General features: G+C 57.3%; 53 protein-coding genes, 2 tRNA genes and 1 CRISPR repeat array (1 of these 56 running past the window's edge). Of the genes, 26 read left to right on the forward strand and 29 right to left on the reverse strand.

Annotation, left to right across the window (positions count from 1 at the left end; translation table 11 throughout):
- Positions 1-8: 8 nt before the first annotated feature.
- The 11 genes from BMZ67_RS05495 to BMZ67_RS05540 form a co-directional block, all read right to left on the reverse strand.
- Positions 9-1,171 (reverse strand): IS3 family transposase gene (locus BMZ67_RS05495; RefSeq protein ID WP_092020958.1). Its coding sequence is split into 2 segments (ribosomal slippage): positions 9-916 and positions 916-1,171, totalling 1,164 coding nucleotides; the frame shifts between segments, so codons are not numbered across the junction.
- A gap of 51 nt (positions 1,172-1,222) precedes the next feature.
- Positions 1,223-1,558: a molecular chaperone DnaJ gene (locus tag BMZ67_RS18475; protein WP_139214331.1), complete on the reverse strand. Its 336-nt coding sequence runs from the start codon at positions 1,556-1,558 to the stop codon at positions 1,223-1,225.
- Positions 1,559-1,811: 253 nt separating this feature from the next.
- Positions 1,812-1,888, reverse strand: a tRNA-Met gene (locus tag BMZ67_RS05500).
- A gap of 91 nt (positions 1,889-1,979) precedes the next feature.
- Entirely contained in the window at positions 1,980-3,071 is a 1,092-nt protein-coding gene (gene ychF, locus BMZ67_RS05505) for a redox-regulated ATPase YchF (protein ID WP_092020959.1), read from the reverse strand.
- Positions 3,072-3,176: 105 nt separating this feature from the next.
- A complete protein-coding gene (gene pth, locus BMZ67_RS05510) occupies positions 3,177-3,767 on the reverse strand; it encodes an aminoacyl-tRNA hydrolase (RefSeq protein ID WP_092020960.1) in 591 nt (196 codons plus the stop codon).
- Positions 3,768-3,788: 21 nt separating this feature from the next.
- Positions 3,789-4,421, reverse strand: a complete 633-nt coding sequence (locus BMZ67_RS05515; RefSeq protein ID WP_092020961.1) for a 50S ribosomal protein L25/general stress protein Ctc — start codon at positions 4,419-4,421, stop codon at positions 3,789-3,791.
- Between the two features lie 154 nt (positions 4,422-4,575).
- On the reverse strand, positions 4,576-5,520 hold the full coding sequence (locus BMZ67_RS05520) for a ribose-phosphate diphosphokinase (protein ID WP_092020962.1): 945 nt from the start codon (positions 5,518-5,520) through the stop codon (positions 4,576-4,578).
- Positions 5,521-5,572: 52 nt separating this feature from the next.
- Positions 5,573-5,647: transfer RNA gene (locus BMZ67_RS05525), tRNA-Gln, on the reverse strand.
- 19 nt (positions 5,648-5,666) lie between these two features.
- The gene (gene ispE / locus BMZ67_RS05530) at positions 5,667-6,527 is read right to left on the reverse strand and encodes a 4-(cytidine 5'-diphospho)-2-C-methyl-D-erythritol kinase (protein ID WP_092020963.1); all 861 of its coding nucleotides are present in this window, start codon (positions 6,525-6,527) and stop codon (positions 5,667-5,669) included.
- Positions 6,518-7,165, reverse strand: coding sequence for a lipoprotein insertase outer membrane protein LolB (lolB, locus tag BMZ67_RS05535; protein WP_092020964.1), 648 nt, complete (start codon positions 7,163-7,165; stop codon positions 6,518-6,520). The genes ispE and lolB overlap by 10 nt, the downstream gene beginning before the upstream one ends.
- On the reverse strand, positions 7,162-8,907 hold the full coding sequence (locus BMZ67_RS05540) for a tetratricopeptide repeat protein (protein WP_092020965.1): 1,746 nt from the start codon (positions 8,905-8,907) through the stop codon (positions 7,162-7,164). The genes lolB and BMZ67_RS05540 overlap by 4 nt, the downstream gene beginning before the upstream one ends.
- Positions 8,908-9,215: 308 nt before the next feature.
- Here BMZ67_RS05540 and hemA point away from each other — a divergent pair, with 308 nt between their 5' ends.
- From hemA to BMZ67_RS05560, 4 genes are read left to right on the forward strand one after another with little or no spacing between them, the layout of a single operon-like run.
- A complete protein-coding gene (gene hemA / locus BMZ67_RS05545) occupies positions 9,216-10,508 on the forward strand; it encodes a glutamyl-tRNA reductase (RefSeq protein ID WP_092020966.1) in 1,293 nt (430 codons plus the stop codon).
- Positions 10,505-11,590 (forward strand): peptide chain release factor 1, encoded by a 1,086-nt coding sequence (gene prfA, locus BMZ67_RS05550; RefSeq protein ID WP_092020967.1) that lies wholly within the window; start codon positions 10,505-10,507, stop codon positions 11,588-11,590. The genes hemA and prfA overlap by 4 nt, the downstream gene beginning before the upstream one ends.
- Entirely contained in the window at positions 11,583-12,434 is an 852-nt protein-coding gene (gene prmC / locus BMZ67_RS05555) for a peptide chain release factor N(5)-glutamine methyltransferase (RefSeq protein ID WP_175481848.1), read from the forward strand. Before prfA ends, prmC begins: the two co-directional genes overlap by 8 nt.
- A gap of 11 nt (positions 12,435-12,445) precedes the next feature.
- Positions 12,446-13,210 (forward strand): HesA/MoeB/ThiF family protein, encoded by a 765-nt coding sequence (locus tag BMZ67_RS05560; protein ID WP_092020968.1) that lies wholly within the window; start codon positions 12,446-12,448, stop codon positions 13,208-13,210.
- Here BMZ67_RS05560 and phrB read toward each other — a convergent pair.
- The gene (phrB, locus tag BMZ67_RS05565; RefSeq protein WP_092020969.1) at positions 13,189-14,592 is read right to left on the reverse strand and encodes a deoxyribodipyrimidine photo-lyase; all 1,404 of its coding nucleotides are present in this window, start codon (positions 14,590-14,592) and stop codon (positions 13,189-13,191) included. The two genes, BMZ67_RS05560 and phrB, sit on opposite strands and share 22 nt — an antisense overlap.
- Before the next feature lie 173 nt (positions 14,593-14,765).
- Here phrB and BMZ67_RS05570 point away from each other — a divergent pair, with 173 nt between their 5' ends.
- The 3 genes from BMZ67_RS05570 to BMZ67_RS05580 are packed head-to-tail and all read left to right on the forward strand — an operon-like array spanning position 14,766 to position 17,232.
- Entirely contained in the window at positions 14,766-15,263 is a 498-nt protein-coding gene (locus tag BMZ67_RS05570; protein WP_092020970.1) for an ATP-dependent zinc protease family protein, read from the forward strand.
- Positions 15,260-16,165, forward strand: coding sequence for a 30S ribosomal protein S6--L-glutamate ligase (gene rimK, locus BMZ67_RS05575; RefSeq protein ID WP_092020971.1), 906 nt, complete (start codon positions 15,260-15,262; stop codon positions 16,163-16,165). The genes BMZ67_RS05570 and rimK overlap by 4 nt, the downstream gene beginning before the upstream one ends.
- Positions 16,135-17,232 carry a succinylglutamate desuccinylase/aspartoacylase family protein gene (locus BMZ67_RS05580; protein ID WP_092020972.1) on the forward strand — a complete coding sequence of 366 codons (1,098 nt, stop codon included), beginning with the start codon at positions 16,135-16,137 and terminating at the stop codon, positions 17,230-17,232. The genes rimK and BMZ67_RS05580 overlap by 31 nt, the downstream gene beginning before the upstream one ends.
- Positions 17,233-17,234: 2 nt before the next feature.
- On the opposite strand, the gene BMZ67_RS05585 is transcribed toward BMZ67_RS05580, so the two are convergent.
- Positions 17,235-18,359, reverse strand: a complete 1,125-nt coding sequence (locus tag BMZ67_RS05585) for an HD domain-containing phosphohydrolase (RefSeq protein ID WP_092020973.1) — start codon at positions 18,357-18,359, stop codon at positions 17,235-17,237.
- A gap of 152 nt (positions 18,360-18,511) precedes the next feature.
- On the opposite strand from BMZ67_RS05585, the gene BMZ67_RS05590 reads away from it, so the two are divergent.
- From BMZ67_RS05590 to BMZ67_RS05650, 13 genes are all read left to right on the forward strand, one after another.
- Positions 18,512-18,937 carry a secondary thiamine-phosphate synthase enzyme YjbQ gene (locus tag BMZ67_RS05590; protein WP_092020974.1) on the forward strand — a complete coding sequence of 142 codons (426 nt, stop codon included), beginning with the start codon at positions 18,512-18,514 and terminating at the stop codon, positions 18,935-18,937.
- A gap of 103 nt (positions 18,938-19,040) precedes the next feature.
- On the forward strand, positions 19,041-20,003 hold the full coding sequence (locus tag BMZ67_RS05595; RefSeq protein WP_092020975.1) for a helix-turn-helix transcriptional regulator: 963 nt from the start codon (positions 19,041-19,043) through the stop codon (positions 20,001-20,003).
- 130 nt (positions 20,004-20,133) lie between these two features.
- Complete coding sequence (cas3, locus tag BMZ67_RS05600; RefSeq protein WP_217642461.1) at positions 20,134-22,677, forward strand: CRISPR-associated helicase Cas3'; 2,544 nt, start codon at positions 20,134-20,136, stop codon at positions 22,675-22,677.
- Positions 22,678-22,679: 2 nt separating this feature from the next.
- Positions 22,680-24,176 carry a type I-E CRISPR-associated protein Cse1/CasA gene (gene casA / locus BMZ67_RS05605; RefSeq protein WP_092020977.1) on the forward strand — a complete coding sequence of 499 codons (1,497 nt, stop codon included), beginning with the start codon at positions 22,680-22,682 and terminating at the stop codon, positions 24,174-24,176.
- Positions 24,177-24,180: 4 nt separating this feature from the next.
- Positions 24,181-24,735: a type I-E CRISPR-associated protein Cse2/CasB gene (casB, locus tag BMZ67_RS05610; RefSeq protein ID WP_092020978.1), complete on the forward strand. Its 555-nt coding sequence runs from the start codon at positions 24,181-24,183 to the stop codon at positions 24,733-24,735.
- On the forward strand, positions 24,732-25,376 hold the full coding sequence (cas6e, locus tag BMZ67_RS05615; RefSeq protein ID WP_092020979.1) for a type I-E CRISPR-associated protein Cas6/Cse3/CasE: 645 nt from the start codon (positions 24,732-24,734) through the stop codon (positions 25,374-25,376). The genes casB and cas6e overlap by 4 nt, the downstream gene beginning before the upstream one ends.
- 31 nt (positions 25,377-25,407) lie before the next feature.
- Positions 25,408-26,436: a type I-E CRISPR-associated protein Cas7/Cse4/CasC gene (cas7e, locus tag BMZ67_RS05620; RefSeq protein WP_092020980.1), complete on the forward strand. Its 1,029-nt coding sequence runs from the start codon at positions 25,408-25,410 to the stop codon at positions 26,434-26,436.
- 8 nt (positions 26,437-26,444) lie between these two features.
- Positions 26,445-27,155: a type I-E CRISPR-associated protein Cas5/CasD gene (gene cas5e / locus BMZ67_RS05625; protein WP_092020981.1), complete on the forward strand. Its 711-nt coding sequence runs from the start codon at positions 26,445-26,447 to the stop codon at positions 27,153-27,155.
- A 2-nt stretch (positions 27,156-27,157) separates the two neighbouring features.
- Positions 27,158-28,033 carry a type I-E CRISPR-associated endonuclease Cas1e gene (gene cas1e / locus BMZ67_RS05630; RefSeq protein ID WP_092020982.1) on the forward strand — a complete coding sequence of 292 codons (876 nt, stop codon included), beginning with the start codon at positions 27,158-27,160 and terminating at the stop codon, positions 28,031-28,033.
- 25 nt (positions 28,034-28,058) lie between these two features.
- Positions 28,059-28,298 carry a type I-E CRISPR-associated endoribonuclease Cas2e gene (cas2e, locus tag BMZ67_RS18815; protein ID WP_425434233.1) on the forward strand — a complete coding sequence of 80 codons (240 nt, stop codon included), beginning with the start codon at positions 28,059-28,061 and terminating at the stop codon, positions 28,296-28,298.
- A gap of 47 nt (positions 28,299-28,345) precedes the next feature.
- A CRISPR array of direct repeats spans positions 28,346-30,387; the repeat unit is 28 nt; unit sequence GTCTTCCCCACGAGCGTGGGGGTGTTTC.
- Positions 30,388-30,763: 376 nt separating this feature from the next.
- Positions 30,764-31,525, forward strand: a complete 762-nt coding sequence (locus tag BMZ67_RS05640; protein ID WP_092020984.1) for an SDR family NAD(P)-dependent oxidoreductase — start codon at positions 30,764-30,766, stop codon at positions 31,523-31,525.
- A 31-nt stretch (positions 31,526-31,556) separates the two neighbouring features.
- Positions 31,557-32,699, forward strand: coding sequence for an acyl-CoA dehydrogenase family protein (locus BMZ67_RS05645; RefSeq protein ID WP_092020985.1), 1,143 nt, complete (start codon positions 31,557-31,559; stop codon positions 32,697-32,699).
- A 22-nt stretch (positions 32,700-32,721) separates the two neighbouring features.
- Complete coding sequence (locus BMZ67_RS05650) at positions 32,722-33,903, forward strand: thiolase family protein (RefSeq protein WP_092020986.1); 1,182 nt, start codon at positions 32,722-32,724, stop codon at positions 33,901-33,903.
- A 117-nt stretch (positions 33,904-34,020) separates the two neighbouring features.
- Here BMZ67_RS05650 and BMZ67_RS05655 read toward each other — a convergent pair whose 3' ends face one another.
- The 4 genes from BMZ67_RS05655 to BMZ67_RS05670 all read right to left on the reverse strand — a co-directional run bounded on the left by BMZ67_RS05655 (position 34,021) and on the right by BMZ67_RS05670 (position 38,426).
- Entirely contained in the window at positions 34,021-34,611 is a 591-nt protein-coding gene (locus BMZ67_RS05655; RefSeq protein ID WP_245749893.1) for a DUF2931 family protein, read from the reverse strand.
- A gap of 29 nt (positions 34,612-34,640) precedes the next feature.
- Entirely contained in the window at positions 34,641-35,240 is a 600-nt protein-coding gene (locus BMZ67_RS05660) for a DUF2931 family protein (RefSeq protein ID WP_092020987.1), read from the reverse strand.
- A 9-nt stretch (positions 35,241-35,249) separates the two neighbouring features.
- Complete coding sequence (locus BMZ67_RS05665) at positions 35,250-37,310, reverse strand: T6SS phospholipase effector Tle1-like catalytic domain-containing protein (RefSeq protein ID WP_092020988.1); 2,061 nt, start codon at positions 37,308-37,310, stop codon at positions 35,250-35,252.
- Positions 37,311-37,421: 111 nt separating this feature from the next.
- On the reverse strand, positions 37,422-38,426 hold the full coding sequence (locus BMZ67_RS05670; protein WP_092020989.1) for an AraC family transcriptional regulator: 1,005 nt from the start codon (positions 38,424-38,426) through the stop codon (positions 37,422-37,424).
- Between the two features lie 162 nt (positions 38,427-38,588).
- Between BMZ67_RS05670 and BMZ67_RS05675 the strand changes: the two genes are divergently transcribed.
- A complete protein-coding gene (locus tag BMZ67_RS05675) occupies positions 38,589-40,244 on the forward strand; it encodes an AMP-binding protein (protein ID WP_092020990.1) in 1,656 nt (551 codons plus the stop codon).
- Positions 40,245-40,314: 70 nt separating this feature from the next.
- Here BMZ67_RS05675 and BMZ67_RS05680 read toward each other — a convergent pair whose 3' ends face one another.
- The 4 genes from BMZ67_RS05680 to BMZ67_RS05695 all read right to left on the reverse strand — a co-directional run bounded on the left by BMZ67_RS05680 (position 40,315) and on the right by BMZ67_RS05695 (position 45,164).
- Entirely contained in the window at positions 40,315-42,234 is a 1,920-nt protein-coding gene (locus BMZ67_RS05680) for an alpha/beta hydrolase family protein (RefSeq protein ID WP_092020991.1), read from the reverse strand.
- 215 nt (positions 42,235-42,449) lie between these two features.
- Complete coding sequence (locus BMZ67_RS05685) at positions 42,450-43,805, reverse strand: PhoH family protein (RefSeq protein ID WP_092020992.1); 1,356 nt, start codon at positions 43,803-43,805, stop codon at positions 42,450-42,452.
- 85 nt (positions 43,806-43,890) lie between these two features.
- Positions 43,891-44,382: a CBS domain-containing protein gene (locus BMZ67_RS05690; protein WP_092020993.1), complete on the reverse strand. Its 492-nt coding sequence runs from the start codon at positions 44,380-44,382 to the stop codon at positions 43,891-43,893.
- Positions 44,383-44,420: 38 nt separating this feature from the next.
- The gene (locus BMZ67_RS05695; RefSeq protein ID WP_092020994.1) at positions 44,421-45,164 is read right to left on the reverse strand and encodes an START domain-containing protein; all 744 of its coding nucleotides are present in this window, start codon (positions 45,162-45,164) and stop codon (positions 44,421-44,423) included.
- A gap of 111 nt (positions 45,165-45,275) precedes the next feature.
- On the opposite strand from BMZ67_RS05695, the gene BMZ67_RS05700 reads away from it, so the two are divergent.
- A complete protein-coding gene (locus tag BMZ67_RS05700) occupies positions 45,276-46,298 on the forward strand; it encodes a DUF2804 domain-containing protein (RefSeq protein ID WP_245749894.1) in 1,023 nt (340 codons plus the stop codon).
- Between the two features lie 58 nt (positions 46,299-46,356).
- On the opposite strand, the gene minE is transcribed toward BMZ67_RS05700, so the two are convergent.
- From minE to BMZ67_RS05730, 6 genes are all read right to left on the reverse strand, one after another.
- Positions 46,357-46,608 (reverse strand): cell division topological specificity factor MinE, encoded by a 252-nt coding sequence (minE, locus tag BMZ67_RS05705; protein WP_092020995.1) that lies wholly within the window; start codon positions 46,606-46,608, stop codon positions 46,357-46,359.
- A 5-nt stretch (positions 46,609-46,613) separates the two neighbouring features.
- Positions 46,614-47,423: a septum site-determining protein MinD gene (minD, locus tag BMZ67_RS05710; protein WP_092020996.1), complete on the reverse strand. Its 810-nt coding sequence runs from the start codon at positions 47,421-47,423 to the stop codon at positions 46,614-46,616.
- Positions 47,424-47,541: 118 nt separating this feature from the next.
- Positions 47,542-48,297, reverse strand: a complete 756-nt coding sequence (gene minC / locus BMZ67_RS05715; RefSeq protein WP_092020997.1) for a septum site-determining protein MinC — start codon at positions 48,295-48,297, stop codon at positions 47,542-47,544.
- Positions 48,294-48,683, reverse strand: a complete 390-nt coding sequence (locus tag BMZ67_RS05720; RefSeq protein ID WP_092020998.1) for a HopJ type III effector protein — start codon at positions 48,681-48,683, stop codon at positions 48,294-48,296. The genes minC and BMZ67_RS05720 overlap by 4 nt, the downstream gene beginning before the upstream one ends.
- Before the next feature lie 20 nt (positions 48,684-48,703).
- Entirely contained in the window at positions 48,704-48,973 is a 270-nt protein-coding gene (locus BMZ67_RS05725; protein ID WP_092020999.1) for a DUF1244 domain-containing protein, read from the reverse strand.
- Positions 48,974-49,155: 182 nt separating this feature from the next.
- Complete coding sequence (locus BMZ67_RS05730; RefSeq protein ID WP_092021000.1) at positions 49,156-49,935, reverse strand: PEP-CTERM sorting domain-containing protein; 780 nt, start codon at positions 49,933-49,935, stop codon at positions 49,156-49,158.
- A 220-nt stretch (positions 49,936-50,155) separates the two neighbouring features.
- On the opposite strand from BMZ67_RS05730, the gene dinB reads away from it, so the two are divergent.
- Positions 50,156-51,223 carry a DNA polymerase IV gene (gene dinB / locus BMZ67_RS05735; protein WP_092022062.1) on the forward strand — a complete coding sequence of 356 codons (1,068 nt, stop codon included), beginning with the start codon at positions 50,156-50,158 and terminating at the stop codon, positions 51,221-51,223.
- 7 nt (positions 51,224-51,230) lie between these two features.
- Here dinB and BMZ67_RS05740 read toward each other — a convergent pair whose 3' ends face one another.
- Positions 51,231-51,797, reverse strand: a complete 567-nt coding sequence (locus tag BMZ67_RS05740) for a phosphatase PAP2 family protein (RefSeq protein WP_281246588.1) — start codon at positions 51,795-51,797, stop codon at positions 51,231-51,233.
- Positions 51,766-52,983 carry a glycosyltransferase family 4 protein gene (locus tag BMZ67_RS05745; RefSeq protein WP_092021002.1) on the reverse strand — a complete coding sequence of 406 codons (1,218 nt, stop codon included), beginning with the start codon at positions 52,981-52,983 and terminating at the stop codon, positions 51,766-51,768. The genes BMZ67_RS05740 and BMZ67_RS05745 overlap by 32 nt, the downstream gene beginning before the upstream one ends.
- 254 nt (positions 52,984-53,237) lie before the next feature.
- On the opposite strand from BMZ67_RS05745, the gene BMZ67_RS05750 reads away from it, so the two are divergent.
- From BMZ67_RS05750 to BMZ67_RS05760, 3 genes are all read left to right on the forward strand, one after another.
- A complete protein-coding gene (locus BMZ67_RS05750; protein ID WP_092021003.1) occupies positions 53,238-53,552 on the forward strand; it encodes a hypothetical protein in 315 nt (104 codons plus the stop codon).
- A 225-nt stretch (positions 53,553-53,777) separates the two neighbouring features.
- Positions 53,778-55,979, forward strand: a complete 2,202-nt coding sequence (locus BMZ67_RS05755) for an acetyl-CoA hydrolase/transferase C-terminal domain-containing protein (RefSeq protein WP_092021004.1) — start codon at positions 53,778-53,780, stop codon at positions 55,977-55,979.
- On the forward strand, positions 55,979-56,276 hold the 5' portion of the coding sequence (locus BMZ67_RS05760) for an FKBP-type peptidyl-prolyl cis-trans isomerase (RefSeq protein ID WP_092021005.1). It continues 161 nt past the right edge of the window; the window shows 298 of its 459 coding nt (coding positions 1-298); its start codon is at positions 55,979-55,981; its stop codon lies off the right edge, out of view. The genes BMZ67_RS05755 and BMZ67_RS05760 overlap by 1 nt, the downstream gene beginning before the upstream one ends.

Consider the following 56,276-nt stretch of genomic DNA (forward strand, 5'->3'; position numbering starts at 1 on the left):
TGTAGTGGTCAACTAATCCCGGACAGTATTTTAAGTTTTTCCTCGGCAGCAACCGGAGAAATGCCACCGTTGAATGAGTGTGGTCGCTGCCGGTTGTAGTAGCCCATCAGATAGCCACCAACATCCTTCTCTGCCTGCAACAGGCTTCGATATCCCAAGGCCGGTATCCACTCTGATTTCAGGCTTCGGAACAATCTCTCCATCGGTGCGTTGTCCCAACAGTTGCCGCGCCGGCTCATGCTTTGCGTCATCCGGTAGCGCCAGAGCCGCTGACGGAACTTGCGGCTGGCGTACTGGCTTCCCTGATCCGAGTGGAACATGACTTTTTCTGGTCGACCACGCTGTTCCCAAGCGTGATCCAGAGCTTTTACAACCAGATCAGCATCCGGACTGGAGGACATGCTCCAGCCAACGACCCGGCGTGCATAGAGATCCAGCACAACGGCCAGATAACTCCACCGCTGGCCGCTCCAGATGTAGGTAATGTCACCACACCAGACCTGGTTGGGCCGGTCCACTGCAAATTCACGAGCCAGATGGTTTGGGATATCCGGCCGTTCAACAGTGGCCTGCTTGTAAGCATGAGGGCCTGGTTGCTTGCAGATCAGCCCCAGTTCGCTCATCAGACGTCGAACCTTGAAGCGGCCAACGCTGATGCCTTCGTCGCTGAGCATGTCCTTAATCATCCGGCTGCCAGCAGAGCTGCGGCTCTTGGTGAACAAGCGGTTTACCCGAGCCTTCAGGGCCAGACGCTCAACGTCTATGTGGCTCTGCCGGTGGCGGTACTCGTAATAGCTGGAACGACTGATATCAAACGCTTCACAGACCAATTCCGTAGACTCCTGCTCCCTCAATCGGTCTATCAGCGCGTACGATTCATCTCGTCCGACATCAAGAGAGCAGTAGCCTTTTTTAATATGTCCTTCTCCCGTTCCAGCCGATTACAGCGGGCTTCCAGCTCTTGGATACGGCGTTGCTCCGGGGTAAGGGCCTTGCCCTTCGGGGTGATCCCTTCGCGTTCATCCGTTAGCTGTTGCACCCATCGCCGGAGGGCGCTTTCACCCACGCCCAGGGACGTACTCGCCTGGGCAATGGTGTAACCTTGATCCAGCACCAGGCTGGCTGCTTCCTGCTTGAATTCAGGAGTAAAGGAACGTCGCTTTCTGGTCATCAGACACCTCGTTTATGGTGGCGATCTTACCACCTTCGTTGGTGTCCGGAATCATTGAGCCACTACAATTGCACTGCTAAAGGCAAGTAGTTCTGAAAAATATGGGTTTTTCAGGAAGGCGGCAAGGGCAATCATGGTTACCAATATGCCGCACAGAAAAACCGCCAGCATAGGCGCTATGCGTTTGTTCATTCTTTCTGTCAGCGGTTCTGCCTTACCAATTCCGCCACAGGACCCGCACATCAACCCCTGCTGGTTTGAGCGCCGCCATCTGGGGAGTTCGTTTCTGATCGCGCAGGCGTAGCAAGAAGATGCTTCTGGGCCGTTCGTACAGGTCCCGGTGCCAGAACAATGCTGGCAATCATGCAGGTTGGCGGTCACGTCCATGGAGCGTCTTCTAGATCCTTCTATCGGCTAACGTAAGCAAGATTAGTCGATGGATAGGCTTGTTGGCTAGACCTCTGCTTGTAAAGCGTTGTTAAAGGGAGAGAGGTGAGGGGGATGTTGGAAGCTGTAAGACGGGGCGGAGTATTCGGACCTTTGGTCCTCACCCTTCGGGTCGTCGTCGCGTTGCTCCGACGTTCAAAGGGCATTAAAAAAGGCCCAACGCTTGCGCGATGAGCCTTTTTTAATGCAATTCTGGTAGCAAGGGGCGGAGTCGAACCGCCGACCCCAGCATTATGAGTGCTGTGCTCTAACCAACTGAGCTACCTTGCCATTTCGCCTTGGGCAATGCCCCAAACGAGGCGCGTATTTTCAAGAAACCGGCGCATTCTGTCAAGGGGAATGCGCCATTTTTTCTGAAAAATTACACGTTAAAGCGGAAGTGGATGACGTCACCGTCCTGGACGATGTAATCCTTGCCTTCCAGGCGCCACTTTCCGGCTTCTTTGGCGCCGGCTTCGCCGTTGTATTCGACGAAGTTGTCGTAGCCGATGACCTCGGCGCGGATGAAGCCGCGTTCAAAGTCTGTGTGAATCACACCAGCCGCCTGGGGGGCGGTGGCGCCGATGCGTACGGTCCAGGCGCGCACTTCCTTCACCCCGGCGGTGAAGTAGGTCTGCAGGCCCAGCAAGTTGTAGCCAGCGCGGATAACGCGGTCCAGGCCGGGCTCTTCCATGCCCATCTCGTCGAGGAACATGCTCTTTTCGTCATCTTCGAGTTCGGAGATTTCTGCTTCGATCTTGTTGCAAATAGGCACCACCACGGCGTTCTCGGCGGCGGCGATTTCCCGTACCTGGTCCAGGTGCGGGTTGTTCTCAAAGCCGTCTTCGCTAACGTTAGCAATGTACATGGTGGGCTTGACGGTCAGCAGGCACAGTTCGCGGATCAGTACCTTTTCTTCGTCGCTCAGGTCCATGCCGCGGACGGGTTTGCCTTCATTGAGCACCGGCAGCAGTTTTTCGAAGACTTCCACCTGGGCCTTGGCGGCTTTGTCGCCACTCTTGGCAACGCGCTGGACTCGCTTGATGGCTTTTTCAACGGTGTCCATGTCAGCCAGTGCCAGCTCGGTGTTGATGACTTCGATATCGGCTGCCGGGTGGACTTTGTTAGAGACGTGGATGACGTTCTCGTCTTCAAAGCAGCGTACCACGTGGGCGATGGCGTCGGTCTGGCGGATGTTGGCCAGGAACTGGTTACCAAGGCCTTCCCCTTTGGAAGCACCTTCCACCAGGCCGGCGATGTCGACGAACTCCATGGTGGTGGGGAGCACCCGCTCCGGCTTGACGATCTCCGCCAGTTTGGTGAGGCGGGGGTCTGGCATGGGCACAACGCCGGAGTTGGGCTCAATGGTGCAGAACGGGAAGTTCTCTGCGCCAATGCCGGCTTTGGTCAGTGCGTTGAACAGGGTGGATTTGCCGACGTTGGGAAGGCCGACGATGCCGCAGTTAAAGCCCATGGATTGCCTCTGCTGATACGGAAAATTGTGGCCGGATTATACCGGTCGAACGGGGAGGGTGCGAGTGCGGAGTGTCCGCAGTGCGTTGCCGGAAAACGACGGTGTTCAGCTAACGGGTTTGAAGCTGTGGAGTCGGTTCATGGCGGCGGCCATTTTGCCGGTGCTGGCATCGGGGAGTACCCGGATGGCTTCATCGACGATGGCGTCAAGCTGTTCGGTTTCCTGCTTGCCAAAGCGGCCGAGCACGTAGCCGGTTACTTTCTTGGCGTCGCCAGGATGGCCAATACCGAGGCGCAGGCGATGGAATTCTTTGCTACCAAGGTGGTTGATGGTGTCGCGCAGACCGTTGTGGCCACCGTGACCACCGCCTTGTTTGAGTTTGGCGGTACCCGGGGGCAGGTCCAGTTCATCGTGAGCGACAAGGATCTGCTCAGGCGTGAGCTTGTAGAAATCCGCCAGGGCCTTGATGGCCAGTCCGCTTCGGTTCATGAAGGTGGTCGGATTCAGGAGGTGCAGGTCGAGTCCCTGCCAGTGGATACGGCTGTAAAAGCCGTGAAACTTCTTTTCCGGACGGAGCGTCTGGCCCGCATGGCGGGCCAGAGCTTCGACGAACAGGGCGCCGGCGTTGTGACGAGTGTTTTCATAGTCGGCACCGGGGTTACCCAGTCCCACCACCATGACAATTTGCTGCGCCATTTGCCGTCACCCCAGGCGGGATTACTCCTCGCCTTCGCCTTCAGCAGCGGCTTCTTCGTCGCCTTTAGCGCCTTTCGGCTTGTGGATCGCCAGAACCGGCAGGTCGTGATCCGGGCCTTGCTGCAGGGCAGCAATGCGAACGCCTTCCGGAAGCTTCAGGTCGCTCAGGTGAACGACTTGGTCCATAGCCACGTCAGTGATGTCCACTTCGATGAACTCAGGCAGGCTCTGCGGCAGACAGATCACTTCTACTTCAGTCATCTGGTGGGAAACTTTGCCACCTTCAGTCTTAATGGCCGGAGCAGTTTCTTCATTAACGAAGTGCAGCGGTACGTTAACGTGGATCTCGTGATCTTTGTCTACGCGCAGGAAGTCAGCGTGGATCAGAGTGGTTTTGTACGGGTGACGCTGCAGGTCTTTCAGGATAACGCTTTCTTCGTTATCACCAACCTTAATGGTCAGGATGTGGGAGAAGAATGCTTCGTTTTCCAGAGCCTTGGACAGCTCTTTCTGCTGCAGGGAGATAGCAGTTGCGTCTTTGCCACCGCCGTAGATGATGGCTGGCAGTTTGCTTTCTTCGCGACGCAGGCGGCGGCTCGCACCTTTGCCCTGGTCGTCACGAAGGGTAGCTTCGAGTACGAATTCCTGAGACATGTGTATTACCTCAATCAGCACCTGAGCGGCCCGCGACCAGGCTGATGCTACAGGTGGTTTCTTAGTTAAGGCCGAAACTTCTGGTTTTTCGGCCGCTTAAATAGACCGGGAGCCCAAAGGGGCTCCCGGTCCGGATCAGTTTGCCTGGCCAGTCTTACTCGAACATCTGGCTGATGGACTCTTCGTTGCTGACGCGACGAATAGACTCAGCCAGCAGGGCGGCCATGCTAAGGGGGCGAATTTTATCACACTTGCGGGCTTTGTCATCCAGCGGGATGGTGTCGCACACAACGAGTTCGTCCAGGGTAGATTTGTTGATGTTGTCGACCGCTGGGCCTGACAGCACCGGGTGGGTGATGTAGGCGACAACCTTCGAGGCGCCGTGTTCTTTCAGCGCGTCGGCGGCTTTGCACAGGGTGCCCGCGGTATCAACAATGTCGTCTACCAGGATACAGGTCTTGTCTTTGACATCACCGATGATGTGCATGACCTGTGAAACATTGGCTTTCGGGCGGCGCTTGTCGATGATGGCCAGGTCGGCGTCATTCAGGCGCTTGGCTACGGCACGGGCGCGAACCACGCCGCCAACGTCGGGGGAGACCACGACAAAGTTTTCGAAATTCTGTCTTTCGATGTCTTCCATCAACACGGGTGTGGCGTAAATGTTGTCGACGGGAATATCGAAGAAGCCCTGGATCTGGTCAGCGTGCAGGTCAACGGTAAGTACCCGGTCAACGCCGATGCTGGAGATCATGTCGGCAACCACTTTGGCGCTGATCGCGACACGGGTTGAGCGCACCCGGCGGTCCTGACGGGCATAGCCGTAGTAGGGTACAACCGCGGTGATCCGCGTGGCTGAGGCTCGACGCAGTGCGTCTGCCATCACGATCAACTCCATCAGGTTGTCGTTGGTCGGATTGCAGGTGGGCTGGATAATAAAGACGTCGTGGCCACGAACGTTTTCGTTGATTTCAACGGTGGTCTCACCATCGCTGAATTTGCCTACAGTGGCCTGGCCCATGGGAATGGCGAGCTTTTTGGCGATGCTCTGGGCGAGTTCCGGGTGAGCGTTGCCAGCAAAAATCATCAGTTTGGACACGACGGTATCCTTCAGAGTCTCAGCGTTGGATTCAGAACAAGAGGGAGGAAATTGGCTGGGGTGGCAGGATTCGAACCTGCGCATGACGGGATCAAAACCCGTTGCCTTACCACTTGGCGACACCCCAGTATCGTGCTTCTTTGGCATCATTTCAGCTCTGTTAGCTTTTTGTGTAGAGGTGAATGGTTCACCCCTTTAGCTACGAACCCCTTGATGCCGGAGGGTTTGCTTTCCCAGATAATCCGGGCTGCGGATTCTGTAGGGAAACGTCCAAAAATGCAAGCCCCGGTTCCGGTTAATCTTGCAGGTCCGAATTGTGAAAGCCAATCCAGGCTTTTTCTAACCTCGGGATACAGTCTGCAAACTACATCCTCACAGTCGTTTCGGTACCTCGAGGCGTCTCCCTCAAAAGCGGGCGCTATTTTGATTCTAGGGGTGTCCCTTGTCAACCCTTCTTGTGAAAAAATCTTTGCGGTGTTGATGTCGCAGCTTGGTTTCAACACCACAAACCAGTCTTCCGGCGGCATTGCCGGGGTCAGGATTTCGCCCACGCCCTCGGCCCAGGCTGCGGTGCCGCGGACAAAGACCGGTACGTCAGCTCCCAGTTGCAGGCCCAGGCTGGCCAGGGTGTCGATCTCCAGGTCCAGCTGCCAGAGGTGGTTGAGCGCCAGTAAAACGGTAGCGGCGTTGGAGCTGCCGCCACCGAGGCCACCGCCCATGGGCAGGCGTTTGTTGATGGCGATGGTCACCCCGGGCACGGCTTTGTCGCTGTGTGCGGCGAGCAGGCGGGCGGCACGGATGATCAGGTTGTCTTCGTCCGGGACGCCGGGCAGGGATGGTTCGAGCGCCAGTTGGTCGTCATCGCGGAGCGTAAAGGACAGCTCGTCACCGTAATCGAGGAACTGGAATAATGTCTGCAGTTCATGATAGCCGTCATCACGGCGGCCGTTGATGTGCAGGAACAGGTTGAGCTTGGCGGGGGAGGGCAGGGTCAACGTCACAGTGATGGCTCCGCGCCCAGGGGTTGCCAGTGGGTGACGGCGAGCCGTACCCGCTTCTCGCCCTTGACCGCTGTGATGCGTGCCGGCAGTTCCGGTTTGTCAGCCATGAACTGGTTCCAGCGGTCGTAACGGATTTCCCAGCCATCCTGACGGATCATTGCGACCTTCTGGTCGGCGTCAAAAAACAGGTTGTAGTCGCTGGCTGGGCTGGGCAGGCCGCGAATCCACCAGGGCAGGCTGGTGATGGGGAGTTGCCAGCCGGTTGCGGCCTGAACCAGGCCTTCCGGGTCACCTGACTGATAGGTCTCGCCGTCAGGCAGGGTCAGGGAGATGAATCCCGGCACGCCTTTGAGCTCGGTGGTACCCAGCCCCAGAAACGACGAGGACAGCGACAGTTCAAATGCCTCCTGGTGCTGTGTCCAGTAATTGATGACGGCGCTGCCGCTGTCTGAAGGTTGCCGTACTGCCAGTTTTCCCTGCAGCTGCCAGTGCTGCAATGCCTGGAGCTGAAGCTGGCGTTGTGACCAGTCGCTGGGCGGTTGGTTGGTCAGCCCCTCGGGCAGCGGTTCGATGGAGATGGTCGCGCAGGCTGACAGCCACAGCGACAAGGCCAGGGCTGCCAGGGTGGAAAAGCGTAGTTTCACAGGTCCTGACCTCCTGTCAGGCGAAGAATGGTTTCCCTAAGAATGGGGTGTTCGCGGTCCATGGACAGGCCTTCGCGCCAGATGATGCGCGCCTGTTCCCGCTGGCCGATGGCCCACAGCACTTCGCCGTAATGGGCGGCAACCTCTGGGTCGCGGAAATTGCTGTAGGCTGTTTTCAGGTACTCCAGTGCCTCGGTGTGGTTGCCCTGACGAAAGAGCACCCACCCCATGCTGTCCTGAATGGCGGGGTTGCTTGGTTCCAGCTCAATGGCCCGGCGAATCAGCGTTTCTGCTTCGTCCAGCCGATCGGTTTTGGTGGTGAGGATGTAGCCCAGGGCATTCAGCGTAACCGCGTTGTCTGGTTCGCTTTCCAGAACCACCCGCAGGTCGGCTTCGGCTTCGCTGGTATGGTCGATGCTGTCATGGAGCATGGCCCGGGCATAGCGGATGCGCACGCTGTCTGGTTGATCCAGCAAGGCTGTGGTGGCCATGTCGATGGCGGCTTCGGTGCGCCCGGACTCCATCAGCAGGTTGACTTCGATCAGCCAGTAGTTTTCGGCCTGGCTGGGGTTGGCTTCCCGGAGTGTGCGGATGTTGGTCAGTGCGCCATCAATGTCGCCGGTTTCTGCCCGCAGTGCACTGGCGCGGGAAAGTGCCGGGAAATAGTGGGAGCCCAGGGCGACGCGCTCGTAATAGGCAATGGCTTCCTGGACCTGGCCGGCGTCATCGGCGATTTTGCCCAGATAGAAGTTGGCTTCATCAACGTGGTGGTCCTCAGCGATCAGCTCGTTGAGGTCATCGGTGGCGAGGTCAATCTCGTTGTTTTCCAGGGCGATCAGGGCATGGGACAGGCGCAGGCCGGGTACCTCGGGGAAGCGCGTCATGAGCCGGGCGAATTCGTCCTGGGCGGCTCGCATATTGCCTTCATTGACGAGTATGCGGGCATAAAGGGTGCCCATCTGGCGGTTGTCTGGGTAAATGCGGGTGTGTCGGTGCAGGTAATCCAGGGCCTGGGCATTGGCGCCGGTTTCGTAGAGCAGGTCACCTTTCAGCATGACGGCGGGCTGGAAATTGGGGGACTTCTCCAGCAGGGGCTCCAGGTGATCCAGCGCGGCCTGCGGTTGTTGATTGATCTTCATCAGCAGGGCAATGCTGTAGTCAATCTCCAGGTTGTCGGGGTGGCGCTCAAGGAGCTGTTGATAGAGGTCGAGCAATTCCTGTTGGGTGTGAGGGGGCAGGGTCGAGGACATGGCGGCCAGATTGTCAAAATCGCCATCCCCTCCCAGGTTCATGATCTGCTCCATGTGCTGCAGGGCGTCGTCCATCTGGTCGCGCTTGATGGCCTGGATGGTCATCACCCTGTGGGCTTCCAGGCTGTCGGGCTCAGATTCCAGCCAGAGCCCGGCGAGCTGCAACTGGGCATTGTCCCCGCCCAGTGACTGGGCAATGCTCATGGCCCGCCGGATAACGCCCAGGTCGCGGGACTGTTCGGCGGCCCTTACGTAATTCACCAGGGTGACATCGTAGCGACCCCGTTGCCCGGCCACCTCTGCAGACAGCAGCAAGTAGAGGACTTCGGGTTCAAACTCGGCATAGTTGATGGGGCTGTCGCCTTGATCAACGACGGGTTCGTGGGCGAACCTGGCGGGATCGGGCTGATCTGCGGTATCCGTGAGACTGGCGCAGCCGGACAACGCCAGGCCAAACAGGCTGGCGGCGATCAACAAGACAGGTTTATGCATACGGCGTCCTGTAATAGAGGTACAACGTGGGAAGAAGAGCCGGAAACCCGCCGGGGCTCCCCAGTGCGAAACCCTATGATGGCATAAGCATTTGATCTTGCCTAACCTCCCTGAGGTTCCGGCAATTGTCCGTAGTTCCCGTAATATAGAGGCTTCTTAGCCCAACGTACGAGGTTTCCAGTAGGGTTTTGGGTGGCGGGCTGCTATATCCCTCGGTAAAATGGGGGATTATCCGGCTGCCTGACAGCTCCCACATTGATGGGCTGTTAAGCTTAAGCTACTGGCGAATAAGGCATTCTACTCCCGATATGGCACTACTCACGCTGGGCATTAACCATCGCACGGCCCCGGTTGAACTCCGGGAGCGTATTGCGTTTACCCCCGAGCGCATGGCTGAGGCGTTTGCCGAGTTGCGGGCGGCTTCTGGAGCCAGTGAAGCCGCGATTCTGTCTACCTGCAATCGCACAGAACTCTACCTTGCAGGCGACGATGACTGTGCACCCATGGTGCTGCGCTGGCTGTCGGGGTTCCACGGCCTCGACCCTGCCGATCTGGAAGATGCGGTTTACCTCCATCGTGATGCCGAGGCTGTTCGCCATATGATGCGGGTTGCCTCCGGATTGGATTCCATGGTGCTGGGGGAGCCGCAGATTTTTGGCCAGCTGAAGGATGCCTACGCCCTGGCCCGGGAATACGATTCCTGCGGCACCTTCCTCTCACGGCTGTTTGAACAAACCTTCTCCGTTGCCAAGCGGGTTCGTACCGACACCGCCATTGGTGAAAACCCGGTTTCTGTGGCCTATGCGGCCGTCAGCATGGCCAGCCATATCTTCTCGGACATGTCCCGCAACAAGGCGCTGCTGATTGGCGCCGGTAAAACCATCGAGCTGGTGGCAAAGCACCTGGCTGATGCCGGTGTGCGAGACTTCCTGGTGGCCAACCGGACCCTCGACCGTGCCCAAAACCTGGCAGAAGCCCACGGGGGCCGCGGTATCGTATTGGCGGACATCCCCGATTACCTGCCGGAGGTGGACATCGTCATTGCCTCAACGGCCAGCCCACTTCCTATCCTTGGTAAAGGTGCGGTTGAGCGGGCGTTGAAGAAGCGCAAGCATCGCCCCTATTTCATGGTGGACATCGCCGTGCCCCGGGACATTGAGCCGGAAGTGGCATCGTTGGCGGATGTTTACCTGTACACCGTTGACGACCTGCGTCAGGTGATTGAAGAAAATGTCCGCTCCCGTGAGGGGGCGGCACGCGAGGCCGAGCATCTGATTCTGGCCGGCGCCCAGGATTTCCTTGGACAGCTAAGGGCGCTGGATGCGGTCTCGACGTTGAAGCTGTTGCGTGAGCAGGCGGAGCGCCTGCGCGATGCTGAGGTAACCAAGGCGCTTCGGGCGCTGCGTAACGGTGCCGATGCCGAAACAGTGATTCGCAGCCTCGGTCGGGGGCTGACCAACAAACTTCTCCATGAACCCACCAGCCAGGTGCGCAAGGCCACGGCGGAAGGTCGGGTTGAAGCCACCCAGTGGCTGAGGGAACTGCACAATTTGGAAACCCAGGACAGCCATGAGGTTTCCGTCACTCCGGAAAAACTATGAAACCATCGATTCAGGCCAGACTCGAGCAGTTGGTTGACCGCTACGAGGAAGTCAGTGCGTTGTTGAGCGATCAGGGAACGATTGCCAATCAGGACAAATTCCGGGTGCTTTCCCAGGAGTTCGCGGAAATTGAGCCGGTGGTCCAGTGTTTTCGTGCCTATCGACAAGCCCTTGATGATATTGATGCCGCGGCCGAGTTAGCCAATGAAGGCGACCCGGAAATGAAAGCGATGGCGGAAGAGGAGCGGGTGCTGGCTGAGCAGAAAAGTGTTGAGCTGGATGAGGAATTGCAGCGCCTGATGTTGCCGAAGGACCCGGACGACAACAAGAGCGTGTTCCTGGAAATCCGCGCCGGAACCGGCGGTGACGAAGCGGCGATCTTCGCGGGTGACCTGTTCCGGATGTATTCCCGTTACGCGGAAGGGCGTCGCTGGCAGGTGGAAGTGCTTAGTGAGAATCCCGGTGAACACGGTGGCTACAAGGAAATCATCAGCCGCGTGGCCGGGGACGGCGTCTACGGTGCCCTTAAATTCGAGTCCGGTGCCCACCGGGTGCAGCGAGTGCCTGAAACCGAATCCCAGGGCCGCATTCATACCTCTGCCTGCACCGTGGCGGTGATGCCGGAGGCAGATGAAGCCGAGGCTATCGAAATCAACAAGGCCGACCTGCGGGTTGATACTTTCCGCGCGTCCGGCGCTGGTGGCCAGCACGTCAACAAGACCGACTCTGCCATTCGCCTGACCCACCTTCCCTCCGGCATTGTGGTGGAATGTCAGGAAGAGCGTTCCCAGCATAAGAACCGGGCCAAGGCGATGAGCCTGCTGGCCACCCGCCTTCGGGATGCGGAACGTGAGCGGCACCAGAAATCCCAGGCGGAAACCCGCAAGAGCCTGGTGGGCAGTGGCGACCGCTCTGAGCGGATTCGCACCTACAACTTCCCGCAAGGCCGGGTGACCGACCACCGCATCAACCTGACCCTGTACAAGCTGGACGAAGTGGTGGCTGGCGATCTGGGGGCCATCATTGACCCCTTGCTGCAGGAACATCAGGCCGAGTTGCTGGCCAGCCTGTCTGATGAGTGAGTCATCGCTTACCTGTGAACATCTGATCCAGGCTTCTGCTGCGGCGATCGATAGCGACACCCCGCGGCTGGATGCCGAGCTGTTGCTGAGCCATGTCACTGGCTGGTCCCGGACCAGTTTTCGGGCCTGGCCCGAACGGGACGTCAGCCCTGAGCAGCAGCAGGCGTTTGAGCAGCTGCTGGCCCGCCGTGTAGCGGGGGAGCCGATTGCTCACCTGCTGGGTGAACAGGATTTCTGGTCGCTGACTTTGCGGGTTACCCCGGCCACCCTGATTCCCCGTGCCGACACCGAATGCCTGGTGGAAACGGCCCTTTCCCTGCCGTTACCTGATGATGCCGAGGTGCTTGACCTTGGGACCGGCACCGGAGCCATTGCCCTGGCGCTGGCCAGTGAGCGTCGTGGCTGGCGGGTGCAGGGCAGTGACGCCATGGCAGACGCCGTTGACCTGGCTCGTGATAATGCCTCCCGACTGAACCTGCCGGTTCGTATACACCTGAGCCACTGGTTCGATGACTTACCGGCGGGCCGTTATGACCTGATTGTGTCCAACCCGCCGTATATTGCCGCCAATGATCACCACCTGCAGCAGGGGGATGTTCGATTTGAGCCGCAGACGGCCCTGGTGGCCGGTTCCGACGGACTGGACGACCTGCGCCAGATCATTGCCCAGGCTCCAGGCTGGCTTAAGGCCGGGGGCTGGCTGGTGGTAGAACATGGCTATGACCAAGCAGCAGCGGTGCAGGCGTTGTTTGGTCAGGCCGGGTTTTCCCTGGTGGAATCGCGACAGGACTACGGGCAACAGGACAGGCTCACTCTGGGCCAATGGGCCGACAAACCGGAATAAGGAGACAGCCAGTGCTGACTGATGAGGAGTTGTTGAGATACAGCCGCCAGTTGTTGCTGCCAGCGTTTGATGTGGCAGGTCAGCTAAAGCTCAAGGCCTCCCGTGTTCTGGTGGTTGGGTGTGGTGGTTTGGGCTGTCCCGTTGCCTTGTATCTGGGTGCCGCCGGGGTGGGCAGGATGACCCTGGTGGATGACGATCAGGTGGATGTCAGTAACCTGCAGCGTCAGGTGGCCTTCAGTGAAGCCCAGGTGGGTGAGAGCAAGGCGGCGATGCTGGCGGCAAGGGTTCGGAGCATTAACCCCCAGGTTGAGGTTGACGTGGTGACCTCTCGCCTTGATGGCGAAGCCTTGCTTGCGCGGGTGGCCTCGGCAACGGTGGTGGTGGATTGCACCGACAACTTCCACACCCGCTTTGCCCTCAATCGGGCCTGCGTCAGTGAACAGGTGCCCTTGATCTCGGGGGCGGCGATCCGCGCCGAAGGCCAACTCTCTGTGTTTGATTCCCGCCGCGCGGACAGCCCGTGTTACCACTGCCTTTATCCTGAAGAGGGGAATGAAGACCTGACCTGCTCCGAAGCCGGTGTGGTCGGGCCCCTCGTCGGCATGATCGGTGCCAGCCAGGCGATGGAGGCGATCAAGGTGATCAGCGGGGTAGGCGAACCCCTGGTGGGGCGTTTGCTGATCCTGGATGCCTGGCGCATGGAGTGGCGTCAGATGGCCCTGGCCCGCGACCCGGATTGTCCAGTATGTGGGGTTCACCCTTCCTTTAACGCCTGAAACCGGGCGATGGCTTCTTTCCTGCTTTCCTTCAGGTCGACCAGCGGCCTGGGGTAACCTCCGGGTATAACCCCACCTTGCCAGGGTTGGTGTATGCGTTTGTTGTCGAGAGCGGCCAACTCCGGCACGTAACGGCGGATGAACTCTCCCTGCGGATCAAACTTTTCACTCTGACTGACCGGGTTGAATACCCGGAAATACGGTGCTGCGTCGGTGCCGGTTGACGCGCTCCACTGCCAGCCACCGTTGTTGGACGCCAGGAAGCCATCCACCAGCTTTGACATGAAATAGCGCTCGCCGAGACGCCAGTCGATGAACAGGTTTTTGGTGAGGTACATCGCTGCAACCATGCGCAGGCGGTTATGCATCCAGCCGGTCTGGTTAAGTTGACGCATTGCGGCGTCCACGATGGGGACACCGGTTTGGCCTTCTTTCCAGGCATCCAGGTGAGTGTCGGGGCTATTCCAGGCGAGGGCTTCGGTTTCCTGTTTGAAGGCGCGGTTCATGCTGACTCGCGGAAAGTGGTACAGGATATGGACGTAGAAATCCCGCCAGGCCAGTTCCTTGATCCAGGTGCTGACGCCCTGCTGCTCCGGGGTCATGCCCTGATGGGGTAAGGCCGCCGCCCAGCACTGCCCGCCTGACAGCACGCCGTTGGCGAGATAGGGAGAGAGCAGGCTGGTGCCGGTCCGGGCCGGGAAATCGCGGTCCTGGTCATAGTGGCCCGCTTGTTCGTCCAGAAACTGCCCCAGGCGCTGATGTGCTGCGGGTTCGCCGCAGGCGACCAGGGGCGGCGGGGCATCCTCGTGAAACAGCGAGGCATTTGGCGGCAGAGGTGGCGCCAGCGCCGGCCCCACGGGCGACGGTTCGGGGTAGATTGCCGGCCCCTGCTCCTGGAGCCATTGTGACCACCGGCGATAAAACGGTGTGAATACGGTATATGGAGTGCCCTGGGCGGTCAGAATACTGCCGACTGGGGCGACGCATTGGTCGTGATAGGTGCAGACCTTCAGGCCTTCGGGGCCGAGCGTCGTTTTGAGTGTCCGGTCCCGGCGGCGCTCATTGATGCCGTATTCTGCGTTCATGTGCAGGGTTTGAACTGCATTCTGGCAACAAAAATCCTTTAGTGTTGCAATGGAATCGTCGAACCGCTTTGCATACAACGTGACCAGTGGAATGCCGAGTTCGGCCAGCCGGTTGCCCAGGGCTTGTAAATTATCCAGTACAAAGTGCACCCTGGCCGGAGACCAGTCATGCTGCTGCCATTGCTCTGGTGTCACGATGTAGCAGGCTTTAACGGGTGCCCCGCTGCTACAGGCGGCGGTCAGGGCCGGATTGTCGGTGGTGCGCAGGTCGTTCCGAAACCACACGAGTTGGGTCATGGTCTATCCTGTTATAGGTCAAAACGTTTCAAAGAAATCACGGACTTGGCCTGTCGCCGCTGACAGGGGTTTTGATTATAGTTAGCGGCTTCTGACGGGAGTGAACCTTAGCTCGCGGCAATTGGCAAGGGTGCCCTGGTCATAGTACGAATTCTTCAAAAGGAAACAGATTGATGTCTGAATCGGCGTCGGAGTTGGAGCTGCTCAGCCCGGAAGCGATGGGCGAAGATCGGTTGCGTCTGGGCTGGCGTGAGTGGGTGGCTTTGCCTGAACTGGGTATTGACCGGGTCAAGGCCAAGGTGGATACCGGGGCCCGCACGTCCTGTTTGCATACCTACCGGACCGAGCCTTATACCGTGGACGGCCAGCGGCGCGTCCGGTTTTGGGTGCACCCGGTTCAGAATGAGCTGCACACCAGTGTGGAGTGTGATGCCCTCGTGGTGGACGAGCGCACCGTCACCGACTCTGGTGGCCACAAGGAGCTGCGGTTGGTGATTTCAACCACGCTGCAGATGGGCGATGTCAGCTGGCCTATCGAAATGACCCTGACCAACCGGGATACCATGCGTTTTCGCATGCTGATTGGTCGCACTGCATTGGCGGGACGCTGTGTTGTTTCGCCGGAAGCTTCGTATTTGGCCGGTGAGCCGGCGCCAGGGAGAGAGCCATGAAAATCGCGATTCTGTCACGCAACCGCTCACTGTACTCTACCCGTCGATTGGTGGAGGAAGGGATTAACCGGGGCCATGAAGTGCATGTAATTGACTGCCTGCACTGTTACATGAACATCACCTCTGCGAGCCCCAAGATTCATTACCACGGCGAGATCCTCGAAGATTTCGATGTGGTGATTCCCCGTATCGGTGCCTCGGTAACCTTCTACGGCACGGCGGTGTTGAGGCAATTCGAGATGATGGGTGTGTTCCCGTTGAACGAATCTGTAGCCATCACCCGTGCCCGGGACAAGCTGCGCTCCTTGCAGTTGCTGGCCCGCAAAGGCGTCGGCATGCCTGTGACCGGGTTTGCCAACAAGCCCGATAACGTGCCGGAGCTGATTAAGATGGTGGGTGGATCGCCGGTGGTCATTAAGCTGTTGCAGGGCACCCAGGGCATCGGGGTTGTGCTGGCGGAAACCCGTAAGGCCGCGGAAAGTGTGATTGAAGCCTTTATGGGCTTGAAGGCGGACATCCTGGTTCAGGAATTCGTTAAGGAAGCCGGTGGAGCGGATATTCGCTGTTTCGTGATTGGTGATAAGGTGATTGCTGCGATGAAACGCCAGGCACCGGAGGGTGAGTTCCGCTCTAACCTGCACCGTGGTGGCAGTGCTTCGCTGGTACGGATTACCCCGGAGGAACGCCGTACCGCGGTGACGGCGGCCAAAGCCATGGGGCTGAACGTGGCGGGCGTCGATTTGCTGCGTTCTGCGCGCGGGCCGCTGGTTATGGAGGTAAACTCCTCCCCAGGGCTTGAAGGAATCGAAAATGCCACCGGTAAGAACATCGCCGGTATGATTATCAACTGGACAGAAAAGAACCAGAAACCTTGGAAAACAAAAACAAGAGGGCAGGGGTAAAGGCCAGTCGGGCACCGTTTGTTATTGCGGACACCGAGATTAAGGCCGGAACCCGGGCGACGGTAGAAATCCCGGTTGCCAAACTCTATACCCACACCCCGTTGCACTTGCCGGTGGAGGTCATCCACGGTCGTCGTGATGGACCAGTGCTGATGGTGTGCGGGGCCATTCACGGTGATGAAATCAACGGCGTCGAAATCGTTCGACGCCTGTTGCGCAATTCGGCCCTTCGCCACCTCCGGGGAACCCTGGTGGCGGTGCCCATCGTCAACATCTTCGGCTTCATCCAGCGCACCCGTTACCTGCCAGACCGCCGCGACCTCAACCGCTGTTTCCCCGGTACTGAGACGGGGTCGCTGGGCGGTCGTATTGCCTATCTGCTGCGTTCCCAGGTGATGGAAAACGTGACCCACATCATCGACCTGCACACCGGGGCGCTGAACCGCTTCAACCTGCCGCAGATCCGGGCTGAACTGAAGAACCCGGAAACGGAGCGCATGGCCGAGGCCTTCGGGGCGCCGGTCATTCTCAACGCCAGCCTGCGTGAGGGCAGCCTGCGTGCCTACGCGGATTCTCTCGATATTCCGGTGATCACCTTTGAAGGCGGGGAAGCCCTGCGTTTCGATGAAGTGGTGATCACCAGCGGGGTCCGAGGGGTGATGCGGGTGATGCGGGAGCTGGAAATGGTGCCGGTGAAGAAGGGCCCCAAGGCGCCCAGAAAACGCTCCGAAACCGCCGCCACCTCCACCTGGGTGCGTTCAGACCTGGATGGCATCATGCGCCCGGTGGCCAAACTCGGGCAAAAGGTTCGCAAGGGACAGAAGCTGGCCATCGTGGCCGACCCCTTTGGCGAAAGCGAGGTGGCGGTGATGGCGCCTTGCTCCGGGATTGTCATTTGCGTCAACAACCTGCCTTTGGTTAATGAAGGCGAAGCGATCTACCACATTGCTCGGTTTGATGAGCTGGGTGAGGCGGAAAAAGCCATGGACTATTTCCGCAGCACCTATGAGTCGGAAGTGGCCGAAGAGGTGGTGCCAGTTCACCCCTGGGATGAGCTCCAGCGCTAACGCTAGTCCTCTTCAGGGTCGGCGAAACAGTTCTGGATCTCCAGAATATCAGCAAGGTTGTCGTTTAGAGCTTTTACGCAGGTCGGGTCCAGTTTCTGCCCGGCCATTCGCTGCAGTTCAGCCAGCGAGTCCCCGAGGGTCCAGGGTTCCTTGTACGGGCGGCGGCTCGTCAAGGCGTCGTAGACATCGGCAACACTGACGATGCGAGCCTCCAGCGGAATATCCTCCCCCTTCAGCCCCTGCGGATAACCGCTACCATCCCAGGCCTCGTGATGGCCGCCGATAATGTTCAGCAGAACCTGCAGGTAAGGGACATCGGCCAAGCCGTAGTTGCTCATCAGCTTGCTGGCCAGGAGGCGACCGTTCTCTGCATGTGATTTCATGACTTCGAACTCTTCCGACGTGAGGGGGCCAGGCTTCAGCAGGATGTGGTCGGGTATGGTGATCTTGCCGATGTCATGCAGCGGGGCAAACAGGTAGACGTACTCCGAAAATTGGTCATCCCGCTCCCGTTCCGATGCCAGTGCCCGGGCAATGGTCCGGCTGTAGCGGGACATGCGCTGCAGGTGTCCACCGGTTTCCGGGTCTCGGGAGTAGGTCAGATCCACCGCCGACTTTATGGTCGACATCAGCGTCCGAACCGTGTTGAGCGAATTGAACATCAGCAAGCCGACCAGTTCGCCCACCAGGTTAAGGTAGCTCAGGCACTCCTCAGTGAAGGCATTTTCACGGTCTGCATTGAAGAAAATGAACCCGATCAGCTCGTCATTGAACACCAGTGGCAAGGTATAGCTGCCCCGGTAGCCGGCCTCGTAGATCTTGCGGGCATGGAGGTGGCGGCTGGCGCAAAAAACCGAGAGATCCTGTTCCAGCCTGAACGTTTGTTGGTCGGCCAGCTGCTTGAGGGAATGGCAGTGGGCGAGTTTGGCCTGATAGTGGTTCAGCGGTGTGCTGGCGCCACTGTAGATAAACGTGCGCACCAGGTCGGAGGCGTCATCGTAGAGGGCCATGCTGATTCGGGTGATAAACGGGTAGCGTTCCTCGGTGACCCTGTGCAGGTGCGTCAGTTTTTCGGCCAGTGTATTTGCGCGGTTGAGTTCCAGTAAGGCACTTTGTTGTATCGGCATGATCCTGTCAGTCTTATTTACCAAGGCAGTTGGTTGAAGGTGGCGATTTTTGTGCAGGAAAAGGTTTTCTAACCGCCTGAATAATTACAAGATAGCCCATGAATGATTAATGTCCGCATGGATTATATCTATTACCCAAAGGGAGCAATGCCATGATCTGGGATCAGTCCACCATCGAGCTGCCAGCCCTGTCCAGGGGTTTTCATCTGATCACCAACGATGTCGTGGCTCAGGGCCCCGATCTGACCAACTGCCAGGTGGGCCTGCTGCACCTGTTTCTCCAGCATACGTCGGCGTCACTGGCCATCAACGAAAACGCCGACCCGGACGTGCGCGGCGACCTGGAGCGCCACTTCAACGTGATGATCCCGGAGAATGCCCCCCACTACCAACACGTCTTGGAAGGGCCGGACGATATGCCAGCGCACATCAAGAGCGTGGTCATCGGGCCGTCGCTGTCGATCCCGATCACCAATGGCCACCTAGCCCTGGGCACCTGGCAGGGTATCTACCTGTGCGAGCACCGCGACCATGCCGATGGCCGGCGGATTGTGGCGACCTTACAGGGGCGTTGGTAGTCTGCCCCGTCGCAAAGTAACTGGTTGTAAAAACTAACAAATGTGGGCGATTCCATGAGGGCCAGCTAATATTCGGATGACAAAATGCAGAGGGAGCTGTGTTGTGAGCCGTTTTGACCGTATCTATCGCATCCACGAATTACTGCGCGGGGCACGCCACCCGGTTTCAATGAAACGGTTCATGGAGGAATTGGAGGCCAGCCGTAACACCATCACCCGGGATTTTGAGTATTTGCGGGATAGTCTGGGAGCGCCCCTGGAGTATTGCCGTGAAAACAATGGCCACCGTTATAACCCCGCGGCGCCATTGTTCGAGTTGCCCGGTTTTTGGATGAGTTCGGGTGAACTTTATGCGCTGCTGGCTTGTGAGCAGTTACTGGAGGATGTTCAGCCGGGGCTGATGGCCCAGCGCTTGGCGCCCCTGAAAGAGCGTATTCGTAGTCTCTTGGGGGAGTCAGGCCATGGGGCTGAGCGCATTGGCGAACGTATCCAGGTGCAACCCATTCAGGCTCGCATGGCGGTCCAGCAGGTTTTTGATCCCGTGGCCGAGGCCACACTGGCCGGGAAACAACTCCAGTTTGACTACGCCCCCAGAAGCCGCGCCACCCACAGTTTCCGAACCGTTCATCCGCAACGGTTACTGCACTACCGCTCCAACTGGTTTCTACTGGCTCAGTGCGAAAGCGCCAACGACCTCCGCCTGTTTTCCCTCGACCGTATAACCCGCCCCCAGGTGCTCGACGCCCCGGCAGCTCACCAGGCGGCCGAGGAACTGGATGCCTACACGTCGTCCAGCTTCGGAATCTTCGGGGGGCAACCCCAAGCCACAGCCCACTTTCGCTTTACCCAGCATGCCGCCCAGTGGGTCGCTGAAGAGCAATGGCATCGCGATCAAAAAGGCGAATGGCACGAAGACGGATTCCACCTGCATGTGCCGTACTCGGACCCCAGGGAGCTAGTTATGGACATCCTGCGCTATGGGCCGGAGGTGGAGGTGATTGGGCCGGAAACATTAAGGGGTGAGGTGGCAGAACGGGTTAGGAAGATGGTGGAGATTTACGATTAATTTTTATGTGATGCACGGATTGGGGCAGTGAGGTCTGTAGTGTTACTGATGAAGGTAAGGGTAATGAATAGGCGTGAATACGAGTGGAGGTTGGGCTGCAATGAGGCGCTTTAGGCGAGACAACGAGCCAATGGCTAACGCCGTTGTGCCGTACCAGAAATGTCCCGCAAAAACCTATGAAACGTCTACTGGTGTTGTGCGTGGGCGATCGGTCGAAAGCCACTGCCGGATTGTTGGTGAGGTAGCGAGAGAGATTGTTAAGCGCTCACCTGCCGCAGCCCTTTTCCCGGAAGGGGCATGCTTGGCAGCAGCTTGCCACGACATAGGAAAGGTAAGCCCGACTTTTTATAACAAAATTATGCGGGCCTGCTCTTTGGAACAGGTTCCGGGTGCTAACCCTGACCTGGAAAGGGGTTGGGGAGGCCATGCAGGTGTCAGTCAACTTACAGCCAAGAAACTAGACGCCCCTGAGTATGTACCAGAGATTCTTGGCCAACATCATGGCTTCTCTCCAAACCTCGCTGGGAAACGTGCTGATGATGAGATCTTTGGCGGTACTGCTTGGCTGAATGAGAGGTTGAGCCTTGCTCAGGCGTTACAGCATCAGTTAGGGGAGTCCTGGCCCCAGATAGAGTCGGTTGCCCAGGCCCGTTTGCTGGCTGGTTTGACGTCGGTGGCCGACTGGATTGGTTCCGGGCGCCATTTTGAAAACCCCGAATTATCCTGGGAAGCAAAAATCGCAGAGGCATTGGATGACGCCGGATTTGTGCCGCTTTCGTACAAGCATGGCTTGAGTTTTGAGGAGGTATTTGGGTTTCCTCCCCGGCAGGCCCAATCAATCCTCATTGAACAGGTGTCTTCCCCTGGTGTTTATGTTCTAGAAGCGCCCATGGGGCTGGGGAAAACCGAAGCTGCACTATATGCGGCATACAGGATGTTGGATAGTGGGCAGGCCAGCGGTATCTATTTTGCGCTACCAACGCAGTTGACCTCCAACAAAATATTTGAGCGTTTTCAGTGCTTTCTGGAAAGGGTGCTGGCGGATGATTGTGGGCATCGCTCGCTGTTGCTGCACGCCAATGCCTGGTTGTTGGAGACCGAAATGGGGGAGGAGGGGCGCCCTGGTGGAGCTTGGTTTAACCAGAGCAAGCGTGGTCTGCTGGCGCCTTTTGCCGTAGGCACAATCGACCAGGCTCTGATGGCCGCGATGAACGTAAAACATGGCTTTGTCAGAGCATTTGGGCTCGCGGGCAAGGTTGTGATCCTCGACGAAGTGCATACCTACGATGCCTACACCAGCACCCTGCTGGATGCGCTGGTTGCGTTGCTCCGCGAACTGCAGTGTACGGTCATTATCCTCAGTGCCACGTTAAACCAGGAGCGCCGTGAGATGCTGCTTGATCGGCCAACAAAAGCCATGGATTACCCGCTGATCACCGCATGCCCGACCAGGCACCAATCTCAAGTCAATGAGGTGAGCGTTCCTGCCGGTGAGAGCCGGCAGTTACAGGTTTCAGTGCTCTCCGATGACGCCGCGGCTGTTGATCAAGTGTTGTTGAGAGCGGAGCTGGGACAGCAGGTGTTGTGGATAGAAAACACCGTAAAGGAAGCACAGCAGCGCTATTTAGACCTGGCGGCTCGTGCCGCCGAGCTGGGCGTGGCCTGTGGACTACTGCATTCACGGTTTACGGTAGATGACCGTCAGCGAATTGAAGATCACTGGGTCAACCTGTATGGCAAAGCGGGCTGGTCGGATCGTGACAAGCAGGGCCGAATTCTGGTTGGGACTCAGGTTCTGGAGCAATCACTGGATATTGATGCGGACTTCATGGTTTCCAGCTTTGCCCCCACCGACATGCTGTTGCAACGTATGGGGCGTGTATGGCGGCATGAAAACACACCGCGTTGCCAAACGGCTGTTCCGGAAGTCTGGCTATTGGCTCCTTCACCAGATGACGCCATCGACGCACCACAAAAGTCGTTCGGCGCCTCTGCCTTTGTTTATAGCCCATACGTGCTTTGCCGGAGTTTGGAGGTTTGGCAAGGCCTGGATAGGGTTAGCCTTCCCGACGATATTCGCCAGCTGATTGAACGAACTTATGTGAGCCGAGAAGAACAGGGAAGTATGAATCGGTGGCTGTATGAGCTTGATCATGGCAACCGTCATAACAAGGGGCGTATAGCATTGCAGCAACTGGCCAGAATTGGATTGGCAGAGGGGGGGAATACCTTGCCTGAAAGCCAGGCGCAGACTCGCTACAGCGAATCCGAAAGCTATGAGGTGCTGTTGCTGAAAAGCATTTCTCGCAATGCAGAGTTCGCTTCCCTGGCATTACTGGATGGGACTCAAATCGAGTTGCCCTTGCAGCGGTACAAGCTTGGAAAAGCGGAATGGAAAAAGCTTACGGCGAACCTGATGCGCCAGATTGTCAATGTGCCGCCGGGGGATAAGCCGAACACTGCCTCGGTGGATGTGCTCAAGCGCTTTGGTTTGCACCACTGTTTTTTCCTGGGTCGCCCTGACTGGCCTGAAGATGAAAGTGTACTGAGGGTGGCGTTGGTAGAAGGCACGGATGCTCTTCGTGGTATTGAGGGGCAAGCGATACATGATAACCACCTACTGGAATACCGCGATGACCTGGGGTATCGGGTCATCAAGAACCAGGGAATTTAACTATGGATAACCGTTTTAACCTTATTGATGAGCCTTGGATTCCTGTGGCTGATCATGGCCGCGTCAGCCTGCGGCAGATATTTAGTAATTCGGAATATCGAAGCTTGGGTGGCAATCCGGTGCAGAAAATTGCCTTGTTGAAGCTGCTACTGGCGATTGCCCAAGCGGCGGCTACTCCCGAGGGCGAAGCAGAGTGGCAAGGGTTGGGAACGCTGGGGGTGGCGGAGCGCAGCTTGGCGTATCTGGATAAATGGCACGGTCGGTTTTATCTGTATGGAGATAAACCTTTTTTGCAGATGCCCGCGATTTGCACAGCGAAGATTCAACCTTACGGAGCGGTGTTACCAGAGGTTTCGACTGGTAATACCACGGTGTTGAGCCAGATACAGGTACAACGGGAGCTGGATGACGGTGCCAAGGCGCTGCTGCTTTTGACGCTCATGGGGTTCGCGCTGTCAGGTAAGAAAACAGATAACAGCGTGGTTTTAACCTCAGGCTACGCAGGTAAGAAAAATGATAAAGGCAAGCCTTCTACAGGAAAGGCTGGGCCGTCCGTAGCCCATTTGGGGCTTTTACATACCTTTTTGTCAGGCGAAAGTATTCAGGAAAGCATTTGGCTTAACCTACTGACATTGAAACAAATTGAGCAGATGAATATCTATCCAGAAGGTATTGGCCTGGCGCCTTGGGAGGATATGCCCGAAGGGGAGGACTGCGTAAAGGCAAGGAAGCTAAGAGGCTCTTTGATGGGGCGGTTGTTACCAATTTGCCGGTTTTGTCTGCTAGCAGAAGAGGGGCTGCATTATTCGGAGGGGATTGCACATCCTGGATATAAAGACGGCGTTGTTGACCCGAGTATGGCAGTTAATAACTCAGGTAAGGAACCCAAGGCACTCTGGGTTGACCCTGAGAAACGGCCGTGGCGGGAGTTGACGGCGCTACTTGGCTTCTTTGATCAATCAGAAACTCAGGGTTTCCAGAGCTGGCAGCTGAGGCATGGCTTGGATCGGGCGCGTGAGGTGACGGGAGAATTTGCGGTCTGGTCGGGAGGCTTGAGAGTCAGCAGTAATGCCGGGGAGCAATACGCCTCTGGGAGTGATGACTTTGTGGAGTCTCAAGTTTGGCTGCACAGCGATATGCTGGGTCAGAGCTGGTTCAGCCAGCTCAAGCAGGAAATGGGTGCCCTCGATGGGCTTGCCAAAAGCCTTTATGGGCGAGTTCTGGGATTCTTCAAGGAGCAAATGGTAGATGGAACCAAAATAGCCCCTCAAGCTACACAACTCTTTTGGCAGCTATGCGAAAGGGACTTTCAGCGACTTGTCGATTCTTGTGAACAGAATGAGGAGTCTGAGGAAGAACGTAAAAAGCTGCACCAGCGTTTTGCTAGTTATGTCCATCAGTCCTACGACAACTTTTGCCCCCATGAAACTGCCCGCCAACTCGATGCTTGGGCAAAGTGCCGCCCCAAAAACAGCAAATATCTGAAACAGGAGGCCTGAGGTTATGCAGGATAACCAACCGTCTGCACCATCAGGTGCGATTCAAAGTCGAGAGCAACGTTTTGTGGAGGCAGTGGTTGAACGCTGTCAGAACGACAAGGGCATGGCTGCCCGGCTTCGTCGAGCAGACAACCCGTCGATGGAGTACCAGAGCTGGGAATTGCTGGGCTGGTTTGGCGTGGATCTTGAAAAAGATTATGAACGCCTGCCTTTCGTAACAGTTGCAGCGGCCATCGCTAAATCCAAGTCAGAGGGGAATGGGACGTTAGCCCTAGGGCGGGCGGTTGCGGCTTGTTATGAGGATGGAAAGGAAAGCGGCCAGGCTAAGGCGAAGTTACGTCGCTTGCTAGCTTGTAATGACCTGGCAGAGGTGTGCCGCATCCTGCGGCCTGTGCTAACGCTGATTGATAGTAAAGTGGGCCCGCCTCTCGATTATGTACGTCTTTTGCGTCAGCTTCGATTCTTCACTTTTGAATCCGGGCTGAGAACGAAAACCCAGTGGGCGCAAGAGTTCTATGGGCAGCCTGTTCAGGCTGAGAATGAGGGAGGTGCCGCATGACTATGATTGCCAGCGTTTTGCATCTCGACCGCCGCTCGGCCAAGGCATTGCGCATCACTGATGCCTACTCCCTGCACCGGGTGGTGTACAGCCTCTATGAAGATGTGCGTGATGAACAGCAGAAAATGGCCAGTACAGGCAGTGGCATTCTTTATGCAGACCAAGGTGGTGATATTCGGGGACGGAAGGTTCTGATGCTGGCTAACCGTGAGCCGAAGGTCACCGTGGATGGCGATCACGGTGAGGTGCAGAGCAGGCTTATTCCGGAGAATTTCCTTGAGCATGACCAATACCGCTTCAAGGTGGTTGTAAATCCAACCCGTCGTGACAGTGCCAGTCGCAAGCTCGTGGCCGTGCGTGGTCGGCAAGAAGTGGCGCACTGGTTCACTGAGCGAGCTACCGCGAGTTGGGGATTTGAAGTCGATCCTCGGCACTTGCAAGTGGAGGGCATTGGTGTGTTGCGTTTTAAGGATAAGGAGCAGCGCCAGGTCACCATTGGGCAAGCTCATGTTCAGGGCCTTCTGCGTATCACTGATAGAGAGCAGTTTTTTACCAGTTTCACCCAGGGCATTGGCCGCGCCCGCGCATACGGTTGTGGCCTGCTGCAGATAGTTCCCGTTATCGAAAACCCTTTTGGTTAACTCCCATTTGCTTCGTACAAGGATAAGTGAAATGACAAACACCTATACCAATACCCGTATCGAATACCACATCCTGCAATCTTTTCCTGTGACATGTCTGAACAGGGATGATGTGGGGGCGCCGAAGTCCGCAATTGTCGGTGGGGTTCCGCGTGCTCGGGTCAGCTCGCAGTGTTGGAAGCGGCAAGTGCGGCTGGCCATGCAGGAGTTTGGCATTAAGTTAGGTATTCGCACCAAAAAAGCGGAAGAGATTTTTATCAACGCTTGCTTGGAAGCTGGAGCCAGCAAAGAACAAGCTGATGCCTGCGGTGCCAAAATTGCGTCTCAGCTAACCGACGATACGCTGCTGTTTGTCAGCGAAACCGAGGCCGCTGCTTTTGCTGCTTATGCTGTAGAGAAGGAATTTGACGAGAGCAAGATCAAAGATAAGGAACTAGCGAAGATTGCCAAGAAGGCATTGAATCCTGCAGAGGATGCCCTGGATATCGCTCTGTTTGGACGTATGGTGGCTAAGGCCGCTGAAATGAATGTAGAGGCTGCCGCCTCATTTTCTCATGCCATTTCGACTCATAAAGTCAGCAACGAAGTCGAGTTCTTTACGGCATTGGATGATCGCCAAGAAGAGCCAGGTTCCGCTCACATGGGCAGTTTGGAGTTCAACTCAGCGACTTATTACCGCTATATCAGCCTGGATCTCGGTCAGTTGGCTCAGACCATGGGGGAAGTGGATTTGAAGAAGGCGGTGGATGCCTTTACCAAAGCGCTTTTTGTCGCCGTACCGAACGCCCGTCAAACGACACAGTCCGGAGCGAGCCCCTGGGAGTTTGCTCGCGTTATGGTTCGCAAGGGGCAGCGTCTTCAAGTTCCGTTCGAGTCACCCGTTAAAGCCCTTGATGGTGGTTACCTTCAGCCCAGCATCAATACCTTAAAAGAGTATCTCGACAAGAAAGAGAAGCTGACAGGATCTCTGTTTGGCAAGCAGGCATCCTATGACTGGGGCGAGGACGAAAATTTCAACATAGATGCCTTGGTAGAATCCCTCCAAAGTCATATCCAGTGAGGTCAGCAATGAGCGATCCATATTTGCTGCTCTGGCTGGAGGCACCTCTCCAGTCATGGGGGCATGACTCAAAGTTTGGTCGCCGGGATAGCCTCGACTTTCCCACCAAGTCTGGTGTATTTGGTTTGCTGTGTTGTGCCTTGGGAGCGGGCGGGAAGCAGACTGAAAGACTGGGGCAGTGGGCAAACCGCGATATGCAGGTGCTGGCCTATGTGCCTGCGGACTGGAAGGGAAGACCTTTGCCGCGCCAGCCCTTGATGCGGGACTTTCACATGGTTGGTAGTGGCTATGGTGATAGAGATCCTTGGCAGACCCTAATGATTCCAAAAACCCGTGAAGGCAAGAAAGCGGTAGGGGGCGGTACAAAGATGACTTACCGCTACTACCTGCAAGACATGGCCTTTGCGGTTGCGATGCAAGGCCCGAAAGATGAATTGGACGAACTGCAAAGAGCGTTGCAGAGCCCTATCTGGGATCTCTATTTGGGGCGTAAAAATTGTGTTCCTACCGAGTTCATTGCTCAGGGAGTTTATCAAGGAGCGGAGCAAGCGATGAATAAGGCCAGACAATTGGCCGAATCCAAAAACCGGAGTCCAGTCTTCCAGGTGCTGCAAGGGGAACATGAGGGAGAGGTTCTCACCCTCAACGACGTACCGATACAATTTGGCGAACACAAGCTCTACCGGGATCGTCGCGTCACCGTTTTGCCGGTGTCCTGAATATGGCTGGCGGCCAGCGTTTGTTTGTCAAAATCACCCGGGATTCTCTGCCTCAGGTAAAGGACAAGTACCCTTTCCTTTATCTGGAGCGGGGTCGGTTGGAGATTGACGACAGCAGTATTAAATGGATTGATTCTACAAACAATGTTGTGCCTTTGCCCGTGGCAACGTTGAATGCCTTATTGTTGGGGCCGGGGACCAGCATTACTCACGATGCAGTGAAAACAGCGACAGCGGCCAACTGTTCAGTGTGCTGGGTGGGCGAGGACAGCCTGCTTTTTTATGCAGCGGGGTTTTTGCCGACGGCGGATACAAGAAACCTGAAACAGCAAATTGAGCTGGCGGCTGATCCAGAAAAATCGCTGGAAGTTGCAAGGCGGATGTTTGCTAGACGTTTCCCCGATGCGGATCTGGCCGGTAAAAACCTGAAAGAAATGATGGGGATGGAAGGCCATCGTGTTCGAGCGCTGTATCAGGGAAAAGCTGAGGAGTATCAGGTTGGCTGGAAGGGGCGAAAATTTGTGCCCGGAAAATTTGAAACCAGCGACATTACCAACCAGGTACTGACCGCAAGCAACGCGGCGCTGTATGGCATTTTGTGTTCAGCGGTACATAGTATGGGGTATTCGCCCCATATCGGGTTTATCCATTCGGGTAGTCCCTTGCCTTTCATTTACGACCTGGCTGATCTGTACAAGGAACGATTGTGTATTGATCTGGCTTTTTCACTGACCCGTGACATGGCCGGACGTTACAACAAGCATAAGGTCTCCGAAGCATTTCGTGAACGGGTGATCGAAATGGATCTGTTGGCCAAACTGGCGGAGGATATAGCCGAAGTGTTGGGGGTGGGCCGTGCTCGTGGTCGTCGCAAATGATTTGCCACCGGCGGTGCGGGGACGAATGAAGCTCTGGTTTGTGGAGCCCAGGGCGAATGTCTTTGTCTCAGGTGTCAAAGATTCCGTAGCAAAAACAGTGATTGATTACCTTTACAAACATTGCCCCCCCGAGTCGGGTATTGTCATGTTCCGCTCCCTGCCAGGCCCTCCGGGCTATGAAGTGCACACAATCGGCCCAACCCGCAAAACTCTTACTGAAATCAGTGGACTCCAGCTGGTTATTGAAACCCTAAAACCCCAATAAACCGAAGATGTTGTGTTTTCAGTAAAGCTCATTAACAATTTGTTGGTGTCTTCCCCACGAGCGTGGGGGTGTTTCCGACACTCATCCACTGAGCCAGGTTTTCCGGGTGTCTTCCCCACGAGCGTGGGGGTGTTTCTCGGTGGTCTGCGGGGTGCCTACGATGGTCGTCGTCTTCCCCACGAGCGTGGGGGTGTTTCTAGCTAGAGCGATAAACAAATAGCCAGATAGCGGTCTTCCCCACGAGCGTGGGGGTGTTTCTGGCGGCTCTATATTTGACGCTGTATCCGGCAAGTCTTCCCCACGAGCGTGGGGGTGTTTCCGATCAGCATGTCACCAGGGTCACACGTGATGAGTCTTCCCCACGAGCGTGGGGGTGTTTCTGGACTGGCTCAGACTCTGGCACGACATGCCGAGTCTTCCCCACGAGCGTGGGGGTGTTTCTGCTGGCTGGCTGGATAAGCTCGACAGTGCTGGGTCTTCCCCACGAGCGTGGGGGTGTTTCTGATTTCCTGGAAGCGCCTGTTGGTTTCACTGGGTCTTCCCCACGAGCGTGGGGGTGTTTCCCCAGAAGTTCTTTGTGCTTGATCCGGCTACAGGTCTTCCCCACGAGCGTGGGGGTGTTTCTAGATACGCTGAATGGAGTTTATGTTGGGTTATGTCTTCCCCACGAGCGTGGGGGTGTTTCCTCCTGGATCAGTTCGTCCAGCCGTTCCTTGAGGTCTTCCCCACGAGCGTGGGGGTGTTTCTGCCTGCCGCCCTGGATCAGGTTGGCACCAGTGGTCTTCCCCACGAGCGTGGGGGTGTTTCTGAGATCAAAGACCGAAAAGGAATGATGCTGCAGTCTTCCCCACGAGCGTGGGGGTGTTTCCGTCCCGGCCCCGCTGGCGACCGGTGCGGGCCAAGTCTTCCCCACGAGCGTGGGGGTGTTTCTATAAGGAAGTTATACTCCAGCAAGATAAGCGCGTCTTCCCCACGAGCGTGGGGGTGTTTCCGCTGTTATTTGATATTTGGAGCTAACCATGAAGTCTTCCCCACGAGCGTGGGGGTGTTTCTCTTGCGCAAAGTCGTTAGCCATGACGCCAGCCGTCTTCCCCACGAGCGTGGGGGTGTTTCTACTTTGGAGGTCTTCCGCTTCCCATTACACTGGTCTTCCCCACGAGCGTGGGGGTGTTTCTACTTTGACCTCCTGCAATGCCCGCAGGCGATCGTCTTCCCCACGAGCGTGGGGGTGTTTCCTTTATGGTGCGTTGGGATGTAGGCGTTTCCTGGTCTTCCCCACGAGCGTGGGGGTGTTTCTTTGCGGCGGGAACTGGGGCGCGGCCATGAGTGGTCTTCCCCACGAGCGTGGGGGTGTTTCCTCCGATTCGATCTATAACAACTCGTCGATGACGTCTTCCCCACGAGCGTGGGGGTGTTTCCGTGGTGAAGCCCCCGCGCTTTGTGGCCATCCAGTCTTCCCCACGAGCGTGGGGGTGTTTCCGGCTCAAGGGGCGGTGGTGAGGTTTCAGGGTTGTCTTCCCCACGAGCGTGGGGGTGTTTCTAGAGTCATAGCGACATCCTGATGGTTTGAGTCGTCTTCCCCACGAGCGTGGGGGTGTTTCTGCGCAGTTCCTGAACCATGAAGTTCTGGGAACGTCTTCCCCACGAGCGTGGGGGTGTTTCCAGGGGTACGCGCTGGCATGAAGCTATCAGGACGTCTTCCCCACGAGCGTGGGGGTGTTTCCATCCTTTGGTCAGGTGTGGACACGGTTCGTCAGTCTTCCCCACGAGCGTGGGGGTGTTTCGTACTACCAGAACGGAAGCCACGCCGGGTTCATGTCTTCCCCACGAGCGTGGGGGTGTTTCTCGGCAAGTGCCTTACTGTTGACGGTTGACGGGGTCTTCCCCACGAGCGTAGGGGTGTTTCCGGTTACCCGTCTTATTGTTGTTTTCCCTCGATGTCTTCCCCACGAGCGTGGGGGTGTTTCTGCCGGATAGCGTCAACCTGTCCGCCGTCTTTGGTCTTCCCCACGAGCGTGGGGGTGTTTCTTCGCTGAGGCTTCAGCGGGAACTTCGGGAGGCGTCTTCCCCACGAGCGTGGGGGTGTTTCCGTTTCGCCAGGCAGCCAGGTTCGCGCCATCCAGTCTTCCCCGCGAGCGTAGGCCCCCCGAAGCAGTGATCGCTGCTGGCAGGCAAGCTAGTGCCATGGAGCTTTAGAGGTTTTTAGGTAATGAGACAGTAGTTGTGTGCCCTTTTCTCCGTAGGCAATCGTAGCGGTACATACTCTATGTGAGGGAGAGATTTGGAGAGTTTTCCATGGGTGAGGCGGTCCGGTTATGGATGCTTACCCCCAACTTTTAACAATTTTCCCGCCCAAATATGTCATGGCCCCCCTGCCATAACATGCGACACACTCTATCCATGTCATAAATCTATGTGCCTTTGGCTGTTGCTGAAGGCACTGTCGCATTGCAAAAGAGGTGATCATGGACTTTCAAGGTGTTCCGGCGATTGTGACCGGTGGGGCTTCCGGCCTGGGTGAAGGTGCGGTTCGGGCGCTGGCGGCGGCTGGCTGCAAAGTGGCTATCCTGGACTTGCAGGAAGAGCGTGGTGAGCAGGTGGCCCGGGAAGTTGGCGGCATTTTTGTCCGTTGTGATGTCTCTTCCGCTGACAGTGCCGAAGCTGCTGTTGCGGCGGCGCGAGAGGCCCACGGTCCCTGCGGTGTTGCGGTTAACTGCGCGGGTATCGCCCCTGCGGCCAAGATCCTGGGCAAGGAAGGTCCGATGCCGCTGGCGAACTTTGACAAGGTGATTCAGGTCAACCTGATAGGGACCTTTAACATCCTGAGGCTGGCCGCAGCCGATATGGCACAGCGTGAGCCGAATGCCGATGGTGAACGGGGCGTGATTGTGAATACCGCTTCGGTGGCGGCCTACGAAGGGCAGATCGGCCAGGTTGCCTACAGCGCCTCCAAGGGCGGTGTGGTGGCTATGACCCTGCAATCCGCACGGGAGTTGGCGCGTGAAGGCATCCGGGTGAATACCATCGCGCCGGGTCTGTTCATGACCCCGATGATGGCGGGCATGCCCCAGGAAGTGCAGGACAGTCTGGCCGCAACCCTGCCGTTCCCGAAACGACTGGGTAAGCCGGAAGAGTTTGGCATGCTGGTTGAGCAGATGGTTCGTAACCCGATTCTCAACGGTGAGGTGATCCGCCTCGACTGTGCCTTGCGCATGGCCCCCCGTTGAGTTCCACCCAGACAGCAGCCAGGAGGTAACAATGACAAATAACGAAGAGCTGACCCTGTTCCGGGACATGACCATCAAGGCCTTGGAGGCTGAAGTCACTCCCCATTACGAAGCTTGGGACAAGGAAGGGATCGTGCCGCGGGATTTGTGGCGCACTCTGGGCCAGGCCGGCATGCTCTGCGTGGATGTGCCTGAAGCCTATGGTGGCTGTGGGGTGCCGTTCGAGTACTCGGTGCTGGTGGGCGCGGAGATGGCGCGGATGGGCTTCGGTGCCCTGGCGACCAACGTCATGGTGCACTCCGACATTGTTGCCCCGTATGTGGCTCACCTGGGGAACGAAGCCCAGAAGCAGCAATGGCTGCCGAAAATGGTGTCTGGCGATGCGGTTGGCGCCATCGCCATGACCGAGCCCGGCGCGGGCAGTGACCTCCAGGCCATGCGGACCAGTGCGGTCGCTGATGGCGATTTCTATGTAATCAATGGTTCCAAGACTTTTATCACCAATGGTCAGCATGCGGATATGGTCATTGTAGCGGCCAAGACCGATCCATCCGCCGGCGCCCGTGGCATCAGTCTGTTCCTGGTGGATACGTCGTTGCCGGGCTTCAGCCGGGGGCGCAACCTGGACAAGATCGGCCAGCATTGTGGGGACACCTCTGAGCTGTTCTTTGAAGATCTGAGGGTGCCGCGCTCCGCGTTGCTTGGAGAAGAAGGGCAGGGGTTTGTGTACCTCATGCAGGAGCTGCCACGGGAACGCCTGGTGATTGGAGCCCTGGGCGCGGCGGCGGCTCGCGGCGCGCTGGACCTGACGCTGAAGTATGTGGATGAGCGGGTGGTGTTTGGCCAGAAGCTGAAGCAGTTGCAGAACACCCGGTTCCGGCTGGCGGAGATGGAAACCGACTACCGGGTCAACCAGGCGTTTATCGATCAGTGCATTGATCAGTACAGCCGGGGCGAATTGGATGCGGCGACCGCGTCCATGGCCAAGTTCAGTGCGACCGAGATGCAGTGCCGAGTGGCCGATGGCTGCCTGCAATTGTTTGGTGGTTACGGCTATACCACCGAGTACCCCATCTCGCGGGCCTTTGTGGATGCGCGGGTACAGCGTATCTACGGCGGCACCTCGGAAGTGATGAAAGAAGTAATTGCCCGTTCCCTGTTGGGTAAGGGTTAAGCCAGATTTGAAGGATAACGATATGTCAGAGAATACCGTTGTTATTGCGGGCGCGGCCCGGACTCCCATGGGTGGAATGATGGGGGCGCTGAGCTCCGTGCGTTCCCCCGACCTGGGTGCGGTGGCCATCAAGGCGGCGATTGAGCGTTCCGGGCTGACACCTGCGGACATCGACGAGGTGGTAATGGGCTGTGTGTTGCCCGCAGGCCTGGGTCAGGCACCGGCGCGGCAGGCGTCGCGCAAGTCCGGTATCCCGGACGACGCAGGCTGCACAACCGTCAACAAGATGTGCGGCTCCGGTATGCAGGCGGTGATCATGGCCCACGATCAAATCAAGGCTGGCACCAATACCGTCATGATCGCCGGTGGCATGGAGAACATGACCCAGGCTCCCTACCTGTTGCCGAAGGCTCGTCAGGGCATGCGCATGGGACACGGCCAGGTCATCGACTCAATGTTCTTTGACGGTCTGGAAGATGCCTACGAAGGCGGCCTGATGGGTGTGTTCGCCCAAAAAAGTGCTGACGATTTCAACATCTCCCGGGAGACCATGGACAACTTTGCGTTGGGCTCACTCAGCAAAGCCAAAGCGGCCATCGATAACGGATGGTTCCGCGATGAGATCGTGCCGGTCAGCGTGCCGGGTCGTAATGGCGACACTGTAGTGGACACCGATGAGCAGCCTGGCAATGCCCGCCCGGAGAAGATTCCGACCCTGAAACCGGCCTTCAAGAAAGACGGTTCGGTGACAGCGGCCAATGCCAGCTCCATCAGTGACGGCGCCTCCGCGCTGGTGCTGACCACGGCAGGCGAGGCAGACCGTCGCGGATTGCAGCCCCTGGCCCGTATTGTCGCCCATGCCACTCACGCCCAGCTGCCAGCGGAATTTACCTTGGCGCCCATCGGTGCCATTCGCAAGGTACTGGACAAGGCTGGCTGGACCAAGGACGACGTCGATCTGTATGAAATCAACGAGGCCTTTGCCGTGGTCAGTCTGTTGGCCATCCAGGAGCTGGGTTTGGACAGCGACAAAGTCAATGTCTACGGCGGCGCCTGCGCCCTGGGCCACCCCATCGGCTCGTCAGGCTCACGGATCATCGTGACCCTGATCAACGCGCTGAAGCAGAAAGGACTCAAGCGTGGCGTAGCGTCACTGTGCATCGGCGGCGGAGAGGGAACGGCTGTTGCCGTTGAACTGATCTAGCCCCTGATCCCGGGCGGGGTAGGCCTGAGTCCTGCCCCACCCAATGAAACCGTGTTCTCACTCCCCCGGCTATGACGGGATGTTTTGCCGCCTTTTTAGGCGGCTTTTTTGTTTGGTTTACCAGCCCTCCAGCGGCACGCCATGTTCTTCGAGGTAGGCGCCGTGTTTTTCGAGGTATTGTTCAGTGCGTACTCTGAAGGCATCCAGGTTCCCTTCTACCTCCACAGCGGGCACGCGCATGACTTCGACAGCGTTGGTTCGCTGGCTCATCATCCAAACCACCACTTCACCACCGGGGGCGAGTCCCAAAACAAGGGAGCTGCTTGGTTCGTAGCGAACATTCCCCCGCTGAGTGATGTGGCGTACTGGCTCTCGCATGCGTTCCTGAAGGTCGGGCGGGACCTCAATTAGAGTGGAGTAGTATTTTTGTTCCGCGAACGAGAACCAGTGCAGGGCGATCAAGTTTGGGAACGGGTCCAGGCCTCCCCCTTTTCCAATGGGGCCGTAGTCGCCTTCCCAGCAGCAGCCGGTGTGGCCGACGGGCATACGCCAGCTGCGTTCGCCAGATTTTTCCACGTGCAGGTTGATCACCCACATGTCGTAATGTGTGGGTGCGGCAACACCGGCATTCCAATAAATGCTCTCTTTTTCCCAAGACGCGCAGCCCGCTAGCCAAAGGGCGCTCCAGAGCCAGAGTGTCGAGCGCACACATGCCCTGATCCCAGGGGAGAAACTGCTCACCAGCCCGCCAATGGAACGCCGTGGGCTTCCAGATAGGCGCCGTGTTTTTCGAGGTATTGTTCAGTGCGCACTCTGAAGGCATCCAGGTTCCCTTCTACCTCCACAGCGGGCACGCGCATAACTTCGACAGCGTTGGTGCGTTGACTCATGATCCAAACCACCACTTCACCACCGGGGGCTAGACCGAGGACCAAAGTGCTCCTTGGCAAGTCGCGGACCATTCCGTTCGGGGAGGTCGTGCGGACTGGCACACGCATACGATCCTGCAGGCCAGGAGGTACGCGAATCAGGGTCGAGTAGTATTTTTGTTCGGCGAAGGAGAACCAGTGCAGGGCAATCAAGTTGGGGAAGGGCTCTAGAGATCCGCCGGTGCCAAAGGGACCGAAGTCGCCCTGCCAGCAACAGCCCTTGTGGCCGACGGGAATGCGCCAGCTGCGCTCCCCGGATTTTTCCACGTGCAGGTTGATCACCCACATGTCGTAATGCTCGGGCGCGGCGATACCGAGGTACCAAGGTATCTCTTCTTTTCCCCAAGAGGAGCAACCTGCCAAAAATAAGAGGCACGATAACCATGCGGCTTCTCTAAATGCTTTCATCGTCATTCCCTATCGATTGGGGTGAACAATGCGTTCACCAGATTCGGCCGGTGCATTTGGGCTGAAGTTACGAAACAACCGGAAGGTTGTGGGGATGCCAAGCGCCATGAATTTTAAGGGGGTGTAGTGGGCCGAGTAGTGAATATAGCGTTGGCGAAGAAGGTTTAGCTGAGTAGCTGTAAGTGACGGGCTTTCCGAGTTAGCGCAAATTTGCTCTCGAATCTGGTCCTTAATGACAATTAGCTCATCAGGTAGATGAGTCGCTTCGTCCTCTGGGTCAATATCGCTGAATGGTACGCCTGCCTCGGAGGCCAATTCGTGCATTGTCCAAAGGCTCACCCGTGAGTATTCTCCTCGAACTTGACGAACCATCCTGAGAGCCAACTCTGTTCGACCATGAGGGCCTGGGTGCTCTGACACTTGCTTGTATATTTCCAGCCTAGGGTGACCAACGTCTCCCAAGTCGTTAGGGCGAGGGTTGGGGTGGTCGGAAGCTTGAACTGGTAGGCTGAATTCGCCAAGCCATCCCTCAGCTTCTTTCTGTTGCTTTAGTGCCTCTAGCATATCCCATTGCATGGACTGCTCCGGTGCATTAATGCGGTCATTGGGTACATGGTGAAACGGGCTAATCAACACATCTTCCCGCTGGCTATCGCCATAACCACCGCCGATATCGGAGTGTACGCCGGGTAGGGCGATTTCGCGGAAGTTATCCGGCAGCTGGCCGTCAGGGTTTCGTAAGCTGTTTAATGCGAAATTTTCCCGGTGTTCATCAGCAGCCACAAAGTGGACTGCTGTCTGCACAGTGCTGGGATCCAGATAAACTTTGACCGGGGCGTTCTGGTTATTGCTGGGCAGTAGATCAAGTGATTTGGGGTTGATTATGGCAGCTACACTGTCGAATAGGCCCACAAAGCGGATCGTCACCTTGTTTGGCCAGTCGATTCCTTCTGCCCGAAAGGCACGTCCTAACCCGCCGTTAGAGCCTTGGTGGATTTCGTGGGCTGCATGGCGAGCTGACGCAGCGCCGCGACTGAAGCCAAAAAGGTCGACGGTTAGCGTGGTAATCGGTCCTGTTAGAGTTAATTCAAGAACTCTCTGAGCGACCTTAGTAAAGGCCTTTTCCAACTGCATTAAAATACCCGTTTCCCCAAGGCCGGTAACCATGCCGATAACCGAATCCCCCTCGCCACTTCGAGTACCAATCCCCGGGGCGTACTCCATGATCCGGTGCACAATGCGATTTTCCGAGGTTTCATTCGATTCGATATATAGATCCGCCAACTTCGCCACATTACTCGGCGAATTAGCATAGCTATCCCCCATCATCAGTCCCAGACGGTACTTGCATTCCTCCTCCGAGATTTCTCCCCGTTCAAGGGGGGCCAGGCACTCGGCTTCGATTCGATCTTCAAGGATCTGGGAGTTGTCGGCGTTGTTCAGGGTGCCATCGGTGAACAGGCCCACTTCCAGGTGTATCTCGGGCTCCTGCTCCTGGGGTGGCGTTTGGGTAGCTTCTGGAGATGCGGAAAGTGGAAGGGCCGGTGTGACTGGGAGACTGGTGTGATGCCGGGTGGGCGCCGCTTGATGTGGCAGGGCGTCTTCGTGTTGCCTCGGTCTCGCCTCATGGGCGACGGTGCTGGCGGATAGGGGGCTGATGCCCATGGCTCCGCTTAGCGCCAGTTGTTGAGGTGTAACCCCGTTGTCGTTCAGCCGGTTGACGGTGTGGCTCAGGGCAAAGTGTGTGTCGCTGTGAGTCAGTATCCACTGGCCTTGGCCTGGTGCTGGTTCTTTCCAACGGACCACCGGATCGAATGGCTTGCCATCGCCGACGTCGTATACCAGCCAGAGTGCTCGGTTCTTGATCTTCTCGATAACGGCGTCAACCCGTTGGGGCTGGTCATTGCGCCTAGTTCCGTAGGAAGAAGGGTGGTTGAGCAGGTGTCCCAGGTTAAATCGACCGGTTTGGTCGCTGTTGATCAGGGCGCGGGCCTTTTCGGCGGCAAAAAAGGGGGATTCCAGGTTGGGCAGGTCTGCCGCAACCAGGTCACCGGTTTTGACTATTTTCATCGTCATCCATCCTTAGTTGACGTTGAACTTTGCTGGTATGGCTAGCCTAAAGCGGCTGGGTCCGACATTGTGGGCGGCTTGTCACAGATTTGTCATCCACCCTGCGCGGTGTCAGTGGTCCTGATTGCGGTAAGCCAGCGGGCTGAGTCCGGTCCAGTGTTTGAAGGCCCGTGAAAAGGCGCCGGGCTCGGCGAATCCGAGGCGGGAGGAGATGTCGGCGATGCTCAGGTTCTGTCGGGTCAGCATGGTGACGGCCTGGTCCCGCCGCAGGTTGTCTTTGATTTTCTGGTAGGAACTGCCCTCGGCCTTGAGTTTCCGGCTCAGGGTGTAGGCGGTCATGTGCAGCTGTTCGGCGACCCAGTCCTGGTTTGGCAGCTTCTCCTCATCGCTTTGTTCAAGCAACTGGCGAACCTGGGTGGTCATGCTGTCGTCTTCGTCGGTCCAGATCAGCAGGTCGCGGGGGGAGCTGAGGATAAACTCTTCCAGCTCTTCCTTGCTGCGGGTCACCGGCATGTGCAGGTACTGTTTGCTGAAGAACAGGCTGTTCCTCGGCTGGTCAAAGCTGCACTGACAGGGGAACACAAACCGGTATTCGTCGAAGTGGCCAGGCAGTGCGTGGGTGAAGGTGGCGTGACTGAGGACGATTTTTCGGCCTACCATCCAGCCAACCAGGCGGTGCCAGACCAGCAGCAGCCACTCTACCAGGAAGTTGTCCGGATCCAGCTCCGGCTTGTGGTGGGTCAGGCTAAGTTCAACTTCGTCGCCGTCCAGGTCGAGTTCTATTTCAATGTCGTCGTTAAACAGGCGATAGCAGCGAATGCTTTGCCTGATGACCTCTTCCAGGTTGGCACAGTGGATGACCAGGGAGCCCATCAGGTGAAAATGCCCAACCCGGCAGGGCAGGGTAGTACGGCCCATGAACTCATCATCCAGCTCTTTCCACACCAGCCGGAACAGGCGAATAAACTGCTCCCGGGGCACCCGTGCCTTGGGTTCGCGAATCAGCTCCGGATCGATATCCCGGCGCCTCAGCAGGGTGTCGGTATCGAGTCCATGCTGTTCGAGCCCATACAGGACGGCTCGGGCATAGTGGGATGAGAATGTCAGGTTTTCCATGAATCGAGGGCCTGGGCGACGGCAAAACTTGTCAATTTAACTGCTGGATCCTGTCATTCTGTTACCGCATCCCTTTCCTTAACCTGCCTGAATAGCCAACTGGGCCAGCCGTGACAGGCGGTCTCGCTACTCACAAAAACAAGTCAGAAGGCAGTCATTGCTATGGATACGATCAGCTACGACGAATTTGCGTCTACGTTTTCTGTTGCCTCGATCTTACAGAATTTTCAGGGCGATTTTAACGAAGGCCTGAATGTCTGCGTGGAAATCTGCGACCGTCACGCCGAGGACGAAAGCCGCGTTGCACTTCGCTATGAGCGTGTGGATGGCAGCAGTGGCGAACTGACATTTGCCGAGTTGAAGCGGCGTTCTGCCCAGTTTGCCGGATTCCTGACGTCTCGGGGTATCGGTAAAGGGGACCGGGTCGCCTGCCTCCTGACCCGCACACCGGAACTGTTGATCTGTGTGTTGGGTGCCTTGCGCGCAGGTGCGGTTTACCAGCCTTTGTTTACCGCGTTTGGTCCTGGTGCGATTGAGTACCGGGTGGGCCAGGCCGGCACCCGGCTGATTGTGACTAACCCGGAGCAGTGGCCGAAGCTGGCGGATGTGGCAAACCTGCCTGAGACTCTGTTGGTTGCGAATACTGACCACGAGCTGGCGGCGGAGGCCGATCATCTGTTCTGGCCTGTGCTGGAGCAACAGTCGGGCGAGTTTGAGCCCGTACTGATTGGTGCGGACGATCCGTTCCTCCAGATGTTTACATCCGGCACTACCGGTAAATCCAAAGGCGTGGCGGTGCCAGCCAAAGCGCTAGCAGCGTTCTGGATGTACATGCGTTATGCGGTCGGGCTGCGCCAGGACGACAATTTCTGGAACGTGGCTGACCCGGGCTGGGCCTATGGCCTGTACTATGCAGTGGTTGGTCCCTTACTGCTGGGGTGTACCACCCATTTCAATGAGGCCGGCTTTACCGCGGACAATACCCTGGAATTCCTGCGTAAGTACCGCATCACCAACCTGGCGGCTGCGCCAACGGCCTATCGTTTGTTAATGGCAAATGACCACCTGGTGGCGGATTACCCGGGAATCGATTTGCGGGTGGCCAGCAGTGCGGGTGAACCACTGAACCCGGAGGTTATCAGCTGGGTGAAAAAACGGTTCGATTGTGTGGTCTGTGATCATTATGGCCAGACCGAAACGGGCATGACCTCGGCCAATTTCCATGAACTCGACCACCCCCATCGGGATGCCAGTATGGGCTACCAGATTCCAGGCTACCGTCTCGTAGCCCTGGATGCGGGGTTTAACGAAGTGGCGGTGGGTGAAACCGGTGAGCTGGCCATTGATATCGAGAACTCGCCGCTGTACTTCTTCCCGGGCTACACCTGGGGTGAAAAATCTCCGTTCCACGGCAAGTACTACCTGACCGGAGATATCGTGATCAACAATGGCGATGGCGCCCATTCCTACACCGGTCGTGACGACGACATCATTGCTTCGGCGGGTTACCGCATCGGGCCTGCGGAAGTGGAGAGTTCGTTGCTGGAGCATGACGCCGTCATCGAGAGTGCCGTGGTTGGTAAGCCCGATGCTAAGCGTGGTGCCATCGTAAAGGCCTATGTGGTGACACGTCCGGAGTACGACGGCGATGAGCAGTTGGTTGAGAAGCTGCAACAGCATGTTCGCCAACGACTCTCAACGCACTCCTTCCCACGGGAAATTGAGTTTGTTGATGAGCTGCCTAAAACGTCCAGCGGTAAGATCCAGCGTTTCCTGCTGCGTAAGCAGGCTGAAGAGGAAGCAGAGCAGGGGGCCTGACAGCCCCCTAATATGACACCCGGGCAAGATGGACTCGTCCGGGTTGTCACTGGCCGCTTGGGAACGATGCCTAAAGCGGCTGTTGTCCGTTAGGACTCAACAACGGCAGTGATACCTGGCCGCTGACCTGGACCAGCCAGCTGGTCAGGTCCCGGGAGAATGCCCCCACAAAGGTGGGGTGTTGGCCGTACAGCATCAGCACCAGTTGGTCGCCGGCAGAAAGTCTTTCAGCAATACCCACCAATTCGACGTTGTGCTCGCCGAACCCGCGTACGGGCATGACCTGTTCGTCAATCAGCTCAGGTACCGCAAACCCGTTTCGGATGATGCCAACGCCGACAAACATCATGGCGTCACAGGTGCCCAGATGGAGAATCGGGTCCGACTCGTCAAGACAAAGGGCATCCAATTCTGCAACGCCGGTACCCATGGTCAGAGTGGCCGTTGGTATCCCAGCAATCACACCGTCCTCGGTTACGCTGGTCAGGGGGACCATCACCGGTATGGGATTGGCGCCGAGTAATACCGGCACCGGCGTGCCGAGAACAGGCGTGGTGATGTCGAAACTTTCACCACCAACGGTGACATCCGGAGCTGTCACGGAATCGCCAGGCGCCAGGGTGTAACAGATTTGCTGGCCACTGGTGATCACGTCGTCGGCATTTCCCTGCCCCAGAAGCTTTTCGTTGAACCAGGCCACGGTTGCGGCATTGACATTGATGCTGCCGCAGTTGGCCAGTCCGCCAAGCCCTTGCTCCGGGAACTCGGGGAGCACAGAACCGTAGAAGCCCAGGTTTTCCAGTGTCTCCTGAATCAGTCCGGCGCTTGGGGCCAGGTAATGATGTCCGAAGGGGTAGGTTAGCAGGCGGACATCGCCCCCCGCGTCTTTCATCGACAGATAGTTCTCATAGGCTTCATTGAATGGAAACAGGCTGTCACGCATGCCCTGGAACATCAGTACGTCGACCGGGTACTGGTTGGTCCTCGGGGTTTTTATGATGTAGCGGCCATCTGCGGTCAATGGAATCTGCCCGGTGATTGGGTCCAGCAGATAGCTTTGGGTATTGCCGCTGTCGAGGACTTCCAGCTCCCGTTCATTGTCGAAGAAATAGCTTGGGCTGTGGTAATGGACGAAATCCAGCATGGGCTCTGGAAACCGGTTCTGGAGTAGTCCATCCAGAATGGACGAGCGAAGCAGGGGGTCCATTGAGCCGCCGGAGCCTGCATCCCCCATCAGCGACAGGAACAGGAGCCAGTAATTCTTGGTGGTGTCGCCGGGGTTGAGGCTATACGTCAGGTCGTGCCAGGTAATCTGCGGCACCATGGCATCCATGCGCTGGTCCGGGTCGACGTTATACAGCAGGTATTGGAAGCCCCCCCCGTAACTGCCACCGACGGCCCCCAGAAGAAGGTTGTTCTGGCGATACTTCAGGAAGTCCAGGTTGGCTTCGGCCCAGTCCACGATTTGCACCAGGTCTTCGCCGGCGTAATCCGGGTCCATAACCCGAACGGTACCGCCGCTTTCGCCATGACCGCGCTGATCGATGCTGATGACGGCGTAGCCAGCATCAAGCAGGGGCTGGATGGGAGAGAGTGGGTCGTTGCCGGCTTCCGTGGAGCGTGAGCCGCTGAAACCATGCCCCTGAAGGATCAGCGGGTGCTTGTTCTGGCAATCAATCTGCACAGGCTCAAACACCTCGAACACGATGGCGGCACCGTCTACCCGGGACGGCATCTCGACGCGATAGTGCTGGCCACCATCCGGCAGTTGTTGTTGGCCACAGGATGCGGGCTCCAGTGCAGCTAGGCTTTCAGGCAGGGGGCGGGCCGGTGCTTTGGAAATGGTTTCCCCAGCAACCAGGGGCTGTTCCGGGTTGCTGGAACGAGCGGGCGCGGAGGTTTCAGGGTTACTGCCGTCACTGCCGCCGCCGCAAGCCCCAAGAAACAGGGTGCTGGCGCCCAGTAGCGCCGCTGCTATCGGTGATTTCATGGTGTCGCCTTTTGTAATTGTTGGTGTGCGAGCGTCACATTTTGTGACGTCCGTCACATTAGCTGGCGAAAGGGGGATGGTGGATGGCTGTGCTGACCAGAGGGGGTGTCGAATAGGTCAGATGTCGTTACGTTGGTGGCTAAAAGCAACAAAGGCAGCCGGAGCTGCCTTTGGTCGGGTAATCCACGGCGAATGCCGCAGGCCTGGGCTCAGCGCTACAGGTTGGCTTCCGCGTATTCGGCCAGTACCGAGCGGGGTACGCCCTGCAGGTGAATGTGACCGCCGTGGCGGAAGCCTTTGAATCGTTCCGTCATGTAGGTCAGCCCTGAACTGAGCGAGCTCAGGTAGGGGGTGTCGATCTGGGCCAGGTTGCCCAGGCAGATGACCTTGGAGCCATTGCCTGCCCGGGTGATGATGGTCTTGATCTGGTGTGGGGTCAGGTTCTGGGACTCATCAATGATGATCAGGCTGTGCTGGAAGCTGCGGCCCCGGATGTAGTTCATGGACTTGAAGTGCAGGGGAACCTTGCTGAGGATGTAATCGACACTGGCGGTCATGTTTTCGTCATCTTCATGCAGGGCTTCGAGGTTGTCCACAATGGCGCCCAGCCAGGGTTCCATTTTCTCTGCCTCGGTTCCCGGCAGGAAGCCAATGTCTTCGTCCAGTCCCTGAGTGCTACGGGTGGCGATGATGCGTTTGTACTGCTTGCTGGCGACGGTCATTTCGATGCAGGCCGCCAGGGCCAGGATGGTTTTGCCGGAACCAGCGGAACCGGTGAGGTTGACCAGGTGGATCTCCGGGTCCAGCAGCAGGTTCAGTGCCATGGCCTGATAGATATCCCGAGGCACCAGCCCCCAGACTTCCTCGTTCATCAGGTCGTCCTGGTGCAGGTCTTCAAGGATGATCTGATCGTCGGTGATATCGACGATCTTACCGACGAAACCCTGCTCATCAATGACGAACTCATTGATGTTCAGCTTTGCGAGTTCACCTTCACGCTTGAGGATATGCTCGGTGGAACCCTCGCGCTGAATGGTCTCAACCTTTTCGATGCTGTCCCAGAACGAGTTGGGGAACTCACGGTAACCCTGGGGGAGCAGGTCGATGTCATCTAGCAACTGGTCATTGTGGTAGTCCTGCGCCTCAACGCCAAACCCCCGCGCCTTCAGGCGCATGTTGATGTCCTTGCTGACGAGGATGATGTCCCGCTGTGGGTGCTTGTCCTGCAAGGCGGCCAGGGTGTTGATGATTTTGTTGTCGTTGAGGTTGTCCGGTAACGAGTGATGGGCGCTGTGTTCGGTGCTCATCAGGATGGACAGGGTACCCAGAGGGGCTGCTTTCAGGGCGCGGACAATGGGGACGCCACGTTCAATGTCTTTGGGGGTGGCATCACCCAGCAGCTTGTCGATGTTGCGAATGGCCTGACGGCAGTCTGCGGCAACTGCCTGTTTGCCTGATTTCAGGCTGTCCAGCTCTTCCAGAACCGTCATCGGGATGATGACGTCGTGTTCTTCAAAATTGAGGAGGGCGTTGGGGTCGTGGATCAGGACATTGGTGTCGAGGACATACATCTTCTGGCGAGCGTTCTGGGCTCTTGGCATTGGCTCGATACCTCTCTGGCAGGCGGCTGTGGTGTCGGTCTCTGTTCTGCGGCACTCAGTCGGTGGCGGCGCAGCGTTGGGTCAGTGCCTTATCGGAAATCAGCTTCAGCATATCGTAGGTTGTAATGATGCCTGTGATTTTTCGATCCTTGGTGACGAATATCCGATGCAGGTGCTCGCGCATCATGATGTCGGCAATATCTTTGACGGGGGTTTGTTCGTCAACGGACATCACGATGGGGGTCATGATGTCGCGGACTTCTACCGGGACCTTACCCATTTCCTCGAAGATGACCATCCGCAGCCGCCGGGCCTCCTGTTCTTCTTCAGGGGTCAGCTGGCTGCTCTGTTCATTTCGGCTCGCGTTCCAGCGAAACTCGGTAATGTCCTTGAGGGTGGCAATGCCGACGATTTCACCGCTCTCATCGGTGACCGGGCTTCCGGTGATTTCGTTGTCGGTGAGGAACCTGGCCAGACGTTCCATGGTCCAGGATTGCGGGACTGCCTTGATGCTGGGGGTCATGATCTCGCAGGCGAGAACCGTCATTTATGATTTCCTGCTCAGTAAGTTCCTTTCCCCGAAGCTTAGCGGTTACTGCTCGCGGCGTCATCCCCTGATTGCATCAAGCTGACGCCAGTCAGCTGGCCGTTACTGTTGTAGTCCAGCTGGTGGTTCTGGTATCGCGGCAGTTGAGCGACCTGTTCCAGGTTTTTCAGTGACTTGACGGGAATATCCACCAGCAGCGAATTCACCAGCCAGCTGGGCAGGGCTCCGTTAGGGTCGGTATGTTGCAGCCAGATCATCCGGGTTTGCTGGCCTTCGGGAATGAAGCGGTAGAGCGTGTCTGAACGGTCGACCCGAACATACTGGTCAAACTGTTCGCGGTGATCGGGCACTGCATTCAGGTGCATGACCACTTCACCGCTGTCCCGGTCTCCGTCGGTCTGAATGTGCAGTACATAGTCCCGGTCGGCCACAGGCCAGGGCATGTCGTTGACCGAGTAGGCGTAACGGTCATCAAAGCTACCCTCTCCGAAACCATAGGACTCGGTGCACCCATGAACCCAAGCCGTACAGGAGGTGGGGTCGATCATAACGGCCATCAGGTTCTCAATCGGAACGTCCATGATTGCTACTGCCTTAAAGGCCTTGAAGCTGGAGTCCGGCTGTTCGATGGTATAAATCCGGATGTTGTCAGCGGTGGTACTGAGAGACCAGTCAGCGGCATTTTCGTCGGGGAGGCTTCCTGCCTGGAGTGCAGTACAGACAGTCAGGGCGCAGACCCCGCTGATCCAGCCTGCGAGCTTCCGAGCGTTGATGACGGGCATAGGGTAGACTTCCTTGAATTTTTTTCGGAGTCTACCACGTCTGTATAACGGAACATTTGGTACCGTTCGAGGATTGTGAACTGTTCGGACAGATAAAGGAAATGGCCCTTAATGAGTATGTCAGGTGTGACGAGCAACAAACTGATTGATGACAATGGTCGGGTTAGAACCGGTGTTCTGCAGATGCCGATCGATGAAGTCAACTACCTGGATTATGACTTGCGGACGGTCATGGACCGCCCCCGCTCAGCGCTGGCGCGACGCTGGCGGTTCAACCAGTTTCAGTTTGTCAGTGCCATGGGGCCCGACTGGCTGTTCGGTCTGGCGATCGTTGACCTCAAGCTGGTGAGTAACGCGTTTTTCTACCTGTATGACTTCCGCACCGGAGAAATGCTTGAGCGCAGCCTGCTTCAGCCCCTGGCCTGGCGAACTGACATTGCGCCGCGGCCCGAGACTGGCAAGGCGGTGTTTGTTCAGGGTTCGACCCGCATCACCATAGAGCCGGGCGGTTCAGGGCGCAGGGTGACCGTGGAGGACGGCAATCGAATCAACATCGACCTCCAGATGACCGGGGATGAGGACCCGCTGCGTATGGCCAGCCAGGCTGGCTACAACGGTTGGGTGTTCACCCGTAAGTCAGCGGGATTGCCCGTCACCGGTTCGGTTCGCTGGGAGGGCCGGGAGTTTCAGTGTGGCGATAACTGGCGCGGCGCCATCGACTGGAGCTGTGGTTATATGCGCCGGGAAACAGCCTGGAACTGGGCGAGCCTGGCTGGATGCACCGCAGATGGCCACTCCGTGGGACTGAACCTGGCCGCTGGTGTGAACGAAACCGGTGTGACTGAAAATGCGCTGTGGCTGGATGGCCGCTGCATCAAGCTGGAAATGGCCCAGTTTGAATTCGACCGTTACGACCCATCCGCGCCTTGGCGGGTGACGACCACGGATGGCCGGGTGGACCTTCGGTTTGTGCCTTCCGGTGTGCGCAAGGAGCGCATGGATGTGTTGTTGATGGCCTCGAACTTCCGCCAGTATGCCGGCACCTTCGAAGGCGAAGTTCGGGATGAGCTGGGCAACGTGGTGACGGTGTCTGGCCTGAGGGGCTTGATGGAGGATCACTACGCCCGCTGGTAAGCCGCAGGCCAAAAAAGCAGGCCTTCCGGAGGACGGCCTGCTTTCAGAACACTGGACGTCAGTGCTCGGGTAGGGTGACGTTCAGCTCCAGGACAGAGCATCGGTCATTGCGGTCCACTTCGACCTGGACCATGTCATCGTCAATTTGCACATATTTGCGGATCACCGCCAGCAGCTCCTGCTGAAGTTGCGGCAGGTAATCGGGCTGATCCCGGTGGCCACGTTCGTGGGCTACGATGATTTGCAGCCGCTCTTTGGCGATGTTTGCGGTGTTGGTTTTCTTGCTTCTGAAGTAATCCAGGAAACTCATCCGTGCTACCCCTTGAACATCCGTGAGAAGAAGCCTTTTTTCTGGGCGGTCATGAAACGGTGTTCACGCTCTTCACCCAGCAGGCGCGCCACGGCGTCTTCATACGCCTGACCTGCATCGCTGTCGCCTTCCAGAATGACCGGGGTGCCCTGGTTGGAAGCGTTGAGTACCACCTGGGACTCAGGAATGACGCCCAGCAGCGGGATGGCCAGGATTTCTTCCACATCACCCACCGACAGCATTTCGCCCTTTTCCACCCGCTCCGGGTTGTAGCGGGTCAGCAGCAGGTGTTCCTTGACCGGGTCCTGCCCCATCTCGGCACGGCGGGACTTGCTCTGGAGGATACCGAGGATGCGGTCGGAGTCACGTACCGACGACACCTCCGGGTTGGTCACAACAATAGCTTCGTCTGCGTAGTAAAGTGCCATCTGAGCGCCATGCTCAATGCCGGCAGGAGAGTCACAGACAATGTAGTCGAAGGTTTCGGACAGTTCGTTGATAACGGCCTCCACCCCTTCCTTGGTCAGGGCTTCCTTTTCCCGCGTCTGGGACGCAGGCAGGATGTACAGAGTGTCGACCCGCTTGTCGCGGATCAGGGCCTGGTTCAGGGAGGCTTCGCCCTGAATGACGTTGACGAAATCGTAAACCACGCGGCGTTCGCAGTTCATGATGAGGTCCAGGTTCCGCAGACCCACATCGAAATCGATGACGACAGTCTTGTGGCCACGACGGGCCAGTCCGGTGCTGATGGAGGCGCTGGTAGTGGTTTTGCCAACGCCACCCTTTCCTGAGGTAACGACAATGATTTTAGCCAAGGCTGCAATCCCTTTATGCGTATGTGTTACGAACCTGTGCATCGCCCGGCAGTCCTCGCACGGGGCGAGGTTGTAAGGGGCCGGAGATGCCGCTTATTTCAATCATACGTAGCCGGTGTCAGGCTTTATCCAGAGGTAAAGCTACCAGTACGTCGTCTTTGAGTAGTATCTGGGCGGCGGTTTTCCATCCGCTCTCTTGTAAGTCTTCCGAGATTTTATAATGCCCGGCAATGGAGACAAGCTCAGCTTCCAGCGACTGACAGAACACTCGGGCGCCCGTGGCTCCGTGGATACCTGCGAGCGCCCGGCCACGTAATGGGCCATAAACGTGGATGTTACCTGCTGCCAGCACCTCTGCGCCAGCCTGAACCGGGGCCAGAATGATCAGGTCACCCTCTGGAGCGTAGACCTGCTGACCGGAACGTACTGGCTGGGTTACGATTTTTGCCGGTTTGCCCTCCGGGGCCTTTTCTGTAACCGGGGTGGTGGCTTCGGTGCTGTCGCTGGCTGTGGTCTCTTCCTGGGATCGCGCAGCGTCCCGGGATGCTGCCGCCGGCAGCAACGCAAGCGCGGCATTTCGTGCCATACGGCGATGGTCGTCAGTGCCCCCGCGCACGCCAATAACGTGGATGTTGTGGCGGCGGCAGGAGCCGATCAGCTTGAAAAAATCCAGTTCACTGGAAACACCTTCGTACTTTTCCAGGCTGACCACCAGGGGGATGTCCTTGAAGAATCCTGGTGCCTGGCTGATTTTATCCCTGAGGGTGGCCTCAAAGGCCTGCTCATCAAAAAAGTACAGTTCCAAGGCGGTCAGTGAGACGCTGGCACTCTTGAGTTGAAAGCACTGACTGGCGTCCGTAGTCATCTGGGTCATGGGCGGCTGGCGTCCTGCGAGTCTGCGGATTCTGGGGTGCTACCAAGGCGAAGTGGTTCACCATCAAAGCGAATGCCGGACCAGCCGGTGGCCATGAACTGGCGGATGTTGCCGTGGCTGGTGCCTGCCGGATCGCCAAGAACCTGACGATAATGGCGGCCAAAACAGCTCAGGGTTTCAGCTTCGGTCAGGTTGCAGAACTGGCCCAGGGCAAACAGCTTGCAGGAGCCCTGGTTTTCCTCGGCACTGTTGAGCAGCGGGCCATTGGCAAAGCTGGTGGGCGTGTGATCGAAATAACGTTCGACCAGCTCCATGCTGTCTTCAAAGTCGCTGCGACCAGCCTCAAGGGCGGCCAGATGAATGCGAATGGCGTCGGTAACGTTCATGGTGATGAGTTGCCTTTGGGTTACTGTTTGGGGCCAGTCTGGTAGCGTGCTTTCCAGTCTTCGTAGGGCATGCCGTAAATGCGCTCACGGGCTTCCGGGTCCGGGATGTCGATGCCGCGTTCGGCGGCCTCTGCTCGGTACCACTTTGACAGGCAGTTACGGCAGAAGCCCGCCAGGTTCATCAGGTCGATGTTCTGAACCTCGGTGTGCTCCTGAAGGTGCGCAACCAGGCGACGAAAAGCGGCGGCCTGGATCTCGGTTTCAGTCTGTTCGGAAATCGGGGTCGTCATGGGGTCGACATCCCTCGTAAAGTGGCTTGCTTAATGGAGCAAGATGGTACCGCAAGTTGGCTGTCGTTGGCAGGGAGGTGTTGGCGACTGCGGTTATTTCTCTGTCATAAAAAAGCCCTGGCTGGGCAGCCAGGGCTTTTGGGGTGGACCTTTCGATCCTGACGGCTGGTGCCGTCCGGGACTTAAGCCTGCTTCTTGCGACGGCTCAGACCAAAGCCGGCCAAGCCCAGGCCCAGCAGGGCAAGGGTGCCAGGCTCAGGAACGCCAGCCACGGGCGGTACGTCGATCTGGTCGGCGGTACCAAAACGCAGGTTGTCGATGGCAAAGCCGGCAGGCTCACTGCCAACCAGGCTAAACTGCAGACCGGCGATGGCGTTAGCGCCGTCTTCGGTGACCAGGCCAAGGAACTCAATGCCCATACCTTCGTTGGTTACCTGACCAATGATATTGCCGTCACGGTCGAACGCGGTAATCGCGGTTCCGCCGATGGCGTCGAAGTAACCGCCGTCCAGGCCAACACCGGCGATGTCGGTGTCAAACAGGATGGTGATGGCGCCGTTGAACGTCGGGCTGCCAGACAGAACCGGAGAGGTCGGGTTGGCTCCATCGTTGGTGATGAAGGTATTAGGGGAGCTCGGGTCCAGTGACAGGGGGCCAGTTGGCGTGCCGATCACGCATCCGGAGAGGGCTGCGCCAGCGGGGCAGTCCCCAGCACCACCCAGGCTTTGGCCGGTAAAGTAACCGCCAAAGGAGACAACCGGAGCGTCCGCACCACCGCCGTAGTCGGCCGGGTTGTAAGTCGGGTTGACCGTGCCAAGGGAATACTCACTGAACGTGATGAGGCCAGCGTCCGGGGTAAACGCGGTTTCGTCAATGCGGATGACGTCAGCGCTTGCAACGGAAGCGGCGGTAAGGGCGATGGCAGCGGATACTGCCTTGAGCATATTGGTTGTAGGGGACATGTCCTTATCTCCTTGTTTATTGGTTTATCGTTGGTTAGGTGAGCCCCTTATAGGAGGGGGATAACCTGGTATTTTTGAAGCAGCAAAATTCAGGCCTATGTTTTTAATATATTGATAGTTATTGGAATTATTTTGTTTTTGGCAGTTCGGTGGCTGCTTGGTGTAAAGCAGGCTGACGCTTGGGGTGCTTAAGGGATTCAAAAAGGATGCAGATCTGGCTGTGACCGAGCAACGAAAGATCATTCATGTCGATTGTGACTGCTTCTATGCGGCGGTGGAGATGCTTGATGATCCGTCCCTGCGAGAGGTTCCGATTGCTGTGGGTGGGGATGGAGGTCGCGGGGTGGTGACCACATGCAACTACCGCGCGCGGGCGTTCGGGGTGCGCTCTGCCATGCCCGCAGGCGAGGCACGACGGCTCTGTCCGGGGTTGGTGTTTGTGCCCTTGAATATGGCGCGATATCGGGAGGTGTCGGCCCAGATCATGGCAATTTTTCGAGAGCTTACGGAAATGGTTGAGCCGCTTTCGCTGGATGAGGCTTTTCTTGATGTGAGCGAGGTGACGTCTTTTCATGGCAGTGCCACGCTGATGGCAAGGGCGTTGCGTGAGCGGGTCCGTCAGGAGGTGGGGATTACAGTGTCAGCCGGGGTTGCCCCGAACAAATTCCTGGCCAAGATCGCCAGCGACTGGGAGAAGCCGGACGGACTATTTGTCATCCGTCCGGACGAGGTGCTGGATTTTGTCCGTGAATTGCCGGTGGAAAAGCTGTTTGGGGTTGGGGTAGTCACCGCCAGGAAGTTGCACGATATGGGAGTGGCAACCTGCGGTGATCTGCGTGAGCAGCGACCGGAATGTCTGGTTGAGCGTTTTGGTCGCCAGGGCTACCGGTTGCACCAGATGGCCATGGGAGAAGATGACCGGCCAGTCGTTGTCAGCCGGGATGTCAAATCGTTGAGTGTGGAGCGTACGTTTTCACAGGACTTGCCGGACAAGGCTGCGTGTGTCGCCGTCATTGGCGAGTTGATGCAGGAACTGGAGCGCCGTCTGGCCCGCAAGGGCGTGACAAAACCGATCCATAAGCTGTTCGTCAAGGTCCGCTACAGTGATTTCTCAACCCATACCCTGGAGCGGGTAAGGGCACAGTTGGAGGCTCCGGGCAGCGAGGACTTTCTGCCTTTAATTGATGAGCTGATCAAAGACCCTGAGCGACCAGTCCGACTTCTGGGGCTGGGCGTCCGGTTTCGGGATGATCGTTCGCCCATTCAGCAGCTGCGGCTGTTTGAGTGAGGGCGGATTAGCCGAACATGGTTTTGAAGGTGTCGGCAAAACTGTGAGCGGCCAGGACGCCCATGCTTCCGCCAATCATCGCCCCGGCAGCAACATCACTGGGGTAGTGGAGGCCAAGGACCACCCTGGATGCGGCCACGCTGAGGGTGAACGGTAAGAGCAGCCAGGCGATTTCCGGTGCCAATACTGCCAGAAAGCTGTTGAAGCAGACGGCGTGGAGGGTGTGGCCAGACGGAAAACTGTAGCGGTCCAGTGGCGGGGTTCCGCAATTGATGCTGGGGAAAGAAATAAACGGCCTCTCCCTGATCAGCCACCGTTTCAGTAGCTTGTAAGTCAGTGTGCAGGTCAGACCGGTGGCCGCCATTAACAGCGCAATAGCCAGGCCGTCCTCGGGCCGAATAACCGGGATTGCCAGAATCAGTGCATACCAGAACCAGCCATCCCCGAGTCGGCTGACCAGTTGGAAGTAAGTGTGTACCGGTCGGAACCGCAAGGACCGATTGATGCTCTGGCAGAGCGCGAACTCGCGCTGGTCAACGGCTTCAAAGAAGCGGGATGCTTTGCTTGATTGCATGATATTTGACCCTGTGTTGCTGGTTCAGCACCAGTTGTTCAAATTGTTCTATCTGTACGCTCCAGTTCAGGTCGAGAGCGTCCAGTCGTGCCTGGGAGCGGATGCGGTTCAGAAGGGTGGGCTGGTCGACCAGCTTGAGAGCCGCGTCAATAAAACCCTCGTCATCAGCCAGGCCGGCTTTCATACCATTGCCTTCATGGCTGATGTGTTCGCTGGCAGCGGCATCATCGTAGGCGACGACGGCCAGGCCGCTGGCCATGGCTTCCGTCACCACGTTGCCAAAGGTGTCGGTTTTGCTGGGGAACAGGAAAATGTCGCCCGAGGCGTAGTGTTTTGCCAGATCCTCGCCCCGCTGCATGCCGCAGAAGATGTAGTCGGGATGGCGGTCCGCCATCTTCTTTCGCAGTGGTCCGTCCCCAACCAGTACGAATCGTGTCTTGGGGTGCAGGTTGTGGATACGTTCAAAACAGGCGGTGGCCATTTGCAGGTTCTTTTCAGAAGCCAGCCTGCCGACGTACAGCACCACGCGGTCGTTCGGGTCTACGCCCCAGGATTTACGCAGGTTGTCGTCGCGCTTGTGGGGTGTAAAACGGTTGCAATCCACGCCACGGCTCCAGAGTCCCGTGGGATTGACACCCATGGCCTGGATCGTTGCCTGCATCTTGCGGGTTGGAACCAGGGTGATGGCTGTCCGGTTATGGAACCAGCGACCGTACCCGCACAGGAGTTTTTCCAGAAAGCCCGCGCCGTAGTAGCGGCTGTAAGTGTGGAAATTGGTGTGAAACCCCGAACTGACCGGAATGCTCAGGCGCCGGGCAGCATTGACGGCCGCGACCCCCAAAGGCCCCTGAGTGGCCACATAGATGGCGTCCGGGCGCTTGCGTCGCCACAGTTGTGCCAGTCGAGCGGACCGGGTGATGCCAAACCGGAGATCCGGATAACCCGGCAGGGGAATGCCGGTGACCAGGTGTTCGTCAGTAAACAGTGCCTGCCCTGCGCTGGTGACACTCCCGGTGGCCTCGTGGCGTTGGCGGGGGCGTACCACCGAAACCTGATGCCCTTGCTGCATCAGGCCCTGGCACAGATGCCTCAACGTATTGGCCACCCCATTGATTTCCGGTGGGAAGGTCTCCGAAACAACGACGATATGGCGGCTTCGGTTGGCGAGAGGTAGTTGTTCTGACATTGATTCACCGTTTCCATCTTTCTGACTACCCACTATGGAAATGCTGTATGACAGTCAGGAGACAGTCGGGTGACATTCTGTTGACCTGAGGTTGCAAATTCAGGTCGACAAAAAAATGACGTAGATTGATTACAATTGGTGACAAAATAGTCAATGCAATGTGTTCGGATTCACAGATATACGCCCTATTTTGGTTAGACTTTAGGCTATACAGACCTTAGAATTCGTAACGCAAATAAGTAGCCAGGCTTACCATGATCATTCGCATTTTTGTCGCTTTACTCGCTCTCAACATGGTTGCATTTGTCGTGCGTGCCGAAGCCGGTGAGCGCAATACGTTCGACTATGAAATTTCACCGGATACGGTTTATGAATTGCAGGAAGAAATGTCTGGTGATTTTGAGCGGGATGAAGGCGATACCCTGACGGAAATTGGCTCCCGGCTGCTGAGCTGGAGTTTCACTCGGGGTGATGAGGGCAAAAAGTACGCGTCCGAGTCCGTTCGGCCCGATCATGGTGTCGCCCTGCTGGAGCGGGGGGCCTGTCTTAACTTCAAGTGGGACTTCTGATACCGCTGACTGTACGTTCTCTCCACCGCCTTCCCTCCTGTTTTCGCCCTCTCGTGTTTTCATTTTGATCCTTAAACGTCACGCGGCCCTGCGCTGAATCCCATTTCGAATTGACCTGTTCTCGTTACCTTGACCTGTCCTGGAGTTGCCCTGGCGCATTGTTTGCCACGAAAAGTCGTGTGATGATCGCATCAGCTCAGAAAAACAATCAGTCAGGAGGGAGCGATGGAGAGGGACAAGCCGGTGGTCCTCGGCGAAGAGGATGCCTGTGTTGATGCCGTGCTGGAGCGTGTGGGCCGGAATATCGTACTGGGGCTTCCGCTGGGGTTGGGTAAGCCTGTCCGGTTCGCCAATGCCCTGTACCGGAGGGCCCGGCAGGATTCGTCGATTCAGCTTCGCATCATTACGGCAATTTCAATGCTGGCGCCACAAGGTAAATCATCCCTTGAGCGTCGCTTCCTCGAGCCCTTTGTCCAACGCCTGTATGGTGAAATTCCAGAGCTTGAATATGCCCGGGATGTTGTGGATGGAAAGTTACCGGGGAATGTGCAGGTTTCGGAGTTTTTCTTTAAAGCTGGCAGCTTTCTGAATCACCAAGGTCAGCAGCAGAACTACGTCTGCACCAACTATACCCATGCGGTGAGGGACCTGTTGGCGCAAGGGGTCAACGTTCTTGCTCAAATGGTTGCCCCATCGGCGGATATGGAGAGCGTCAGCGTCAGCTGCAACCCGGATCTGACGCTGGACCTTATCCCGGTTTTCCATGAGCGTGCAGCGGCAGGTGAGCCCGTTATGCTGGTGGGTGAAACCAACCGTCAATTGCCCTACCTGGGGCATCATGCGGAGTTGCCCATCACCAGCTTTGATGTGGTGCTTGATCGCCAGAAAAGCGAATACGGATTGTTTCCTGTGCCACAGATGGCAATTAGTCCTGCAGATCATGCCATCGGTTTCTATGCCAGTGCGTTGCTGAAGGATGGCGGAACCCTGCAGGTTGGCATTGGGTCTCTGGGGGCGGCGCTGGTACATAGCGCGATCCTTCGCCACAGCAATAACCAGGCGTGGCGTGCGGTTTACGATAACCTCCGGGTTGCCGAGCTAAACCCTGTTGCCGTTGAAATCGGCGGAGACGGAACCTTTGAGCAGGGCTTGTACGGCTGCAGTGAGATGATGGTGGATGGTTTTGTACACCTGATGAACGCCGGGATACTCAAGCGCAAGGTATACGATCACGCCGGCCTGCAAACCCTGGTCAACGAAGGGAAGGTAGGGCCGGAGATTTCTCTGGGGTGCCTTGATGCCCTGCGGGATGCTGAGTTAATCGATTCACCTTTGCGGGCCCGGGATGTCCAGTGGTTGATCCGGTACGGCATCTTCAGCGAAGAAGTCCAATTCAAAGGTGGGCGGCTGGTGGTTCGCGAGCAGACCCTTGAGCCTGACCTGGATGACCCCGAAGCACGCCAACGAATGGAGCAATTAGCGCTGGGTGATTCGCTCAAAGGTGGCGTAGTCATGCACGGTGGCTTCTACCTGGGCCCCGGGGATTTCTATCAGCAGCTGCGAGAATTGACGCCGGAGCAGCGCGACAGCATCTGCATGACCAGCGTCAACTACATCAACCATCTTTATGACCACACCTTTGGCGATCAGCGCCTGAAGGCGGCCCAGCGCAAGGACAGTCGTTTTATCAATTCGGCCATGATGTATACGCTGGAAGGTGAGGCGGTTTCAGACGGTCTGGAAGACGGGCGGGTGGTCAGTGGTGTTGGCGGGCAATACAACTTTGTTGCGATGGCCCATGAAACACCGGGCGCCCGCTCCATTCTGTCGTTGCGCAGTACCCGTTCGGCGGGGGGCAAGGTTGTCTCGAATATCGTCTTCAATTACGGCCACTGCACCATTCCGCGACACCTGCGGGACATTGTGATTACCGAGTACGGGGTTGCTGACCTGCGAAGCAAGTCGGACCAGCAGGTATACCTGGAAATGATCCGCATTGCGGATTCGCGGTTCCAGCCGGAGCTGCTCAAGCAGGCCAAAAAAGCCGGTAAAGTTGATGCCGCTTTCCAACTACCTGCCAGTTGGAGCAACAACACGCCCGAGTCGCTGAAGGCGGCGATGCGGGTCGCCGGGGTAGATGGCCTGTTTCCGGCGTTTCCGTTCGGGTGCGACTTCACGGACGATGAACTGGTCCTTGGGAAAGCCCTGAAAACCCTGAAGGCGGCAACCGCAACTGGTCGTGGTAAAATCGCGACATTGTTCGGTGCATTGCGGGTCTCCAGCGAGTTGGGAGAGTTGCAGCCCTTGCTTCAGCGCATGGGGCTGGATGACCCGAAAAAACCGGGCGATAAACTGAATCAGCGGTTGTTGATTCTGGCACTCAACAGGATTGGCCTTTCGTCGGCCAAAGGAAACACGACATCGTAATGCAGAAATTGGCTGTTTATACCGTTCACTACCGCCTCAAGAGCAACACGGGCGAGGTCATTGATACCTCTGAAGGCGGCGAGCCTTTGCACTTCCTGCTGGGAAGCGACGGGGTTATTGAAGGCATCCAGGAAGCTGTGCGCGATCGAGGCCCCGGCGACTGCCTGGACGTCACTATTCCGCCGGCCATGGCCTACGGCGAACACCGGCCGGAGCTGGTGCGCAAGGTTCCCCGGTCAGCGTTTGAGGGTATCGAAGATCTCCAGGTGGGTATGAAGTTCCAGACCAACACCGGGG

Origin of the sequence: Marinobacter zhejiangensis (genome assembly GCF_900114775.1) — a bacterium.
In the GTDB taxonomy this organism is placed as follows: domain Bacteria; phylum Pseudomonadota; class Gammaproteobacteria; order Pseudomonadales; family Oleiphilaceae; genus Marinobacter; species Marinobacter zhejiangensis.

What these genes read in the sequence shown, in the direction of transcription:
- hemA (WP_092020966.1), top strand. Translation starts at nt 9,216, where the DNA reads ATGGCACTACTCACGCTGGGCATTAACCATCGCACGGCCCCGGTTGAA.
- minE (WP_092020995.1), bottom strand. Translation starts at nt 46,608, where the DNA reads ATGAGTTTCCTGGATTACTTCAGAAGCAAGAAAACCAACACCGCAAAC.
- BMZ67_RS05640 (WP_092020984.1), top strand. Translation starts at nt 30,764, where the DNA reads ATGGACTTTCAAGGTGTTCCGGCGATTGTGACCGGTGGGGCTTCCGGC.
- BMZ67_RS05690 (WP_092020993.1), bottom strand. Translation starts at nt 44,382, where the DNA reads ATGACGGTTCTCGCCTGCGAGATCATGACCCCCAGCATCAAGGCAGTC.
- cas1e (WP_092020982.1), top strand. Translation starts at nt 27,158, where the DNA reads ATGGCTGGCGGCCAGCGTTTGTTTGTCAAAATCACCCGGGATTCTCTG.
- cas7e (WP_092020980.1), top strand. Translation starts at nt 25,408, where the DNA reads ATGACAAACACCTATACCAATACCCGTATCGAATACCACATCCTGCAA.
- BMZ67_RS05590 (WP_092020974.1), top strand. Translation starts at nt 18,512, where the DNA reads ATGATCTGGGATCAGTCCACCATCGAGCTGCCAGCCCTGTCCAGGGGT.
- BMZ67_RS05750 (WP_092021003.1), top strand. Translation starts at nt 53,238, where the DNA reads ATGATCATTCGCATTTTTGTCGCTTTACTCGCTCTCAACATGGTTGCA.
- minC (WP_092020997.1), bottom strand. Translation starts at nt 48,297, where the DNA reads ATGACCCAGATGACTACGGACGCCAGTCAGTGCTTTCAACTCAAGAGT.
- casB (WP_092020978.1), top strand. Translation starts at nt 24,181, where the DNA reads ATGCAGGATAACCAACCGTCTGCACCATCAGGTGCGATTCAAAGTCGA.
- casA (WP_092020977.1), top strand. Translation starts at nt 22,680, where the DNA reads ATGGATAACCGTTTTAACCTTATTGATGAGCCTTGGATTCCTGTGGCT.
- BMZ67_RS05540 (WP_092020965.1), bottom strand. Translation starts at nt 8,907, where the DNA reads ATGCATAAACCTGTCTTGTTGATCGCCGCCAGCCTGTTTGGCCTGGCG.
- BMZ67_RS05725 (WP_092020999.1), bottom strand. Translation starts at nt 48,973, where the DNA reads ATGACGACCCCGATTTCCGAACAGACTGAAACCGAGATCCAGGCCGCC.
- BMZ67_RS05515 (WP_092020961.1), bottom strand. Translation starts at nt 4,421, where the DNA reads ATGTCTCAGGAATTCGTACTCGAAGCTACCCTTCGTGACGACCAGGGC.
- BMZ67_RS05740 (WP_281246588.1), bottom strand. Translation starts at nt 51,797, where the DNA reads ATGCAATCAAGCAAAGCATCCCGCTTCTTTGAAGCCGTTGACCAGCGC.
- BMZ67_RS05650 (WP_092020986.1), top strand. Translation starts at nt 32,722, where the DNA reads ATGTCAGAGAATACCGTTGTTATTGCGGGCGCGGCCCGGACTCCCATG.
- BMZ67_RS05670 (WP_092020989.1), bottom strand. Translation starts at nt 38,426, where the DNA reads ATGGAAAACCTGACATTCTCATCCCACTATGCCCGAGCCGTCCTGTAT.
- cas5e (WP_092020981.1), top strand. Translation starts at nt 26,445, where the DNA reads ATGAGCGATCCATATTTGCTGCTCTGGCTGGAGGCACCTCTCCAGTCA.
- prfA (WP_092020967.1), top strand. Translation starts at nt 10,505, where the DNA reads ATGAAACCATCGATTCAGGCCAGACTCGAGCAGTTGGTTGACCGCTAC.
- BMZ67_RS05720 (WP_092020998.1), bottom strand. Translation starts at nt 48,683, where the DNA reads ATGAACGTTACCGACGCCATTCGCATTCATCTGGCCGCCCTTGAGGCT.
- rimK (WP_092020971.1), top strand. Translation starts at nt 15,260, where the DNA reads ATGAAAATCGCGATTCTGTCACGCAACCGCTCACTGTACTCTACCCGT.
- BMZ67_RS05570 (WP_092020970.1), top strand. Translation starts at nt 14,766, where the DNA reads ATGTCTGAATCGGCGTCGGAGTTGGAGCTGCTCAGCCCGGAAGCGATG.
- BMZ67_RS05695 (WP_092020994.1), bottom strand. Translation starts at nt 45,164, where the DNA reads ATGCCCGTCATCAACGCTCGGAAGCTCGCAGGCTGGATCAGCGGGGTC.
- cas3 (WP_217642461.1), top strand. Translation starts at nt 20,134, where the DNA reads ATGGCTAACGCCGTTGTGCCGTACCAGAAATGTCCCGCAAAAACCTAT.
- cas2e (WP_425434233.1), top strand. Translation starts at nt 28,059, where the DNA reads ATGAAGCTCTGGTTTGTGGAGCCCAGGGCGAATGTCTTTGTCTCAGGT.
- cas6e (WP_092020979.1), top strand. Translation starts at nt 24,732, where the DNA reads ATGACTATGATTGCCAGCGTTTTGCATCTCGACCGCCGCTCGGCCAAG.
- BMZ67_RS05700 (WP_245749894.1), top strand. Translation starts at nt 45,276, where the DNA reads ATGAGTATGTCAGGTGTGACGAGCAACAAACTGATTGATGACAATGGT.
- ychF (WP_092020959.1), bottom strand. Translation starts at nt 3,071, where the DNA reads ATGGGCTTTAACTGCGGCATCGTCGGCCTTCCCAACGTCGGCAAATCC.
- BMZ67_RS05755 (WP_092021004.1), top strand. Translation starts at nt 53,778, where the DNA reads ATGGAGAGGGACAAGCCGGTGGTCCTCGGCGAAGAGGATGCCTGTGTT.
- BMZ67_RS18475 (WP_139214331.1), bottom strand. Translation starts at nt 1,558, where the DNA reads ATGGACGTGACCGCCAACCTGCATGATTGCCAGCATTGTTCTGGCACC.
- BMZ67_RS05585 (WP_092020973.1), bottom strand. Translation starts at nt 18,359, where the DNA reads ATGCCGATACAACAAAGTGCCTTACTGGAACTCAACCGCGCAAATACA.
- BMZ67_RS05665 (WP_092020988.1), bottom strand. Translation starts at nt 37,310, where the DNA reads ATGAAAATAGTCAAAACCGGTGACCTGGTTGCGGCAGACCTGCCCAAC.
- BMZ67_RS05660 (WP_092020987.1), bottom strand. Translation starts at nt 35,240, where the DNA reads ATGAAAGCATTTAGAGAAGCCGCATGGTTATCGTGCCTCTTATTTTTG.
- prmC (WP_175481848.1), top strand. Translation starts at nt 11,583, where the DNA reads ATGAGTGAGTCATCGCTTACCTGTGAACATCTGATCCAGGCTTCTGCT.
- pth (WP_092020960.1), bottom strand. Translation starts at nt 3,767, where the DNA reads ATGGCGCAGCAAATTGTCATGGTGGTGGGACTGGGTAACCCCGGTGCC.
- BMZ67_RS05685 (WP_092020992.1), bottom strand. Translation starts at nt 43,805, where the DNA reads ATGTATGTCCTCGACACCAATGTCCTGATCCACGACCCCAACGCCCTC.
- BMZ67_RS05675 (WP_092020990.1), top strand. Translation starts at nt 38,589, where the DNA reads ATGGATACGATCAGCTACGACGAATTTGCGTCTACGTTTTCTGTTGCC.
- phrB (WP_092020969.1), bottom strand. Translation starts at nt 14,592, where the DNA reads ATGACCCAACTCGTGTGGTTTCGGAACGACCTGCGCACCACCGACAAT.
- BMZ67_RS05680 (WP_092020991.1), bottom strand. Translation starts at nt 42,234, where the DNA reads ATGAAATCACCGATAGCAGCGGCGCTACTGGGCGCCAGCACCCTGTTT.
- BMZ67_RS05645 (WP_092020985.1), top strand. Translation starts at nt 31,557, where the DNA reads ATGACAAATAACGAAGAGCTGACCCTGTTCCGGGACATGACCATCAAG.
- BMZ67_RS05745 (WP_092021002.1), bottom strand. Translation starts at nt 52,983, where the DNA reads ATGTCAGAACAACTACCTCTCGCCAACCGAAGCCGCCATATCGTCGTT.
- BMZ67_RS05730 (WP_092021000.1), bottom strand. Translation starts at nt 49,935, where the DNA reads ATGTCCCCTACAACCAATATGCTCAAGGCAGTATCCGCTGCCATCGCC.